Source organism: Okeania sp. SIO3I5 (assembly GCF_010672085.1).
Lineage (GTDB): Bacteria > Cyanobacteriota > Cyanobacteriia > Cyanobacteriales > Microcoleaceae > Trichodesmium.
In genome coordinates, this window is record NZ_JAAHHT010000048.1 from 1 (window position 1) to 47,991 (window position 47,991).

28 protein-coding genes and 1 CRISPR repeat array are annotated in these 47,991 nt (G+C 36.1%); of the genes, 14 read left to right on the forward strand and 14 right to left on the reverse strand.

Annotated elements, in window-relative coordinates:
• Positions 1 to 1,605 precede the first annotated feature (1,605 nt).
• Positions 1,606 to 3,369, forward strand: coding sequence for a protein kinase domain-containing protein (locus F6K40_RS13720; protein WP_483143769.1), 1,764 nt, complete (start codon positions 1,606 to 1,608; stop codon positions 3,367 to 3,369).
• A gap of 647 nt (positions 3,370 to 4,016) precedes the next feature.
• On the opposite strand, the gene F6K40_RS13725 is transcribed toward F6K40_RS13720, so the two are convergent.
• Positions 4,017 to 4,304 (reverse strand): hypothetical protein, encoded by a 288-nt coding sequence (locus F6K40_RS13725; RefSeq protein ID WP_293136704.1) that lies wholly within the window; start codon positions 4,302 to 4,304, stop codon positions 4,017 to 4,019.
• A 199-nt stretch (positions 4,305 to 4,503) separates the two neighbouring features.
• Between F6K40_RS13725 and F6K40_RS13730 the strand changes: the two genes are divergently transcribed.
• From F6K40_RS13730 to F6K40_RS13750, 5 genes are all read left to right on the forward strand, one after another.
• Positions 4,504 to 5,301: an MlaE family lipid ABC transporter permease subunit gene (locus tag F6K40_RS13730; protein ID WP_293136706.1), complete on the forward strand. Its 798-nt coding sequence runs from the start codon at positions 4,504 to 4,506 to the stop codon at positions 5,299 to 5,301.
• A gap of 512 nt (positions 5,302 to 5,813) precedes the next feature.
• Positions 5,814 to 6,206 carry a DUF3119 family protein gene (locus F6K40_RS13735; RefSeq protein ID WP_293136708.1) on the forward strand — a complete coding sequence of 131 codons (393 nt, stop codon included), beginning with the start codon at positions 5,814 to 5,816 and terminating at the stop codon, positions 6,204 to 6,206.
• Positions 6,207 to 6,495: 289 nt separating this feature from the next.
• Positions 6,496 to 7,752, forward strand: coding sequence for a DUF3086 domain-containing protein (locus F6K40_RS13740; RefSeq protein ID WP_293136710.1), 1,257 nt, complete (start codon positions 6,496 to 6,498; stop codon positions 7,750 to 7,752).
• Positions 7,753 to 8,096: 344 nt separating this feature from the next.
• The gene (gene plsY / locus F6K40_RS13745; protein WP_293136712.1) at positions 8,097 to 8,783 is read left to right on the forward strand and encodes a glycerol-3-phosphate 1-O-acyltransferase PlsY; all 687 of its coding nucleotides are present in this window, start codon (positions 8,097 to 8,099) and stop codon (positions 8,781 to 8,783) included.
• 213 nt (positions 8,784 to 8,996) lie between these two features.
• Positions 8,997 to 9,176: a hypothetical protein gene (locus F6K40_RS13750; RefSeq protein ID WP_293136714.1), complete on the forward strand. Its 180-nt coding sequence runs from the start codon at positions 8,997 to 8,999 to the stop codon at positions 9,174 to 9,176.
• A 369-nt stretch (positions 9,177 to 9,545) separates the two neighbouring features.
• Here the strand turns inward: F6K40_RS13750 and F6K40_RS13755 are convergent, their stop codons facing one another.
• Both F6K40_RS13755 and F6K40_RS13760 read right to left on the reverse strand, forming a co-directional pair.
• Positions 9,546 to 10,958, reverse strand: coding sequence for a DUF1822 family protein (locus F6K40_RS13755; protein WP_293136716.1), 1,413 nt, complete (start codon positions 10,956 to 10,958; stop codon positions 9,546 to 9,548).
• Positions 10,959 to 11,039: 81 nt separating this feature from the next.
• On the reverse strand, positions 11,040 to 12,575 hold the full coding sequence (locus F6K40_RS13760; RefSeq protein WP_293136718.1) for a sigma-70 family RNA polymerase sigma factor: 1,536 nt from the start codon (positions 12,573 to 12,575) through the stop codon (positions 11,040 to 11,042).
• Between the two features lie 863 nt (positions 12,576 to 13,438).
• Here F6K40_RS13760 and F6K40_RS13765 point away from each other — a divergent pair.
• Positions 13,439 to 16,540, forward strand: a complete 3,102-nt coding sequence (locus F6K40_RS13765; RefSeq protein WP_293136720.1) for a CHAT domain-containing protein — start codon at positions 13,439 to 13,441, stop codon at positions 16,538 to 16,540.
• A gap of 193 nt (positions 16,541 to 16,733) precedes the next feature.
• Here the strand turns inward: F6K40_RS13765 and F6K40_RS13770 are convergent, their stop codons facing one another.
• A complete protein-coding gene (locus F6K40_RS13770; RefSeq protein ID WP_293136722.1) occupies positions 16,734 to 17,525 on the reverse strand; it encodes a DUF928 domain-containing protein in 792 nt (263 codons plus the stop codon).
• A 51-nt stretch (positions 17,526 to 17,576) separates the two neighbouring features.
• Between F6K40_RS13770 and F6K40_RS13775 the strand changes: the two genes are divergently transcribed.
• Entirely contained in the window at positions 17,577 to 19,970 is a 2,394-nt protein-coding gene (locus F6K40_RS13775) for a CHASE2 domain-containing protein (protein ID WP_293136724.1), read from the forward strand.
• 217 nt (positions 19,971 to 20,187) lie between these two features.
• Here F6K40_RS13775 and F6K40_RS13780 read toward each other — a convergent pair whose 3' ends face one another.
• The 3 genes from F6K40_RS13780 to F6K40_RS13790 form a co-directional block, all read right to left on the reverse strand.
• Positions 20,188 to 23,760 (reverse strand): WD40 domain-containing protein, encoded by a 3,573-nt coding sequence (locus F6K40_RS13780; protein ID WP_293136726.1) that lies wholly within the window; start codon positions 23,758 to 23,760, stop codon positions 20,188 to 20,190.
• A 1,181-nt stretch (positions 23,761 to 24,941) separates the two neighbouring features.
• Positions 24,942 to 25,328 carry an SMU1112c/YaeR family gloxylase I-like metalloprotein gene (gloA2, locus tag F6K40_RS13785; protein ID WP_293136728.1) on the reverse strand — a complete coding sequence of 129 codons (387 nt, stop codon included), beginning with the start codon at positions 25,326 to 25,328 and terminating at the stop codon, positions 24,942 to 24,944.
• 982 nt (positions 25,329 to 26,310) lie between these two features.
• Positions 26,311 to 26,775, reverse strand: a complete 465-nt coding sequence (locus F6K40_RS13790; RefSeq protein ID WP_293136730.1) for a Fur family transcriptional regulator — start codon at positions 26,773 to 26,775, stop codon at positions 26,311 to 26,313.
• 176 nt (positions 26,776 to 26,951) lie between these two features.
• On the opposite strand from F6K40_RS13790, the gene F6K40_RS40840 reads away from it, so the two are divergent.
• The gene (locus F6K40_RS40840) at positions 26,952 to 27,665 is read left to right on the forward strand and encodes a rubrerythrin family protein (RefSeq protein WP_365671376.1); all 714 of its coding nucleotides are present in this window, start codon (positions 26,952 to 26,954) and stop codon (positions 27,663 to 27,665) included.
• Between the two features lie 405 nt (positions 27,666 to 28,070).
• Complete coding sequence (locus F6K40_RS13805; protein ID WP_293136732.1) at positions 28,071 to 29,822, forward strand: alpha/beta hydrolase; 1,752 nt, start codon at positions 28,071 to 28,073, stop codon at positions 29,820 to 29,822.
• Between the two features lie 430 nt (positions 29,823 to 30,252).
• Here F6K40_RS13805 and F6K40_RS13810 read toward each other — a convergent pair whose 3' ends face one another.
• The 3 genes from F6K40_RS13810 to F6K40_RS13820 all read right to left on the reverse strand — a co-directional run bounded on the left by F6K40_RS13810 (position 30,253) and on the right by F6K40_RS13820 (position 31,936).
• The gene (locus tag F6K40_RS13810; protein ID WP_293136734.1) at positions 30,253 to 31,044 is read right to left on the reverse strand and encodes a tryptophan-rich sensory protein; all 792 of its coding nucleotides are present in this window, start codon (positions 31,042 to 31,044) and stop codon (positions 30,253 to 30,255) included.
• A 53-nt stretch (positions 31,045 to 31,097) separates the two neighbouring features.
• Complete coding sequence (locus tag F6K40_RS13815) at positions 31,098 to 31,475, reverse strand: hypothetical protein (RefSeq protein WP_293136736.1); 378 nt, start codon at positions 31,473 to 31,475, stop codon at positions 31,098 to 31,100.
• Positions 31,476 to 31,684: 209 nt separating this feature from the next.
• Positions 31,685 to 31,936 (reverse strand): CHAT domain-containing protein, encoded by a 252-nt coding sequence (locus tag F6K40_RS13820; protein WP_293136738.1) that lies wholly within the window; start codon positions 31,934 to 31,936, stop codon positions 31,685 to 31,687.
• Positions 31,937 to 32,457: 521 nt separating this feature from the next.
• Here F6K40_RS13820 and galT point away from each other — a divergent pair.
• From galT to F6K40_RS13835, 3 genes are all read left to right on the forward strand, one after another.
• Complete coding sequence (galT, locus tag F6K40_RS13825; protein WP_293136740.1) at positions 32,458 to 33,459, forward strand: galactose-1-phosphate uridylyltransferase; 1,002 nt, start codon at positions 32,458 to 32,460, stop codon at positions 33,457 to 33,459.
• A 193-nt stretch (positions 33,460 to 33,652) separates the two neighbouring features.
• Positions 33,653 to 34,750 (forward strand): D-alanine--D-alanine ligase family protein, encoded by a 1,098-nt coding sequence (locus tag F6K40_RS13830; RefSeq protein WP_293136742.1) that lies wholly within the window; start codon positions 33,653 to 33,655, stop codon positions 34,748 to 34,750.
• Between the two features lie 816 nt (positions 34,751 to 35,566).
• The gene (locus F6K40_RS13835) at positions 35,567 to 36,097 is read left to right on the forward strand and encodes a UPF0175 family protein (RefSeq protein ID WP_293136744.1); all 531 of its coding nucleotides are present in this window, start codon (positions 35,567 to 35,569) and stop codon (positions 36,095 to 36,097) included.
• Between the two features lie 171 nt (positions 36,098 to 36,268).
• Positions 36,269 to 36,814: a CRISPR direct-repeat array (repeat unit 36 nt; unit sequence GTTTCCATTAATTCCGCTTCGGGTGAAGCACTAGAG).
• A gap of 677 nt (positions 36,815 to 37,491) precedes the next feature.
• Here F6K40_RS13835 and F6K40_RS13840 read toward each other — a convergent pair.
• The 4 genes from F6K40_RS13840 to F6K40_RS13855 form a co-directional block, all read right to left on the reverse strand.
• The gene (locus tag F6K40_RS13840; protein WP_293136757.1) at positions 37,492 to 38,079 is read right to left on the reverse strand and encodes a Uma2 family endonuclease; all 588 of its coding nucleotides are present in this window, start codon (positions 38,077 to 38,079) and stop codon (positions 37,492 to 37,494) included.
• Between the two features lie 458 nt (positions 38,080 to 38,537).
• Positions 38,538 to 39,452: a tetratricopeptide repeat protein gene (locus F6K40_RS13845; RefSeq protein ID WP_293136746.1), complete on the reverse strand. Its 915-nt coding sequence runs from the start codon at positions 39,450 to 39,452 to the stop codon at positions 38,538 to 38,540.
• 693 nt (positions 39,453 to 40,145) lie between these two features.
• The gene (locus tag F6K40_RS13850; RefSeq protein WP_293136747.1) at positions 40,146 to 42,548 is read right to left on the reverse strand and encodes a CHAT domain-containing protein; all 2,403 of its coding nucleotides are present in this window, start codon (positions 42,546 to 42,548) and stop codon (positions 40,146 to 40,148) included.
• 1,284 nt (positions 42,549 to 43,832) lie between these two features.
• Entirely contained in the window at positions 43,833 to 46,196 is a 2,364-nt protein-coding gene (locus tag F6K40_RS13855) for a pyridoxal-dependent decarboxylase (protein WP_293136749.1), read from the reverse strand.
• Between the two features lie 399 nt (positions 46,197 to 46,595).
• On the opposite strand from F6K40_RS13855, the gene F6K40_RS13860 reads away from it, so the two are divergent.
• A complete protein-coding gene (locus F6K40_RS13860; protein ID WP_293136751.1) occupies positions 46,596 to 47,618 on the forward strand; it encodes an NAD(P)-dependent alcohol dehydrogenase in 1,023 nt (340 codons plus the stop codon).
• Positions 47,619 to 47,991: the final 373 nt, after the last annotated feature.

A 47,991-nucleotide genomic window follows, 5' to 3' on the forward strand; every position in this document is an offset into this window, starting at 1 on the left:
CAAAAAAATACAAACTCTCCTCAAACTGAGAGTAGGGAGTCAGCAAAAAGAGAGAAAATATATTTAAGTTTCTAGTCTACTTACCGAATTTTATCGACTGCTGTAAAAAATCAGAGTGATTGAGATTTACTCCCTCTGGATAACCGAAAAAAATCGACTCTATTCAAATAGAATAAATCATCAAAATCTCGATATATGCTAAATTTATTCTAGAGAAACTGTCAAGGTTTAAATCCTCTCCTTTCAAGGAGAAAAAAAACCAAAAAACTTTTAATTAATCCTCTGATTTGTGAGAAGAGGTAATTGTTAATTATTAATTATTGAAGACTTCTATGATAAGTTACTGTTTTAATCCTACCCGCAAAAAAATACAAACTCTCCTCAAACTGAGAGTAGGGAGTCAGCAAAAAGAGAGAGAATATATTTAAGTTTTTCACGTACTTACCGAATTTTCTCGACTGCTGTAAAAAATCAGAGTGATTGAGATTTACTCCCTCTGGATAACTGAAAAAAATTTCCTCTATCCAAATAGAATAAATCATCAAAATTTCGATATATTCTAAATTTTTTCTAGAGGAACTCTAAATGATTTATCAAAAATCCCTCAACACATAAAAACTATGAAATTATCATTCCTGTTCCTTAATTCCCAGAGATTGTATACACAAATAAAAAAAAGAGAGAGAATATATTTAAGTTTCTAGTCTACTTAGCAAATTTTCTCGACTGCTCTCAAAAAATCAGAGTTATTTTGATTGACTCGCTCTGGATAACTGAAAAAAATTTCCTCTATCCAAATAGAATAAATCATCAAAATTTCGATATATTCTAAATTTTTTCTAGAGGAACTCTAAATGATTTATCAAAAATCCCTCAACACATAAAAACTATGAAATTATCATTCCTGTTCCTTAATTCCCAGAGATTGTATACACAAACAAAAAAAAGAGAGAGAATATATTTAAGTTTCTAGTCTACTTACCGAATTTTCTCGACTGCTCTCAAAAAATCAGAGTTATTTTGATTGACTCGCTCTGGATAACTGAAAAAAATTTCCTCTATCCAAATAGAATAAATCAGAAAAATTTCGATATATTCTAAATTTTTTCTAGAGGAACTGTCAAGGTTTAAATCCTCTCCTTTCAAGGAGAAAAAAAACCAAAAAACTTTTAATTAATCCTCTGATTTGTGAGAAGAGGTAATTGTTAATTATTAATTATTGAAGACTTCTATGATAAGTTACTGTTTTAATCCTACCGGCAAAAAAATACAAACTCTCCTCAAACTGAGAGTAGGGAGTCAGCAAAAAGAGAGAAAATATATTTAAGTTTCTAGTCTACTTACCGAATTTTATCGACTGCTGTAAAAAATCAGAGTGATTGAGATTGACTCCCTCTGGATAACTGAAAAAAATTTCCTCTATCCAAATAGAATAAATCATCAAAATCTCGATATATGCTAAATTTATTCTAGAGAAACTGTCAAGCTTTAAATCCTCTCCTTTCAAGGAGAAAAAAACCAAAAAACTTTTAATTAATCCTCTGATTTGTGAGAAGAGGTAATTATTAATTATTAATTGTTAATTATTAATTATTGAAGACTTATATGATGAGTTACTGTTTTAATCCTAACTGCAAAAATCCACAAAATTCTCCGAAGGCTGAAATTTGCCAGAATTGCAATTCACCATTATTACTAACTCCTCCAGTTGTTAGTGAAGATGCAGAAATAGAAAAAAAGAAAATTATTCCGTCAGTAGATAGTAATTCCACAGATAGTAATTCCACAATAATTAACCAGTCTCGTTACCGCATCCTTAAACTGATTGGATATGGTGGTTTTGGTAGAACTTTTTTGGCGGTAGATGAAGCAAATCCTCTTCAAAAAGTTTGTGTAATTAAACAGTTTTTTCCTCAGAATAAAAATTATCACCAAAATTATCCTCAATCTTCAGAAACAATTTCTAGAAGTGGAGAACTTAAGGTAAAAACAACCTGTGAAAAAGCAGCTAAATTATTTCAGCAAGAAGCACAACAATTAAAAACTTTAGGCAGTCATCCTCAAATTCCCGAATTATTTCAATATTTTCAGCAAGACGAACAACAATACCTAGTTCAAGAATATATTGAAGGTAAAAATCTTGCCCAAGAATTAGCAGAAAAAGGTGTCTTTACTGAGGCTAAAATTCGGGAATTATTAAATGATTTATTGCCAGTATTACAGTTTGTCCATAAATATCAAATTATTCATCGAGATATTAAGCCAGAGAATATTATTCGTCGCACTACAGGTAAACTTGTTTTAGTAGATTTTGGTGCTGCTAAAGTAATAGAAAAAAAAGGTTTACCTCAAACAGGTACTATTATTGGTAGTGCTGCTTATACCGCTCCGGAACAACTCATGGGTAAGGCAGTTTTCGCCAGCGATCTTTATAGTTTAGGTGTGACTTGTATTCATCTTTTGACTCAAGTCTCACCCTTCGATCTATTTGATAGTAGAAATAGTAAGTGGGTGTGGCGAGATTATTTAAAAATGCCTGTCAGTGACGAATTTGGTAGAATTTTGGACAAGATGTTGCAAAGTGCTACTAATCGCCGTTATCATTCTGCTGCTGCTATTCTGAGACATCTTAACCCCCAGTCTAATTATATGGAGACTGTTTATTTTTCTGCTTCTTCAGCAGTTCCGAAAAAGTTAACTCCACAAGCAGAAATTAGACAAGAATTGCAGGAAGTTTTAGCTCTTGAGTCAGTCAAAGTTCAGGTAAGTCGCGTGAAGAAAACTTTGACTATTGTAATTAGTAGAAAATCAGACAAAAAGGTTAATTATCCTCAAATTTTAAAGATAATTTCTGCTAAGTTGACCGATTTGAAATTGCCCAATATAGATAAGGTAAAATTGTTAGGTAGAGCTAACGGAAAAACTCTGCCAGAGTGGCAACAAGTCTTGAGAATTAATCATCAAGCTAGATGGAAAAATAAAATTGTGAGACTGCAAAAAAGTCAGAGTTTTCTTAATATATCGCAGTTAGGAACTCAGAGTTTTTGGTTGGCTAGATTTAGGGAAAGAGAATTTTGGCTAGATACTTTAATGTTTGCTTTAACGTGGTTTATTTTTGGTTATCAAATAATTATTTTGCATCCTCTAATTGCTTTGATAATTGCCTCAGCTTTTATGACGGTTAAATATCAGGTGGGAAAACAGAATAAATTGGCAACTAATAATTTATTTGCTACAGTAGCAACTATATTTTTAATAGTAGGTTTATTAGGTTTGAGATTTTGGGTTTATGATATTTTTGGATTACTTTTAGGTTGCTTATTTGTAGCTCTACCGATATTTTATGTTAGAGAGGAAATGGGAATTTAGCATTTAGAAACTATGAAGTTAGGAGTCATTTCAGTTATCAGTTATCAGTTATCAGTCAGGATGAATCCCACAAATTATTTGAGGCAATTGAAAACCGCTGTAATGGTAATCAAAGTAGAAAAATAATCGAATTCGGTTCCTCCCTCCAGCGCGATCGCAATTTCCGTAAAAATGTTACGTTGAGAACAAAGCTTAAAACTCAACTATTATTGTTATAATTGTTCAATCTTTCAAAGCAGAATTACCTTGATATCAAATCCAGATAATTACTATATCCAAGTCCGCAGCGACTTCCACTACATGGAAGGAAGCAATCTTAGGGATGCACGGAGATTGCTTCCTATCGTCGCTTCGGACGACTGCTCAATCAGATATATGAGATACTGTCAGTTGAAAAAAAGCTAAAGAAAAAAGTCAGTTTATTTTATTTTTTGTTCATCATATAGCAGTTTTCATAATTAGTAGATCACAGTAGGGATGTTGCATAACAAAAATGCGAACATCCCTACAAAGTTTTGCTTTGACGTGAGGTCATTTATCTCAAAGGCGCCGTAATCTAAAAGTAGAAACAGCAGAAATCATCAATTCTTTCCTCCTATTTCTAACTCCCTCACTTCCTATTCGCCTATTCCCCACTCCCTAATTATTCAATTAAACCGTGAATTTTGACAGAACACATAAGTATCAAACATTGCCCCTACTAAACTACAAGTAATAGCAATTACTAAACATCCTTGCCAGGGATGGCCACTACCGAAAGTTGCTAAAAATTCCCAAATTTGGGCACTACCAGATTGACCAATTCTCTGTAAACTAGGAAGATGACTAATTAAAGCAAAACTCATCCAACTAACCCCAATTAACATCATCGGAGTGATAAAACTAAAGATAATTGTAAGTAGTAAAGAACGTAACAAATTAGTTAAAATACCCATAATAATAAACCATAAGTCCAAGATAATGCTACCTGAGTAGCAAGTTAACCATAAAAGCTAACCTACTTTCTAAGATAGAGAGCGATCGCTTAAAATCAGCAAATCTGTCAGAAAACTTCAATTTTGGTTCAAAAATCTTGTTGAAGATTGGTAAATTTCTCTCATTGTTCGATTTAATGTTGTAATTTATTAATTTCTATTGAGTAAGATTACTTTTCGATTGAATTTAGGGTCATGGGGACCACGAATGTTAGCAGCTACATATTTAGCTGGCCAAGTAGTTGTCCATTTGTTACGGGGCAAAATTTATCGTCGTAATACCATTGAGCAAATGGCGATAGTCGGTCCACAATCCCTACTAATTGTTTTACTGACAGCTAGTTTTGTCGGTATGGTATTTACGATTCAGGTTGCCCGAGAACTTGTAGCTTTCGGTACAGCAAATATGGTTGGAGGTATGTTAGCTCTAACTTTAACCAGAGAACTCGGTCCAGTCTTGACAGCAGTTGTTGTTGCGGGACGAGTGGGTTCAGCATTTGCAGCGGAAATAGGCACGATGAAAGTGACAGAGCAAATAGATGCTTTATATATCCTCAAAACAGATCCAGTGGATTATTTAGTTATTCCCAGAGTTATTGCTTGTGGTGTAATGATGCCAATCTTAACTTTGTTATGTTTGATTGCTGCTATAGTTGGTGGACTAATAATTGCAGTAAATTTATACGATATTCCCCAAAATATATATATTGAATCTGTCCACAGTTTTCTAACTATTTGGGATTTGTGCAGTGGATTAACTAAATCAATTATATTTGGCGTTTTAATCGCTGTAATTGGTACAAGTTGGGGTTTAACTACTACTGGTGGGGCAAAGGGGGTAGGTAAATCTACAACTACAGCTGTTGTTACATCCTTAATATCTATTTTTATCTTTAATTTCTTTCTCTCTTGGGCAATGTTTCAAGGTGTTGGTGGGGCAATGAAGCAAGGACTTTGAATAATGGATAATTGATAATGGATAATGGATAATTAAAATTATCTCTAATTAGGGTTGACTGAAAAAGTTTTTACTCCCTCTTGAATAAATTCAGATCAAACTATGACTACTATTTCTACTTCAGAAACAAAACCAACTCAGGACTTTGAATAATGGAGAATGGATAATTAAAATTATCTCTAATTAAGGTTGACTGAAAAAGTTTTGACTCCCTCTTGAATAAATTCAGATCAAACTATGACTACTATTTCTACTTCAGAAACAAAACCAACTCAGGACTTTGAATAATGGAGAATGGATAATTAAAACTATCTCTAATTAGGGTTGACTGAAAAAGTTTTGACTCCCTCTTGAATAAATTCAGATCAAACTATGACTACTATTTCTACTTCAGAAACAAAACCAACTCAGGACTTTGAATAATGGAGAATGGATAATTAAAATTATCTCTAATTAGGGTTGACTGAAAAAGTTTTTACTTCCTCTTTTAAAGAATAAATTCAGATAAAATTATGACTACTATTTCTACTTCAGAAGCAAAACAAACTATTGAACTTGCTCCTAACTATAAAATCCCTTTAGTGCTAATAATTGCTGCATTGCCTTTGGCCTTTGTACAAAAATGGGTAAGTTTAGCGATCGCTTTTCTAGGACTATTTCTGTTAATTCAAACATTAACTATTCGTCTCAAGTTCACTGATACAGCTTTAGAAGTATATCGTTCAGAGAAACTCTTACGAAACTTTCCTTATGAAGATTGGCTCAACTGGGAAATATTCTGGTCTCCTATCCCCATTTTGTTCTATTTTAGAGAAGTTAAAAGTATCCACTTTTTACCAATTATTTTTGACCCTAAAATGTTGCGAACTTGCCTAGAAAATCACTTTCCTTTAAATCAAGATTGACTGGTGCTGGTACGCAGAAGTCATTGTCAGTTATTAGTTATCAATTATCAGTACCTCCTGCTGAAACCAAAACCTTGAAATACTGAAGTTTATTTTTATATATTCTATCCAAGACTATGCTTTATACACATCTTTATCAACATAAAACTTGACCAAAGTAGAAATGCATATTTCAGGAGAATAAACGTATTTAATTAGAGGCTTTTCTCCCTACTCCTCCATCTCCCCACCCCCCTATATCCCTGGGAATTTTTCCCTCTCAATAGTATAAATTTTTGATTTTTTTTCGATGATGTACCCAGACGAAATACAACCAGAACAACCACAAGAACAATTAACAAAAACTTCGGTAAATTCAGACAACCTAAGTGAAATAATTCCTTCACCTACCGACTTAGATAAAAAAATAGAAACTGAAAATCTTCCCATCAAAAAACAAGTTGCCGAGTCTTATGAACCTGATATAACTCAACCAACAGAAGTAGAATATGTTTCATTAGTTGAAGATAATTCTACAAATCCTTCTAGTTTCGCTGAGAATTCTACAACTCCCCCAGTTAATAAAATTGAAAAAGAATCGACATCAAAAACTACTTACCTCGAACAACAAGAACAAGACTTAAAAGAAGAAATAGCTACTCTACAAGAAACCAAAGCTAAATTACAAGAAGAAATTATAGCCCAGACTAAAGCTATAGGGAGTTTAGTGCCAGAAGCTTTGAGTCAGTTAGAACAACGTAAACAAACATTGCAAATAGAGGTAGAAAAACTAGAGCGTCGCAAAGAACGTATTCAAAAGGAGATGCGGACTACTTTTGCTGGTGCTTCTCAAGATTTGGCAATTAGAATTCAAGGGTTTAAGGATTATTTAGTGGGAAGCTTGCAAGATTTAGCTGCTGCTGCCGAACAGTTGGAGTTAACCCCACAAATAGAGGAATATTCTGCTCCTAAAATGGAAGATGCTCCTGGATCTGTTAGAAATGCTGAAAGTCCTCAATTTGCTGAAATGGCTTTTGAGGAACAAAATAGAGAGATTCGCGAGATTCTTGACGAATATCGGAAAATGCCTGATTATTATGGCCCGCCCTGGAAATTACGGCGTACATTTGAACCTATCCATGCAGAACGAGTTTCAAATTGGTTTTTCTCTCAAGGTGGTCGTGGTGCCCTCCGGAATATGGGTAGTCGCTTACAAAATATTTTGGTGGCTTCGGCAATTGTTTCTGTACTTAGAGATTTGTATGATACAAGGGTACGTGCTCTGATACTTGCTAATTCTCCTGAGCGGTTGGGAGAGTGGCGTCGGGGTTTACAGGATTGTTTGGGGATCGATCGCCGTGATTTTAGTCCAGACAGGGGTGTGGCTTTGTTTGAGGACTCGGAGATATTGGCCCAAAAGGCAGATCGGTTGGTAAAGCAGGGCAAGTTACCAATAATTATAATTGATGACACGGAAGAGAAAATTAGTCTTTCCATGTTACAGTTTCCTCTATGGTTAGCCTTTGCTCCTGAACCTAATTCTCAAAACTCAACTGATAGATTTTAGTCACCTTCTCCGCGCTCTTCGCGACGGAGCTTGGGTAGCCCAATACCCAACTAAGACAATTGATTTGATTTTTTGGTAGTCCTGTAGAAGTAGTAATACGATCAGGACTTACGCAGAGACTCTACATATAGCAAGGGCGAATGCCATTCGCCCCTACGGATGGTGGTTTAAAAGTCAATTTGCGTAAGTCCTGACGATAAAAAGTTGACAAACTGTAGCATTCCATAGGAAAGGAAAAATTTACTCAGAAATTACTTTTGACTTTTGAATTTTTCAGGCAAAACTCACTAAGAGATTACTTTTAAATTTTAAATTTTGAATTTTGAATTTTCAGGAATAAGTTTATGATTAATTGGTTAGTATTAAATGCAGTAATATTGATTGTTGCCTATCTCTTAGGTGCTACTCCTAGTGGTTATTGGATAGGTTCTTGGTTTTATGGTATTGACATTCGCCAACAAGGTTCGGGTTCTACAGGTGCGACTAATATATTAAGAACTTTGGGAAAATTGCCGGCTTTGGTTGTGTTAGTTATTGATATTTTGAAGGGGGTATTAGCGATCGCTTTGGTTCGTTATATTTACTCTCTGGTGTTTGCTCAAAACCTAACTATTGTTGCTGGAGTAACTGATGTCGATCTAGCAAAAGAATGGATGGTTATTTTAGCAGGATTAATGGCTATAGTAGGACATACTAAATCTATTTGGATTGGTTTTAAGGGTGGCAAGTCTGTTGCTTCTAGTCTGGGTATTTTGTTAGCAATGTCTTGGATTGTTGCTTTAGGGACACTATCTGTATTTATTGTTGTTCTAGCTATTAGTCGTATTGTTTCTTTGAGTTCTATTATTGCTACTGTTGCCGTTTCTGGTTTGATGTTTTTCACGGGTAAATCGCTTCCTTATGAAATATTTGCGATCGCTGGTGGTATATATGTGATTTGGCGTCACAGCAGCAATATTGAGCGACTCTTAGTTGGCAAAGAACCTCGAATTGGAAAAAAATTATCAACAGAGCTAGAAATTAGCGAGTAGTAATATCATTAGGACTTACGCAAAGAAACCCGGTTTCTAGGATAAATCGTTGTTTTGAGCAATAGATGTCTAGGAGAAACCGGGTTTCTGGGTTCACCTGCGTAAGTCCCGATCATGTCCGGTTGAATACTTATACTTTGGAGGAAAGAACGCAGAAGGGAATATTGGTTCAAAGGGAGAAGGAATAGGTTGTATTTTCAAGCTATTACTGAAATGAAAGTTGTCAATGTTGATAACTTACAGCAGTTTCGGAGGCGCGTGGGGTGCAAAGCTTTACTATTTGTTAAAAGCTGGAAACCTGTTAGTAATGAGTGGCAGTTCAACCTTCCAGGTTGTTACAGTCCGGTCAGGCTGTGTTACACTGTACCTCACCATCCTCATGCATTGCTGTAAAAGTGCCAATATTGACAACTAATTAATTTTAGCGCCAGTCTGGCTTTGTTGTATGAAAGCATATAGCTACCGCACAAGATCCAATAGCATTGTACTTCATACTTCTACAACTATTGTCCAATAAATAAATCAAACATCAATCTTTTCTTTCTTTCATAAAAAAAAGGCTGAAACTTATACCTGTAAAGGCTTTGAGCTATTTAACTATTGGCCAACAAATGAATAAAGCATCAATCTATAGAAATAGGGTGATATAGCTCCCACTAGGTTCACTTTTCATGTCGGGGACAACCGAAAAGCGGAACGGATTTTCTATGGCTATTACAACAAAGCTCACCAGTCTAATAAATTACGATAAAAGCCAAATAACTAGGTTGCTGAATCAATCAAAAAAGACTTAGTAATTAGATTCTCCTCAAATCCTAATCTCACTCCAAATTTTTCCCCATGTCTAACACTAAACTTAAGCTGAATACAGTTATCATCTTCGTTAGATTTAGCTTCTAAAAATGTATTGTCTATATCATCTAGAATTATCAATTTAAAGTTAGTTGGTAAGTAACGACTACTTTCAGGATGTACCCGTACTAATAGGGAAAATTTATTTTCACCTTTGGGTAATATGGCTACTATTAATGCTACTAAATGGTTGGTTCCTGATATTTCTAAACTTTTGATTTGACGTTTTCCCGCCAGTGGATGGTTTTTGTCTATCATCCATAAACTATCTATTGCTGCCCAACGAGTTTCTATATTTTTAGTATCTTGTAAAAGATAGACTAAAGCATTAATTACTTTGGGGTAATTCGGAGCTTTTTCTCCTAGTTTATAAGCTTCAATTTTTCGTTGTTCTTCATTACTACTATGATAAATTAAATCTATTGAATTATTAATTGATTGCCAGTCATCTGTTGTTGGTTTCCACCTACTAAATGCCCAGTTTAATTTCCCTACTCTTTGTGCTAGAAATTCATCAATAGTTTGCCAACCAATTTCTACTATATCGTCAAACCATTTAGATAAATTTATTGGTGTTTCAACAATTTCTCCTGCTAGTCGTCGTTGATATAATTGTTGTCGCAAATCTTCATTTACTAACAATGCACCCCATTGGGAAAATGGTATATCTAGATGGGGAAAATCTTCTATTTCTTGACTGAGTTTTGCGAGTAGAATTTCTATCTGAGTTGCAGATAATATTGGTAAAGGTTCCACTTTTACTGTTTCGTGGGGACATAATTCTTGTGCTACCCACATTACATTTAAACTCTCAATAACGTTTTCTCCATGTATGTAATAAGAGCGATCGCTTTCATCATAAATTCCTTGATTTTTCAATTGTTGATGAGTTGCATATCCCCAAATTCTTAACCAACTATCATCAGGATTAATTTGTACTGCTAAATAATAATCAGCAACCCACTCAGGAATATCAACCCATTCTTGGGAAACGCGAAATTCGTCAGTATCTATTGTTTCACTGGGAATAATTACCAGTTTTGTTTGATTATTTCCCTGATTTAAAGTAATAGGTGTACCGTTGACTACTTCCCAAATACTGGTTAAATTTTCATCGGAATTAACAACAATTTGAAAATCGCGTTCAGTTTCTAACCATCTAATAATGACTTGTAAAGACAAACGATTTAGATAAGCATTCCACTGGGAAATATTATTAGAAAATTGATGTTTTGCAGACCAGGCTTTATCTATATCTTTAGCTGATAATTCTAATAGTAATTGCTGTGGATAAATGGCTATTAATTCTTCTAGTGTAGACATAATTGTTCCTCTTTATTTTTAATTAATTAGGAATTAGGCAGAACCGCCACATCTTGTAGGGGCAAATGGCATTCGCCCTTACTAAACGCCATTCACCCCTACAGATAGCGTATTGTTTAAGAGTTTGCTTAAATCCTGTAATGAAAAGTTTGCGTAGGGTGCGTTTTTGAGATAATTTTCAATAAAAACGGTTACTTTTTGCTTAACTGATTCTGATTTTGCTAGAGACTTAGAATAATTATCTGCCACATATTTTTCTAACTCTATCTGCAAATTTTGCTTAACTTCAGCTAACTTCTTTTTCAAGTCATCTTCAGATATTTTTGGATACTGCTGTAGAAATAATGACACTTTTGATTCACATTGACCATAAAATATCCTGCATAAGGAAATTTTATCTGGCATTCCTTCGATTTTAGTTGTCAAAAATTCAACAAATGGAGTCCTAAAATAATTTTCTAAGTATGGCTCCAGTTCTTTATCCATAACTTTCAGTTGTTCTGAATTAAGAGTTATCTGCCAGTTATTTTGACTCCAAATACCGACAGCTTGCAAAATCTTTTTTCTCTGAGTTTGTATTCTTCTACCGACTGAACTTTGGTGACATCCTAAGAGGTATTTTCCTACATCTTCCTGACTAATATTTAACCCAAATACAAGTTCAAATAATTTTTTAGCTTCATCTGGTAAACTCTGAATCACATCAACTAATACTGTGTGGATTTGTTGCTGTAACTCTAGACGTTCCTGTTGATAAATATGGTCATTATTAGCAACATTTTCCCAATCTTTTTCTATGTCAATTCCGTCTAGAGAGATGAAGGTTCTTTTTCTGGATCTTTTGAGTGCTTGTAGGCAAATATCAAGCAACCGCTTAATTTCCTGACCTGTAATTTTTTCCTTTTCAGGACTCAATTTTTGATACAGTTTGGCAAAGCCTTCTAGGTCTTTTTCTGAAGGAGGTTGGAGTTGTTTACTACCTTGTTTTTGGGTAGGAACATATTTCTTTTTGAAACATTGCCATGCCAGTAAACATCGACGCTTTTCTTCCTCTTTAATGTCGGCTAAATTTAAAGATTCTTTGAATTTTGTGATTGAAATATTTCTGAGTAATCCTGTATCCGAATATTTTTCTTGTTCTCTACCTTGCCTCAGTCTATCTATTACCTTTTGATAAATTTTACATCCGGCATAAGTTTTGAAACTGCTAATACTAGAATTATAGTCTTTAAATGTTTCAGGATTAGCAGCAACTTCCCTAGCCATTAAAAAAACATCGACTTTGGTCATGTTGTAGTTATATGGTTGTAGCTTTTGATAAATTTTCAAAGCTTGGTAATAACAATTTTCTTCTAGGTAAGCTGATAGATGATGGCTAGCAATTAATGATTGTAGGTTGGGAATTTTTCCATTTTCTGAATTGTGATTTTGTTGAGCAATTTTATAGAAATAAATAGATAAATATTGCTCGTTGATTTGGGGGTCAGTTTCAAAAATTTTCTTGATATTTATTTTTAAGGTATTGTCAGATATCCACCCAATGTAAGGATAATCTTTTACCCCATCAACTTCGATAAAAGTTGAAAATTTTGCTTCTAGAGTTATACGTTTTCTCATAGCGGTTAACAAGTTAATTTTAATATGGCAATTCCTACAGTTATGGGGTAGATTTAAAATCCCCCTAAATCCCCCTTGGAAAGGGGGACTTTGAAGGCTTCCCCTTCTTAATTAATCAAGTTGAAAATTTTGCTTCTAGAGTTATACGTTTTATCATAATTGTTAACAAGTCAATGTTAATATGGCAATTCCTGCAGTTATGAGGTAGATTTAAAATCCCCCTAAATCCCCCTTGGAAAGGGGGACTTTGAAGGCTTCCCCTTCTTAATTAATCAAGTTGAAAATTTTGCTTCTAGAGTTATATGTTTTATCATAATAGTTAACAAGTCAATGTTAATAGTTATCAGTTATGACTAGCATCTAATAATTGACAACTAAGTTTTGGGATAATACCTGGAGGTTCATTTTGGGAAACTTCTCTTATGAAATTCCTTGTCTATTACTTTTTGGGAGAGAGTTGGAAAAATATGCACTTTATACTAAGTCCGGTTTATGGAATATCCTTTTGCGGTGATGGGGTAATGGTTAGAACAGTAAGGGCGAATGGCCATTCGCCCCTACAGGGTTTTGGTTATGACGTGAGGTCATCAATCTGAAAAGTTCTGTAAACTGCATATTTTGATAATTGCATCCCGATAAATAAATAGGAATTATCTGTGTCATGTTAATAGTCAGTTTTGCTGACCATAATTTAGTTGCTTTGTCAACATGAATGGTGGGGAATGATGGGAGCGATCGCTCAATCCTTCCGTATTTCCTTTAGCAATAATAATTGTTTGATTTGACATGATATATGTGGTTAGTTTAAGTTTATTAAAATGGTCAATTTTTTGTTATTTTTATGTTAATTTCAGGAGTTTATTATGAATCAAAAATGGCGTTTACTTCTGTGGAAATATTGCAGTTTAAGGAAAAGTATTGGGTTAGGGTTATTAACAGGTTTTGTGGCTTTGTTTTCCGTAGTTAATGTGATGATGGGCAGTTCTGTTGGAGCTAGTCAGCAGGAGGTTTTGGTGCAGGGAGAGGAGGAGCGATCGCTTGATAGTATTAGTCAAGAGGCTCAGAGGTTGTTATTAGAGGGTACTCAACTATATCAGCAGGGAACAAAGGAATCTGTACAAAAAGCGCTTCAGAAGTGGGAAAAGGCATTACCCCTTTTAAGGAAATTAGGTAATAAGCCAGGGGAAGCTATCGTACTTACTGCCCTTGCTAAAGTTTACGATGATTTAGGAGAAAACCAAAAAGCACTCTTGTTCTACTACCAATCTTTATCTTTGTCGCGAGAAGTAGAAGATAAGAAAATAGAAGCTACTACTCTCAATAATATCGGTCTTGTTTATAATGATTTAGGAGAAAAGCAAAAGGCGCTAGATTATTTCAACCAATCTTTAGATCTGTCAAGGCAGGTAGGAGATAAAGCAATAGAAACTGCTAATCTCAACAATATTGGTGCAGTTTATAATGATTTAGGAGAAAAGCAAAAGGCACTAAAACTGTACAACCAATCCTTAGAGCTGTCAAGGCAGGTAGAAGATAAGAAAGTAGAAGCTTATACTCTCAACAATATTGGTGCAATTTATGATGATTTAGGAGAAAAGCAAAAGGCGCTAGAGTTCTACAACCAATCCTTACCTGTGTCAAAACAGTTAGGAGATAAGAAAGGAGAAGCTACTACTCTCAACAATATTGGTGCAATTTATAATGATTTAGGAGAAAAGCAAAAGGCGCTAGAGTTCTACAACAAATCTTTACCTCTGTCAAAACAGCTAGGAGATAAGAAAGGAGAAGCTACTACTCTCAATGGTATTGGTGCAGTTTATAATGATTTAGGAGAAAAGCAAAAGGCACAAGATTACTTCAACCAATCCTTAGAGCTGTCAAGGCAGATAGAAAATAAGGCAGTAGAAGCTACTACTCTGAATAATATTGGTGCAGTTTATAATGATTTAGGAGAAAAGCAAAAAGCCCGAGAACTATACAACCAATCCTTAGAGCTGTCAAGGCAGATAGGAGATAAGGCAGGAGAAGGTAATGCTCTCAATAATATTGGTCTGATTTACAACGATTTAGGAGAAAAGCAAAAAGCGCTAGAGTGCCTTAAGGAGTCCTTACCTCTTTTAACGCAGGTAGAAGATAAGCTAAGAGAAGCTAGAACTCGCCATAATATGGGTGCCATTTATGGTGATTTAGGAGAAAAGCAACAGGCGCTGGAGTTCCTCAACAAATCCTTAACTTTGAGGCGACAAGTAGAAGATAAGGAAGGAGAAGCTATTACTCTCAATAGTATTGCTAGGATAAAACTTGAGAACGGCCAACTCAACGAAGCATTAACCGACATCAAACAAGCTATTGAAATCATTGAAAACTTACGCACTCAAGTAATTAGCCAAGAATTACGCACCTCCTTTTTTGCTGAATGGCAATTCATTTACCAAAATTACATATACATCCTCATGGAACTGCATAGACAAAACCCCAATGCCAACCACCACATCACAGCCTTAGAAATTTCTGAACGTGCCCGCGCTCGCAGTCTCATTGAACTACTTGCCGAAGCTAACGCCGATATCCGCAAAGACATCGACCCCGAACTCCTCCAACAAGAACGCCAACTTATCCAACGAATAGGAGCCAAAACCCAAGCTCTACACACCAGCACACTCTCAAATGACGAACGAGAAAAAATAAAAACAGAAATCAGAAATACCCAAATCCAACTACAACAACTGGAAACCGAAATCAAAAATATTAGCCCTCGTTATGCCAACCTTAAATATCCCGATCCCTTAACCATTAGTCAAATTCAAGAAGTAGTTGACAAAGACACCATCCTCTTATCCTACTGGTTAGGAGGAGACCGCAGTTACCTATGGGCAGTCACTCCCGACTCAGTAACCGTTCACGAACTCCCCAAAGCAGAAGATATCGCTACCACCATAGAAGAATTTCTGAAATATCTCAAAGACAGAGCTGAACAGGATGCAGGTACAGGATCAGTAGAAATTAAAGCTGCCAAAGTCAGTGAAATGCTATTACTCCCAGTAGCAGATCAACTCAAAAACAAACGCCTCGCCATAGTCAGTGATGGCATTATCCAATACATTCCTTTCAGTGTATTACCGCCACCACAAACCAACCCTGATTTACCATATCAACCCCTGATTGTCAACCATGAAATAGTCAACCTTCCCTCTGCATCCACCATTTACAACCAGAGGAAATACCCAAACCAACCAGCACCGAAAACTATAGCAGTTATGGCAGACCCAGTTTTCAATGCCGACGATGAACGAGTCACAAATAAAAACATCTCCCAAGATGACACTACTGAGCAAGAGTTAAAAATCACTGTATCCCTCACCAGAGGTACAGCACTTGAAGGTCAAGAATGGGGAAGACTGAAGTATACGCGCCAGGAAGCAGACCAAATATTAGCATTAGCACCTGATAACCAAAAGATGCAAGTTTATGATTTTGCAGCCAACCTCAAAAACGCCCAAGCTTCAGAAATAAGTGAGTATAGGGTTGTACATTTAGCCACCCACGGATTTTTCAATGATGAATTGCCGGAAAACTCTGGCATAGTGTTATCACTGGTGAACAAACAAGGAAAGGAAGTAGAAGGTTATTTGACAACACCCAATGTATTTAACTTAAACTTACCAGCAGAATTAATAGTATTGAGTGCGTGTGAAACTGGGTTGGGTAAAAATGTGAGTGGAGAAGGTTTAGTGGGGTTGACTAGAGGTTTGATGTATGCAGGAGGGGAACGAGTGATGGTAAGTTTATGGACGGTGAATGATGAGGGTACATCAGAGTTGATGGTAAAATTTTATCAGAAAATGTGGGAGGAAAAGTTATCGCCAGCAGCAGCGTTGCGAGCAGCACAGTTGGAAATGTGGAATGATGGTGAGGTGGCATTTTTGTGGTCGCCGTTTGTGTTGCAGGGGGAATGGCGTGATTGAAGTCAGAAGTTAGAAGTCAGAAGTCAGAAGTTCGGTAGGGTGCGTTACACTTCGTTAACGCACCGCCAAATCTACAATGTTTCAGTGGGTTACGCGGAAGTCAGAAGTTATCAGTCCAGTAACGCAACGCCAAGTCTACAATGTTTCGGTGGGTTACGCTGGCGCTAACCCACCCTACAATAATGTGAGAGAATTATTCAACTGTACAGCAGTCAACAATAGGTTTGTCAGAAAATTCATCTAACTTCACTGCTTCTGCTCCCAGTAAATCTTCCCAGTCAGTTTTTACCGTCTCATCCTGCGGTTTAGCTAGTCGCATTTCTGCTAAACTCGTCAAACTATCTAACCAGAAACCATTAGCAGCATAAATAATTGCGCGATCGCGTCCTAAAGCAGCAGCACCCAACTCACTCTCCAACTCAGAAATAGACTTTCGTCGCACCTCACCAGAAACGGTAATATTTTGACTAGAATCTTTTGGGTCACAGATAACAGCAAATGCCCAAGAATATTGTCTATCAATTTCTAAAGGCGATACCGTTTCTGGTAATGTCACCCGAATAATTCCAGGAGTATTTTCTAGAAGAAACTGAACGCGATAAACCTTATCTTGCTTTTTCCTTGGTGGTTTTGCATTGAACAAAAATTTGGCCTCTAACCCCTGTATTTCGGGATAAGGAACATAAAACCAAAAAGTCGGATATTTGGTACTGGTTAATATAGGACTGTTTATAGGTACTAAAGCAGTCAAAGGTGGTTCGAGTGGGGGACATTCCCCGCGAGTACCAGTATCACTCCGCTTGTTGGGAGACCCTTGAGATTCCCCTTCTGGCATTTTAAACCTTACTGGGGGATGATTCTTATTTTCAGCACTAGCATTATATGTTAATATTAGTAATTGGTCAAAAGCATTAAAAGTGGGAATAAGTGCCATAATAATGCTAATTAAAGTTGATAAGAAACAAAATTTTACAACTTTATTCATGGGACTATTATATAAATTGTTAAACCAGTACCGAACTATTATAACTTTAATATGAGTCAGCTAGTTGTTCTCAAGATTTTGGATGGTAATTGGGAGAATGGATTTCCTGTTCACTTAAGCATAGGAAAAGAAGGAAAACAAAACGATTTTGAATGTAAAGCTCATTTACCCAAAAATTCGGAAATTTCTTTTTTATATGAAAAATTTCAATTTTCTTACCAAAAAATTTATCCACCTCTCCTTGGTTTATCTACTAGAATTGAATTAGAAACAGAAGAATCAAATAGTCAACAAGAAACTAATGTAAATCCCAAGGAAGAATGTGAAAAAGTAGCACAAAAATTAGAATCATGTTTGAATGAATGGCTAGACTCAAAGGAGTTTCGACCAGCTCAAGAATTACTATTAAAAAAATTATATGAATCTAGAAAAATTCGTTTTATAATTCAAACTGATGATATTTCTTTACAAAGACTACCTTGGCATCGCTGGAGATTTTTTGATGATTATAATTTAGCTTCAGTGGTTTTTAGTGGCGCACAAATTACCGATATTAAACAATATAAACACCAACAAAATCAATTAAAAATATTAGCAATTTTTGGAGAAAAAGAGCTTGATTATACAGAAGAGACACAGCATCTAGAAGAAATTACTAGCTCAGAAATTCATCCTCTTAATCAACCGAGACATCAAGATATTAATGACCAACTCTGGGAAAAAAACTGGGATATTCTATATTTTGCTGGTCATAGTAGAACCGAACAAGACAAAGGAAAAATTTATATTAATGATACAGAAAGCCTCACAATTGCAGAATTAAAATATGGCTTAAAACAAGCTATTGCTAAGGGATTACAACTAGCAATTTTTAATTCTTGTGATGGTTTAGGATTAGCATCAGAGCTAGTAAAACTACAAATTCCCCACTTAATTGTAATGCGGGAAATAATTCCCAATAATGTTGCTAAACAATTCCTAAAATATCTGCTGGAAGAGTTAAATAATACTGAAAACCAACAACCATTGACCTTAAATTTAGCAGTGCAGCGATCGCAACAAAAACTACAAGGTTTAGAAACAGATTCCCCTTATGCTAGTTGGTTGCCAGTTCTGTTTCAAAACCCCACCACATTACCTCCAACTCTCCAACAATTAAGAGCCGGAATTATTCCTCAATTTGCAGAAAAATCAAATAATTTTCCCGATTTATTACCACCTAAATTTAGACCATATCTAAAGCCAATATTATTAGCAACTGTCAGTATATTTGTCACCTTAACTGTAAGTAGTATTAGACACTTAGGAATTTTAGAATATTGGGAATTAAAAACCTACGACCAATTAATGCGTCTGCGTCCCGATGAAGGAATTGACAACCGTTTATTAGTTATTGAAGTAACAGAAAATGACTTACAATATCAGCGTGAAATGGGAATGAAAACTAATATATCTGCTTCTTTATCAGATACAGCACTCACTCAAATTTTAGCTAAACTCAAACCCCATCAACCTCGTGCTATCGGTTTAGATATTTATCGCGATTTTCCTGTATTCCCTGAAGAAATTGATTTAGCTAAAGAACTAAAGGAAAATATATATTTATTTGTTATTTGTAAACATCCTGAATCTAAAACTGAGGGAGTAAAACCACCACCAGAAGTACCAAAAGAGCGAGTCAAATTTAGTGATGTAATTGTAGATCGGGATGGTATTATTCGACGTTATTTATGGCAAATGGAAGACAGTGAATTTTGCCCGACAAAGCATTCGTTAAGCATGGCGTTAGCACAAAACTATTTATCGTTTGAAGGAATTAAAGCAGAAATAACTCCTGAATCTGACTTGCGTATTGGTCAAGTGCTGTTCCAGCGAATCCAAGCAACTCCAGCAGGAGGTTACCAAAACATTGATCATAGAGGATATCAAATGTTGCTTAACTATCGTTCCAGAAAAATTGCTGAGTCAGTTACTCTGAAACAGGTTCTCCAGAATGAAGTTGACCTCAGTATCGCAAAAGATAAAATCGTGATCATTGGGGTTACTGCTGACAGTATAAAAGACAATTTTTTTACTCCCTACAGTTTGAATAGAGAGTCTAGTCAAGAGATGCGTGGTGTATTTGTACAAGCACAAATGACCAGTCAAATTATCAGTGCTGTACTTGACGATCGCTCTTTATTAAAAGTTTGGCAGTGGTGGGTAGATGGTCTATGGATTTGGAGTTGGTCTGTAATAGGAGGAACATTAGTTTCGCAAATACGCTCAGTTCCAATTTCTATTATTGTCAATGTAGTAGCTATTCTAATTTTGTATGGTAGTTGTTTATTCCTACTGATTCAAGGTTATTGGGTGCCCCTAATACCAGCAGCGTTAGGCCAAATTCTTAGCAGTTTGGCTCTACACCCAAGTCATATTAAATCCGGTAGCATTGGTGTAATTTAGATAAAAAGTGTGGGGAGATGGGGAGATACAGGCTAGAAGCCTGTGTTACAGTAATTTTGGTAACACAACCTTCCAGGTTGTTACAGGCTAGAAGCCTGTGTTACACTAATTTTGGTAACACAACCTTCCAGGTTGTTACAGGGTTCTAGCCTGAACTGCAAAGATAGAGATCAATCCTCATGCATTGCTGTAATATCATACACTAATTCACCAACGCCTAAAACCCAATATCATCACATAAACTTCTGTCGCTCTCCTCCACTTCAGCATTAGTGCGCAGATAATTACCCACCCACTCACAGCCATAAACAAGTATTTGTTCAAAATCGATCGCCTTTTCTAAATCCCATAAAATTACTTTCCGATCTTCTGCGGCCGTTGCTAGAGTTTTGCCATCATTGCTGAATGCAAGTCCTCGAATACCCGAACTATGACCAAAAAGATTTACCAAGAACTCACCATTTCTTTGCCATAACTGCACTGTTCCTTTATCATCTCCAACGGCAATGATCTTACCATCAGGACTAACCGCAACCTGAAAAATTTGCTGATTATTTGTTTCAATAGTAGAAATCAACTCACCTTTTTCATTCCATAATTTTATGCTTTTACCACCATTCCCTATTCCCACCCAAAAATCATTATTACTCGCCGCAACACTATAGACAATACCCCCACCAGTCGAAAGTATTTTAAATAAATCACCATCTTGTTCCCATAGTCGAACAGTACCATCCCCACTACTAGAAGCAATTAAGGAACCATCTCCATTAAAAGCAACCCCCCAAACTCCAGCTTGATGATCTTTGAAAGTAGTCACTTCATCACCTTCCAATGACCAGAGTTTGACTGTGCGATCGATACTCGCTGAAGCTAATAGTTTACCATCAGGACTAAATGCCAAGTTGCGAATCTCAGCTTCATGTTCTTTCAAAGTCTCAAGTAACTTACCATCAGTTTGCCAAAGTTCTACTACAACTCCAGCGCTGATGGCAAAGATATTTTTTTTCGGACTAAAAGCAATATCTGCAAAGGCAGAGTTTTTTCCAGGAATTTTCTTTTTTATTGAACCGTCAGACTCCCACAGAATAGTTTCATTAGAACTGACACTGCCAATTAATTGATTATCAGCACTAAAAGCAACTCCGTGAACCCCTGCTGTATGTCCGAACAAGCGAGTTAACAAAGGATTTTCTAAGCGCCATAGTTTCACCCGGGAATCAGATCCTCCCGAAGCTAAGACTTTGCCATTAGAACTGAAGGCAAGTCCTCTCACCGAACCCTGATCAGCTTTAATAGTAGTTAATAATACACCTTCTTGATTCCAAAAAGCGATCGTGCCATCCTCAGATGCCGAAGCTAAAATTTTCCCATCGGGATTAAATACCACAGACAAAACCCTTGCTGTTTGTGCCGTAAAAGTTTTGAGGAGTTCACCTTCTGGCAGTTCCCACAGTTGAACTTTACCATAACTGTCACCTACCGCCAACAGTTTACCATCAGGACTAAAATCTAGGCTCAAAAGCGCTTCTTTGCCCTTAGTTAGAGTAATAGGAATAGGTTCTTTTTCCTCTATGTACCACAATTTCATCTTACCGTCTTCGCATACGGAGGCGAGAGTTTTACCATCTGGACTAAAAGCCACTTTTCTGACAACTGCTTGATGTCCTCTAAGAGTTTTCCATAGAGTTCCATTTTTGCGCCAGAGTTTGATAGTGCGATCCATACTTGCCGAAGCGATAATTTCTCCATCTGGACTAAACTTTACGTCATACACTGGAGCTTGATGACTCCTGAAAGTATGCAACAGATCACCATTAGGTTTCCAGAGTTTAACAGTAGTGTCTCCACTGCCAGAAGCTAAGGTTTTACCATCAGGACTAATTGCCACTGTTAAAGTCTGGCCTTGATGTGCTGGCCATCTTGCTAGTAAAGTGCCATCTATCCTGCGCACTACCATCTCACTCTCACTACCGATGACAATCTGCTGACTATCTTCACTAAAGTCGATATCTATAATTCCGGTATTACTAGCGACAAAATTATTGGACTCCATCGCCCCATAAATTGAGCGTCGTAGGGCTAACTCTATCATTTTTTCTGTCTGAGGTTCGTTAATTCTAAGCTTTTGGAATTCTCGCCTTGCTTTGAGCACTTGAATTATAGAATCTAGCTGTCGATCTAAGGCAAAAAGAGCTTCTGAATAGCGGACTATGCTTTGAATTTTAGCTAGGTTTTCTTGGCGTTGACTGGACATAACAATACGGTACTTTGAAAAAGTCGTCATTCCCCAACCAGAAACAGCGAGGAATGCGATACTAACTGCAGCTAAAAATAACTTTTTAAATCTAGCGGTTGTTTGTTTTTGTTTTAGTCTTGCTTCTACTTCTTTTATGCGTTCTGCTTCTATTATAGTTCGCTTTTCTTGTCTCTCTTTTTCAACGGAAGCATCTAAATATTGATAATCTAAATCACTTAAACTTTTTCCCCTTGCCCAAGCTTCAGCATTCTTTAACGCTAGACCAAGCAATAGACTCGATTCGTCTGTTTTTTGGGAAGCTATCCAAGCATCAAAAGCTTGAGCATAAGGTCGCAATGATATTAATTTTTTCTCTATCCATTCTAAATTAAATACTCGTTCATATATCCGGTTTTTAACCTTGAGCAATCCTGATTCTTTCACGACTAATCCTGACAAAAATAATTGCTTTTGTTCAGGACTATCATCAATTTTTACAATTTGATTCAGGAGTATATTTTGATATATTTCCAGCAATATTTCTACTTTTTTTTTCTTGCATAATAACCGACTTTGTATAGTTCTTAAATGCTCTGGATCGTCTTGACTCTGCCAATCAGATAATATCTTATTAACAACTATATTATCTACTAATAGTTTTTCATAATCTAATGGCAAATCAATAAATTTATTTTGCACATCGCATAATATATTATTTCTAGATGTATTCGTTTTAGAAGTTAATGGCAATTCACAAGAATTATTTCCTTGGAGGGTAATAAAATCCATAACTAATTGACAGAGTTTATTAGTTAAAAATGGTTGCCCTCCTGTCCAGGATAATATTTCTTTCAGCATTGCTTGAGCATGGTTTTCTCTTAGTGGTAATGCTGCCGCTAATGGCTGTATTTCTTCTGGGGTAAAACCATGTAATTCTATGGCTGTACCGATGTTAAATGGTGTTCTTTTCCTGTCTTGGATTAAATCGGAAGGTGTGGCCACTCCAAAAATGGCAAAATTAATCCGATGATACTCTGGGTTAATTGACCGTTGATTGTAAAAATATCTAATCAGGGCAAAAAAGTCATCTACTGGAAAATTTAAACTGAGAATACTATCTATTTCATCTATGAATATACAAATCTTTTGTGTGGGAAATTGTACTAATATTAGTTCTTCAATAAATCGACTTAATTTTTGCACATCAGAAATTTCTTTTTGTGACAACCACCAAGTTTTTAATGTGAATTTTTCTATCAATTGGAAACTGCGCCAGAGGTCAGCAATGATGCTTTTATACCATTGTTCGGGGGTAATGTTTTGACTACCAATGCTAGTCATGTCAATACTAGCACATTCAAATCCTTCTTCTTTAAGTTGATAATAGGTTCTGACTAATAGGGACGATTTTCCCATTTGGCGACTATTGAGAACGTAACAAAATTCGCCTCTATTTAAAGCTTGATAGAGTTGGGTGTCAGCTTCTCGAGTAACGTAGGTGGGGGCGTCGTTATGGAGGCTACCTCCTACTTGATATATACGTTTAGTCATAGTTTATATATATATAATTTCGGGTTTAATGCTGATAAATATGTAAGCAGAGAGTAAGAAGATAAGTTACAGGACGTACAAAACTCAGCAGTTCTAATACTAGACGCGATCAATGTTTGCTACAAATCTCTGTTATCTGTTAAGTGTTCCTTATAACTGGAGTTTTGTAACATTCTTTTTTTCACGCTTGGTATCACAAAGAAGGAAAAACCTTAAACTTAGGGTAGATATTTCAGTAGTGGTGTACAAGTAGTGAAATCCTCAAAAAAGTTAAGTAGTCAAAAGAATAGTATTTCTTGGAAACTAGGAAATAATGGTACTTTCTATTCCCTCCATACCAGTTAAGTGTTTCTAGTTAAGTGTTCCCTAAATCAGTACATCTACCAAACTACCGATATTTCTTGAGTTTTTAGACAAACGATACCAATGGATATCATAATTAAGAGGCCGGTCCTAGGGCGCTGTCCCTACATACTAACCAATCCCAATTGTAATGTGCAACGCCCAATACAAATTTGATCAATGTTTGGTACAAATAGCTGAGGTTTTTTTAGGAGTCAGGTAGGGGAGTCATCGGATGGGCGACGCACAGTCAGGAGTCAGAATCAATAGCTTCGATGCCATTCTTAGTTCATAAGGACTTACGCACGCGAAACTGGGTTTTTAGGATAAATCCTTGTTTTTAACAATAAACATTGACGATCTGCACCCGGTTTCTGGGTTCGCCTGCGCAAGTCCTAAATATCAAATTATAAGCCATCTGTAGGGGCGTTTGATGTCGCAGAGCGTTAACGAAGTTATGCGCAGCTAAACGGCCTTTAGCTAATGCACAAGGCGCGTTAACACGGAGCAACATGTTTGCGTAGCATGAGCAGGAAGACGCCCCTAATATAGCAGTTTTGTGTAAGTCCTTTTCATAACTCATCGAATTCGTCAAAGGGATATCTCCTATAAAGTCTTTTGAATACCCATTATATTCATAACATTCTTTTTTCAGGCATGATATAAATCACTTAATATAATAGAAAGATTGGTTAAAAGGAATTTTTTTGTTCTCAAGGGGAGATTGGATATGGCGCCGGTAACCCATCCATCTTTCGACCGCTTTTTCTCCTTGAAAGTAGAGGCTTTAAACCTTAATTTTTCCGTAAATCATAATCATCAAATTACTACCCAAGACATTAATTTTCATAAATTTCTAAAGGTAATTGATCTGGATCTGGAAAGAAAGTAAAACGCTTACCAGTTATTTCGTCAATTCTAATATTTTCTACTTCTATACCGTGAGATTTCAAGTAATCAACAGATTCATCAATATTATCTACTTCTAATGCTAAATGTCTCAGACCACAAGCTTCTGGCCGAGTTAATCTTTTTGGGGGGTCAGGAAATGAAAATAACTCTATCTGATTGCCATTACCCATGCACAAATCTAACTTATAAGAATTGCGTGCCTTTCTCCAAGTTTCTTGAATAATTTTAAATCCTAAAATATTTACATAAAAATGCTTTGATTTTTCATAATCAGAGCAGATAATCGCAACGTGATGAATTTTTTTTATTTTCACAATAGTAATTATTAGATTTTTGGAGGAGTCAGGAGTCAGGAGTCAGGAGTCAGGAGTTAGAATAATTTTGAAATTTACTTATTGTAATTATCTTATAGCACTTTTCACTCATGTTGACTACAAAACTTCTGCCTTTCAGCCAAAGTTTTTATATTCTATGAATCTTGAAAACTGCTATAAGCTTAATTTTGCCTACCTACTTAGCTGAGTGCTAGTTCAAATTAATTCCTAATAGAAAAATTCCTAAATCTTTGAGAAATAGCTATATTTTAGTCAAGATTTCCGAACTATTTTATATTGGTAAATAGTTGTATATTCTGGTCTCAACTATACTCCATATTTTCTATTATCTTTTTGATATTTACCGAAAAAATAAGGTTTAAAGCCTCTCATTTAAAAAAGTTATTTTTCCCAAGTTATAAGTATAGTATTACTTTTTCAAAATTGAATATATACCAATCCTCTAATATCTTTGTGTATAAAAATATTACCGCTTTTCGGGAATAGGGAATAGGGAATGGGCAATAGACAAGAGTTTTAAAGTTTATTTCTAGTTTTTGAATTGTTACAACCTATTTAGAATTGCTATAGCCGTTCTCATAGTTAATAAGATACAGTTTTTTCCCATATCTGACCTTCCCTAAAACCCAAAACTTGTCTATCTCATCTATATCCATAAATAGGATAAGTAATACCAAATCTCGCGCATTATTGCTACATCTTATTGAGAGTAGGTAGGTACATTAAATGAAACATAAATAGGTATTAGGTTCAGGAGAGTAGCGTTCAAAAGCATAATATATCTTTGTTTAATACAAACGAATCGTTAAAAACATTATTGAAGGATTATTATTACTTAATAACTGAAGTCTTGAGCAATATCTGGAATTATTTTGGGGAATTAGTATAATACCGTTTCACAGAAGTTGAAATTTATGCATCAAATGCTAATTGCTGAAGTCCCCATTTCCTGCGGAAACTTTTAACTTTCAACTATTGAGTTTTGACTTTCACGAAGCGGTTGACAATCTTGACGATCGCATTGCCCTTTAACAATAACCTCATAACTTTCAGCATGAAGTCCAGGAGGTAAATTATCTAGTCGCAAGTTAGTAAAAGTTTCCCACTCTATATCAATGATAGTCCCACAGTTTTGACAGCAAAAATGATGATGGGGTTGAACGTTGGCATCATAACGAGTTACTCCCTCCTCCAGTAATACTTCCTTAACTAAACCCACTTCCCGTAATACAGTTAAGGCAGTATAAATAGTTGCTTTAGAAGAAATTGGTAACTCTCGGTTTACCTCACTTAGAATTTCCTCAACAGTAGGATGATCTGAACGAGACAGAAGATTGGCATAAACTGCAAATCGCTGAGGAGTAATTCTTAGCCCTTTAGATTGCATTTGTCTCTTGATACTTGTTGTATTGTGATTATTTTTCATTATCTATTATCTATTATTTACTTATAATATTTCAAACCAGCTACAAATTATAACACATATAAGTAAAGATTGGTTATTAAATTGGAATAAATATTTTCCTTGACATTTTATTAAATAAGAATTATTCTTAGAAATAAGAGAGAAAACTAGCTAACTTATAAGTAGAGGAGAACACCATGGACTTGTCCAACTCTAACACCAGTAAAAATTTATCTGATGCTTTTGCAGGGGAATCAATGGCTAACCGTAAGTATCTCTTCTTTGCCGAAGTTGCCAAAAAATTAGGCATGGAAGATTTAGCTAAACTGTTCCGGGAAACAGCCAATCAAGAAACCCAACACGCCTTTTCTCACTTCCGTCTACTTCATCCTGAATTAGTCGTAGACGACCCATCTATCCTAACTGAAGAGCAAAAAAAAGCGATCGCCTCTCGTTGTCTAGAATTAGCAATTGAAGGTGAAACTTATGAGTATACAACCATGTATCCCGAATTTGCCGAGCAAGCACGAGCAGATCGTGATAGTGGAGCAGTGGCAGAATTTGAAGAGCAAGAAGAAGAGTCCCGCGAACACGCCACCATGTTCCGTCAAGCAGCGCACAAGTTTGGTTTATTGACTCATATCGAAAACCACCATGCTAATCAATATACGGAAGCTTTAGAAGGTCTCAATGGTGTTGCACCTAAACAAAAGGTTGCTGGCAGTAACCCAGCAAACTGTAAATGGATCTGTCGTGTATGTTCGATGATTTACGATCCAGTTGTTGGCGATCCGGACTCTGGTATTGCTCCTGGGACTCCATTTGAAGACATTCCTGAAAATTGGTCTTGTCCTATTTGTGGAGCACAGAAGAAATCTTTTGTTCCTTATGAAGAGGCAGTTGCAGCTTAAGTATTTCAGGACTTACGCAGAGCCACCATCTGTAGTGGCGAATGGCATTCGCCCTCTAGGAATAGTGCATTGTCTAAGGATTTGCGTAAGTCCTGTATTTATGGCAAGGCAGATTTATCAATAGAATTTAAAAAAAGTATTTCCGAGTCAAATATATAGTGTTTTTCACAAAGGCTGAAAAACACTTATATTTTTCTTATTTAGGTAAGCTGCTCGCTCCTTTTTATTTATACCGCTACGCGCTAGGGAACAGGGAACAGGGAATAGGGAACAGGGAATAGCAGACTTTTAAAGGCTTTTAGGATTTAGAAATGTCGTAACCTTAATACCTAGTGCTATATTGACATTCTGTGGCCAGCAAGATATAAATATTTTAACTTTATTTGTATAGTTTAGGAGTTGTTTATGATAATGCAACTATTAAAAGCAAAATCTATTTCACGGTTAATATTTTCTCTGGGATTAAGCATATTATCACCTATTTTGACTCCTCTCTCTGCTATTTCTGCCGAAAAAATTATAATTGCTGTTCCTGATATTAATATCAATGATCCAGTAGAAGTTGATCTGCCATCTTTTCAAATTAAAATACCAGTTCAATCTCTCGAAAACTTTGCCAAAGAAGGTCAATATACAGATGAGTTTTCTCTTTATTCGGAACTATTAAAAGATGAAATAAAGGAATTACAGGAACTTTTCCAAAAGCAAAGAAAAGGGCTACAGGAACTTTTGCAAACGCCTTTTAATATAGAGCCTAGTATTGTAGAAGCATTTATGGAAGAACCAGCAGGAAAAGAGTTACTAAAACGTTTAGGTGAGATTATTCAAAGTGGAGAAAACGAAAATGGTAGTGAAGCACTAAAAAAATCTTTTGAGTTAGCGGTTGCAGATCCCGATGGTTTAACTATTATTAATTTACTGAAAAAATTTCCTGGGGATATTTTCATTGAACTGGAAGAAGGTGTCAATTTAGTTAATGAGTTAAGCAAAAAATTTGTGGAAGAAAAGATAATTTTGACAGAACTGCAAAAACAAGCACAAGATTTAGTATTGGCTGAAAAAAAACAGAATTTTAATGGTTTTCCAGATTTCAGAAATGCCGGGAATATTTTATGGGAAAAACAATCTTTTAGTTTTAGAAATCCGAATCGCGATCGCTCTTCTCCAGCAGATATTTATCTCCCTAAAATTTCGGGAAATAAGTTAGTTCCTGTGGTAGTTATTTCTCATGGTTTAGGTTCAGACTTAAGTAGTTTTGTTTATCTTGCCGAACATTTAGCATCTCATGGTTTTGCGGTAATAGTACCGGAACATATTGGTTCAAATGCAGAAAAATTGGAAAGAATATTTGCAGGTTTTAGTAGACCTGTAGATGGAATAGAATTTATTAATCGTCCACTAGATATTAAGTATTTACTAGATGAAATAGAGGAAAAAATAGGCTCTGACCCTATATGGCGAGGTAAGCTGAATTTTCAAAATGTAGGTATAATAGGTCAATCTTTTGGTGGTTATACTGCTTTAAGTGTTGCAGGTGCTCCTCTCAATTTTGAACAACTCCGTAAAGATTGCCAATTTGAAGACACTAAATTGATTTTAAATTTATCCCTATTATTACAATGTCAAACGACTAATTTACCAGCAGAAATAACCTCCAATTTAACAGATGAACGTATCACAGCAGCTATTGCAATTAATCCTGTTAGTAGTGGTATATTTGGAGCTGAAAGTAAAGGTCTGAGTGAAATTAAAATACCTGTGATGATTCTAGCTAGTAGTGAAGATATTTTTGCTCCGCCAATTCCAGAGCAAATTTATCCATTTATCAGTTTAAATACCCCAGAAAAATATTTAGTTATAAGTAAACCAGCAACTCATTTTTCATTTATTGAAGAAGAAGAGAATGCTTCTTTTGAACTACCAAAAAAATTAATTGGTCCTGATCCTGATTTGGCTTATCCATATCTTCAAACATTAAGTGTAGCTTTCTTTCAGGTTTATCTTCAAAATCAATCCCAGTCATTACAATATTTAAGTGAATCTTATCTACAATATCTCAATCAAGAACCATTTACTTTTACTTTACTGAAGTCTCTTACAGAAGCTGATATACAAAGAGCACTTGATAATTTTTATGAACAAGTTACAGAGAAGTAATATCATGTTCGAATGAGTAATGAGTAATGAGTAATGAGTAATGAGTAATGAGTAATGAGTAATGAGTAATGAGCTATGAGTAATGAGCTATGAGGGAAGAGGGAAGAGGGAAGAGGAAGGAATTTTAAGCTATAAATGAATAGAAAGTTTTTTTATCAGGCTCTTATCCAGACATGATATAATTAGGGTTTGGGGTAGGAGTCAGGAGTCAGTAGTCAGGATTGAGGAGTTAGGAGAAAGAATTCTCACTTGATTTTTCGGCCTTAGCTTTTTAGACTGAAAATAATTTCAATCTTATTACAGCAGTTTTCATTTGGCTAGACAGTTGTAGGGACGTTCCATGGAACGTCCCTACAAGGTTTTGGTTGTAAAGATTTTATACTGATACTAACGGATTTGATATGACTTCTAACTTCAGCTATAATCTCTTTTATTTCTGCAAATTCAAACCTTTTGAAAAAAATTTGAGACCAACTAAAACTGCTAATCCTAAAGCTAATATTCCAGCACTAATAGCAAGAACTAGAATATCTAAATGACGAATTGCAATTGCTGTTAATGCCCAAATAAATACCAAAGTATAAGCAATATCTTGTTTTTGAATATTAATAATTGCTGCAATAACAGTGCCAATTATTAACATAATTATTGTCCAAACAATACCAACTTGTTCTGAACTATTCCAGCCTAAATTATCTAGAGCGCAGGCTACATTTACAATTGTTGCCACACTAATCCAAGCAAAATATATACTGATGGGATAATGAACTAACCATTTATCTTTTTTTGAGACTCTTTCATAACTAATTCCTAAATTTAGATATAGGGAAATCAAACATCCTAAAATTCCTAACATTGCCAATACTGAAAGAGTAAATAGTTGATATTGAAATAAAAATATCCAAACAATTTGTGCCAGACTCGCACCTACTAAAAAATATTGACATCTGCGTAAAATTTGATTCTCTCGTTGTGCTGGTAAAAGTTGATAAATTCCAAAGCTAATTAAGCCTAAATAAATTAATCCCCAAATAGCAAAAGCATAACTGGCAGGAGTAATCAAAACATTCTTAAATATGGTGTTAGAAATTTCTCCTATTGTTTTACCGCTTGGAGGTGCAATATTCACATAAATATTCAGAAAAAAAGCAGCTAAAATAGCAATTAAATTAGCCCATTGTCGGATAATATCTGAGTTAAATTTACTTGTATTAGTTGCCATAATAATTTTTGCGATTGTTAATAAATGCTATTAAGCTGAATGCTTACACAAAATTAATCTTGAATTACTTCTAGTCCACAAGCTTCTGCGAGTTGTTGTGCTATGCTTTTATATGGACGAGGTGGAGTCCGAGTATCGAGGTCTAAATTAAAACCCTCTACAACACGCTGAATTAATTTTGAACGCCACATAGCTTCTATTTCATAATCTGAACTCAGACTACCTTCAGATAATGCTGCCATTAATTTATCTAATATTTGATATTGCCCTACTAAAATTGCTGCTTTAGTAACATCGCCAGAATCAGTATCAAGAGCATCTAATTGTCTACTAACTCGATTCCATTCTGTGTCAATTATTTTCATCATAACTTTAGCAAGTTTAGCATCACGTTCCTGTTTCAATATTTGGAATTCATTGTTAGTCGTCATTATTAGCTGTTAAATATATTATTATAGGCTGTTTAATTTTATATATCACATCTATCTGGTTCTTAGCATGAACATAATCTTAAATTAAGGAATGTGTTTCAACAATTAATTATTAATTATTAATAATTACCTCTTTAAAAACCATTTCCAATCAGAATAAATGATGCCCAATAATAAGGATGATGTAACTGTGCAACTATTTCTAATGATCAGTCATTTTCAGGACTTTTTTGTATTGCTAAAGCTGCTAACTGTTGGGGATTATATTTACCATGAATTAGAGAAATTTGTGCTTGGCGTAATGCTTCTGCTTTTGTGACTTTTCCTGTTTCTAACCACTGATAAAAATTATTCATCAAAATTTGCCTACCGCCATCATCGACACGCCATAAATTGGAGTTAATAAAGCTACAGTAGCTAGAATAGTCAGATGAAAATTTAATTCCATTATCTTTAAGCATCTTTATCGGATTTACCCATTTTTTAAATCTTAAGTTATCATATTATTAAGTTTTTGTCAAAATAGAATAATTATATTTATGACATCAGAAAAATTGATGAGAATTGTTAAAAATAATATACTCGATCCAGATATTCCCCAAAAAACTTAGTATTATTTTATATTAGACTTCTTGCAAATGTCAGGGAATAGGGAATAGGGGGAATAAAATTGTTGATTTTATATTTTGAATTGGTTTAATTAAAAATTTTGCAAGAGGTTTATTAATTACTAAATATATCGGTGTGCAAATGACTGGGTTTAATAACCTACGTTTAAATCTACTATTGATAACTGAAAGTGTTAATTATAAAAACACGATTATAGTTAGATTAATCCAATAATTTTCAAAATATTAATGACCAAAAAATTAAGTCTCAAGCCTCCCCTTGGAAGGGAATGAAAAGAGTAAACTTCAGTATTTCAATCCCGATGCTTCACCAAGAGATACTGATAACTGATAACTGATAACTGATAACTGAAATGACTGAATTAAGACAAAATTTAATCACTAGGGATTGGGTTATTATTGCCACAGAAAGAGCCAAAAGACCTGATGATTTTACTAAATCTGAAAAATCCCAAATTGTCATCCCATCATATCAACCAACTTGCCCATTTTGTCTGGGCAACGAACACCTTACAGGACCAGAATCATTTCGACTCAAAGATAATAATAGTTGGAGAGTAAGGGCAGTACCTAATAAATTTCCAGCTCTAACTCCCATAGGTGAAAAAGTTAGAAATGTAGATAAAAGTTTTCGTTCTATGGCAGGAGTTGGATTCCATGAAGTGATTATCGAACACCCACTTCATAATGTCACAATTCCGTTTCTAGATATTAAAGATATAGTCAATATTTTTAGAGTTTATCGTCTGCGATATTCACAAATAAGACAAGACCAAAGGATTCAAACTATCCTGATTTTTAAGAATCATGGTAAAGGTGCAGGTACATCATTAGAACATCCCCATTCTCAATTAGTAGCTACACCAATTGTGCCCTATCAATTACGAATTAGAATACAAGAAGCAATGCGATATTTTGACGATACTGGAGAATGTATATTTTGCCGAACATTAGCAGATGAACTAGCTGCTGAAGAGAGAATAATTTATGCCAGTAAAGATTTTGTTTCATTTATTCCTTATGCGGCACTTTCTCCATTTCATACTTGGATTTTTCCCAGGCGTCATTCATCATCTTTTGATGAAATTACTGACTCAGAAATGCTGGATTTAGCAGATAATTTAAAAACTGTCTTGGCAAAACTTTATTATGGTTTAAATAACCCAGACTATAACTTTATTATTCGTTCTATTCCCACAGATGAAAAACGCACAGATTATTTTCATTGGTATTTAGCAGTTGTGCCTAGGGTTTCCCTCGCTGCTGGATTTGAAATGGGAAGTGGAATGTTTATTAATACTTCTGTGCCAGAAGAAAATGCTGCTTTTTTACGTTCTGTAGAAATTCCTAAATAGTAGGGAACAGGGAACAGGGAACAGGGAACAGGGAATAGGGAATAGGGAATAGAAATTTGTGACATCTTTAAAGTGAATTAGTATCACCATTCTAAAAAATACTGTAATCTTCTTCCTTCTTTCTTCTTCTTCCTTATTCCTTCTGGGTTATGATAATCTATTTGAAACAAAATTCTGTTCAAGGAATCTAAGAATGACAAAATTACGAGTAGGTTTATTATTCGGTGGTTGCTCTGGCGAACATGAAGTATCCATTCGTTCCGCCAAAGCGATCGCTACTGCCTTAAGTACAGGAAAAAATACAGGCAAATACGAATTGATGCCTATCTATATTCAAAAAGATGGTTGTTGGCAACCAAGCGATTTTTCTCAACAAGTGCTGGAGTCTGGCAAACCACCCTCATTGCAACTGACAGATGAAAATAATAATGATGCCAATACATCCCTAGCTCAACAAACTTCTTCTAATCTCTGGCAAACTCCCCCCCAAGTAGCAGATGTAAATGTGTGGTTTCCAGTTCTCCATGGCCCCAATGGGGAGGATGGCACCATACAGGGTTTACTAAAATTAATGCAGGTTCCCTTTGTGGGTTCTGGAGTTTTGGGTTCGGCAATGGGTATGGATAAAATAGCGATGAAAATAGCTTTTGAGTACGCAGGTTTGCCACAAGTCAAGTATCGGGCAGTGACGCGAGCGCAAATTTGGTCTAATCCTTGTGTATTTCCTAAACTGTGCGACGATATTGAAGCAGCTTTGGGATATCCCTCTTTTGTTAAACCTGCAAATTTAGGATCGTCCGTGGGTATTGCTAAGGTGCGCACCCGTTCAGAATTAGAAACTGCCTTGGATAATGCTGCTAGTTACGATCGCCGAGTTATTGTTGAAGCTGGTGTGGAAGCGAGAGAATTAGAATGTGCGGTATTGGGGAACGACTTCCCGAAAGCTTCTGTAGTTGGTGAGATTACTTTTGAGAGTGATTTTTATGATTACGAAACCAAGTATACAGAAGGAAAAGCCGATTTATTTATTCCAGCGCGGGTGAGTGAGGCGATCGCTACTCAAATCCAAGAAATGGCAACCCAGGCATTTTTAGCAGTGGATGCAGCAGGTTTAGCGAGAGTAGATTTTTTCTATGTGGAGAAAACCGGAGAAATTTTTATCAATGAAATTAATACCATGCCTGGTTTTACTGCCACCAGTATGTATCCCATGCTTTGGGAAGCTAGCGGTATTCCTTTTGATCAGTTAGTGGATACTTTGATTCAGTTAGCATTAGAAAGACATTCCTAAGTAAGGTTTAATCCCCCCAAACCCCCCTTGGGAAGGGGGGCTTAAGAATTTAATTTAGACTTATGCTATAACTTTATTGAAATTAACAATTTTCTGTAGGTTGGGTAGAGCGTGAGCGAAACCCAACGTTATAAGAGTTTGTGGCAGGCTTAATCCCCCCAAACCCCCCTTGGGAAGGGGGGCTTAAGAATTTAATTTAGACTTATGCTATAACTTTATTGAAATTAACAATTTTCTGTAGGTTGGGTAGAGCGTGAGCGAAACCCAACATTATCAGAGTTTGTGGCAGGCTTAATCCCCCCAAACCCCCCTTGGGAAGGGGGGCTTAAGAATTTAGACTTATGCCATAACTTTATTGAAATTAATAATTTTCTGTAGGTTGGGTAGAGCGTGAGCGAAACCCAATATTATCAGAGTTTGTGGCAGGCTTAATCCCCCCAAACCCCCCTTGGGAAGGGGGGCTTAAGAATTTAATTTAGACTTATGCTATAACTTTATTGAAATTAATAATTTTCTGTAGGTTGGGTAGAGCGTGAGCGAAACCCAACATTATCAGAGTTTGTGGCAGGCTTAATCCCCCCAAACCCCCCTTGGGAAGGGGGGCTTAAGAATTTAATTTAGACTTATGCCATAACTTTATTGAAATTAATAATTTTCTGTAGGTTGAGTAGAGCGTGAGCGAAACCCAACATTATAAGAGTTTGTGGCAGGCTTAATCCCCCCAAACCCCCCTTGGGAAGGGGGGCTTAAGAATTTAATTTAGACTTATGCCATAACTTTATTGAAATTAACAATTTTCTGTAGGTTGGGTAGAGCGTGAGCGAAACCCAACATTATAAGAGTTTGTGGCAGGATATAATCTTTGGTAAATTTGGAGATAACGGCGAATTTTTTGTTGAAATAGAATTATATCATGTCCGGATAATCAGTGATAAAAAACCTTTATCTCTTTCAACCAATATTCCCTTCTGCTGCCCCCCTTTCAAAGGGGGGTTGGGGGGATTTCCTCTGGTATTCCTGTGGAGTATAACTATTCAACCAGACATGATATTAGTTGCTGTAACTGGAGAGTTAATAAAAACCATGGTTTCACAATTGATAATTGAATATCCCGATAATTTTCCTGATGCAATGGGTAAAACTCCTGAAGCTTTTGAACAAGAAGCAAAATGGGCAATGGCTGTAAAATTATATGAAATGAAACGCATTTCATCAGGAATGGCTGCTAATTTATTGGGAGTAGAAAGAGTTACATTTTTATTAAAGTTAAATGACTATGGAGTAGCAATGATCGATTTAACAGAAAATGAAATATTATCGGATTTAGCTAATACACATTCCCAATAATTAACATTTCTCTGTAGGTTGGGTAGAGCGGCAGCGAAACCCAACATTTATCTTTAAAATGATCACCCTTTAGGGACGTCCGCATTTTTGTTATGCAACGTCCCTACTTTATTGTCTACTGATGCACAAAGGAAAAATTTGGCAAAAAAAACCTCCTCAACGCTAGAGGAGGTTTCGATTAATTCTGGTTTCGGTGAAGCACTAGAGTCAGTTCCCCCCTTTCAAAGGGGGGTTAGGGGGGATTTTAGCTCCCATTAATTCCGCTTCGGGTGAAGCACTAGAGACCTTTTTGTCAATATAGCAGTCGCAAGATTAGAAAGATGTTTCCATTAATTCCGCTTCGGGTGAAGCACTAGAGTTAAAATATTATTTGTAATGGGGGTAGGCATACTTTGGTTTCCATTAATTCCGCTTCGGGTGAAGCACTAGAGTTATTAGCTTTACAGGGTTTTGCAAAGGATCTTCTGTTTCCATTAATTCCGCTTCGGGTGAAGCACTAGAGTTGGCTGATGTTGTAAGGAGTAATATTGTTGTTGCTGTTTCCATTAATTCCGCTTCGGGTGAAGCACTAGAGGTTTTATTAAATTTGGCACAGGAGGTGATTTCATGGTTTCCATTAATTCCGCTTCGGGTGAAGCACTAGAGTTTGTTCGTCAACCTATTGAACACATTGGGGAATACGTTTCCATTAATTCCGCTTCGGGTGAAGCACTAGAGAGTTCGGTTTTAGAACCACGACAAATCAAGGCTTTCAGACCCCCAAATATACGCACCCCTTTGATTAAAAAATCAAATCGGCAAATTTTGCCAAAACGACGACCCTCAAACCCGCTCCTGGCATGGCATCAACGCAGGTCAAGGAAAGAATCAGGGTTTCAGCGATTCTCCGAGGTGCGTATATGGGGTACCATGCAAAGATGAAAAACCACCTTTTAACCACTCCTTAAAGAGTAGAAATGACTAAAAAATTACTCCTATTCATTTGTCAAGGTTCTTTAGACCGTTACTCTTACTTTCAATATTAACCTTAACCTCACAAATTGTCAACCCCAAATTAATACCTAATTTCTGCCAAAAAAACTGGCCATTCAGTGAAGTCAGAAGTCAGAAGTTAGAAGTCAGAAGTTGTTTTTGTAACAGGGATTTCTGAACTCAGAAGATGGATACAGAACAAGAAGCGATCGCTTAAAATGAAGTTAGAAGTCAAAAGTTGTTTTTGAAACAGGGACTTTGCTTTCTCAAGAAATAACTAGACGCAAACCTGTCAAAGCAGAATTTAGCGATCGCTGCCGAACAGTCTTTGAAAAACTTCGCCCTCAATTAATAGACAAATATTACAACCATTTTATTGCCGTCAAAATTATCCATTATCAATTATCCATTATCCATTATAATTATTCTTCATCCAACTCAAAATCCACTCTTTGATACAAATCTTGAAACGAAATTTCAAAATTAGCTGAAGCCAATTTTAAAACTGTTTCTCCTCCTTCATAATCTTTGAAAACCCATTGCCCATCCTCTTGTTTAAAATATTGAGCCACATAAAATCGATATTGATCAATTAAAAGATATTCCTGAAATTCAGGAATAGAACGATAATATTTGAACTTATCCGTCCAGTCATAATACCACGTCGATTCAGAAAGAACTTCCACAATAATTGAAGGATTAGTTACATTTGTCCTACCCTTTCCTTCATAAATTGGCTTTCCTTTAATTACCATTACGTCAGGATAGGTGAAAACGCCATGTTGCGGTATCGACAAGCGGACATCACTGATATAGATATCATATTCTTGCTCCTCAATTGTCAAAGGAAATTTGCGACAAAAATTCCCTGCAATTTGATTGTGATTAGTTGTGCCTCCTGACATAAGTATAATTTTTCCATCTCGATATTCATGTTTATCGATCGCCTTTTCTTCTAATGTCAAATATTCTTCAGGCGTGTATAACCGTTTTTCTGTTTGAATATTCATCACTCATTACCTCCAATATTTGCGCTCATAATTTTAGCAATTTGCTTGAGAATACTTAAAACATCATATAATATCAAATCCGCTGGCTTCGGAGTAATATAATTCTACCATCAGAAAAGAGTGAAAACTCCCAGTTGGTGAAGGGTTTGGAGACCAAACCCCTACAGTCTTGAATTATACCGATGCTACCGGATTTGATATAACTGATTCCTCCGAGGTAGCAGCAGTTAACGAAGTTAGAAGTCAGAAGTCAGAAGTCAGAAGTTATTTTTGGAGCAGGGATTTAAGCCCCGTTACAAAAATATTTCGCCTTAAAAGGCGGGGTTTTAGATCCAATTATTTTGATAAAAAAGATTAGATAAATCATATTGGGGAACACCTGCCGTCAACTGGTAATTAAGCTTGCAAACATTTCTGGAAATTCTAAAATTCTAAATTCTAAATTCTAAATTCCAAATCTACCTTTTTTTCCTCAAAATATTCCAATCTATTCTCATCAAAAAATCCCAATCTCGTAACGCTACTCGCGGCCATAACCAATTTTGTCGAAGTTGAGGAATATCATATTCTCTAGCCGCTTCTTTCATTACCTTTGTTCGATATTGTAGCGCTCTCAACCAGCGTTCTCTTTGCTCATTTCCCTCAGAAGTTTGAGCAGATTTCATCATTACTAATCCAATCCCTGCATAGGCATTAAGAGCATCTTTTTGTTCAACTTCTGGAGTAGTAATACTCTCTGTTGAAATGTTATGCAATGGTTCTATTTCTGGTAAAATTTCTCCTGATAATTTTAAGACTTTGAACCAAGCATCATAAGCTTTTTTCAAGTCTCCTTTGGTATAGTAAGCAAAACCTATAGCATTTTGATATAGAACAGAATCAGGACTTTTATCGACTGCTTTTTCCCAGTAAAACAAGGCTTCATCTACAGTATAATTTCTATTTCCATCTTGAGCCAACTCCCAAACTAATCGACCGTATAAAAAATAGATTTCTGGGTCAATATTTTTGTTATTATTAGGTCTATTTTTGACAATATTAAGAGCTTCTTTTGCCTCTAAAAAAGCGCCTCTATTTAGCAGAGATTCTATAGCCTTTTTTCCAGCTTGAATATCATTCTTTTTAAATTGTTCAAGAGCTAATTTTTTTTCTGCTTCTACAGTATTAGCACTATAATTAATAGGTTGTTCTTTATTATATCTTTCAAGGTTAATTGGATCGGGAGTTAAAGATATAGTTTTTGAATAATTTACTGGTCGATTTTGAAATAACCAAACACCACCTAGAGTTAACAAAACAGCAATTAGGTGTGAAAGTATTCTGCCAGGAACTGAGTTAAAAAAAATTACCGTATTTTCATGTTTTTGTGTCATGTTCAATAATTAATAATTAATAATTATAGCAATTCTCACCCTTTGTGAGGTACAGTGCTGGAAATCCCCCCTAACCCCCCTTTGAAAGGGGGGAACTGGAAATCTCCCCTATCCTGTAATAAATTTAACAGATGTGGGTAAAGCATAACTTTGTAAGGGGTGAGCCTTCAAAGTCCCCCTTACAAAGGGGGATTTAGGGGGATTGTAAATGTACTTCATAACTGTGGGAATTGCTATAATAATTACCTCTTCTTTTTAATAATCAGTATTTCAAGATAAAGCTTCAGCAGTCGGTACTGATAACTAATAACTGATAACTAATGAAACAGTCCTGCCTTGGTAAGGGGTGAGCCTTCAAAGTCCCCCTTACAAAGGGGGATTTAGGGGGATTGTAAATGTACTTCATAACTGTGGGAATTACTATAATAATTACCTCTTCTTTTTAATAATCAGTATTTCAAGATAAAGCTTCAGCAGTCGGTACTGATAACTAATAACTGATAACTAATGAAACAGTCCTGCCTTTGTAAGGGGTGAGCCTTCAAAGTCCCCCTTACAAAGGGGGATTTAGGGGGATTGTAAATGTACTTCATAACTGTGGGAATTACTATAATAATTACCTCTTCTTTTTAATAATCAGTATTTCAAGATAAAGCTTCAGCAGTCGGTACTGATAACTAATAAATGAAATAACTAAGCCAGCTCTTCTGAATTTTTATTACCTTTAAATGGCTGCCGCTCTCGAAGCTTCAATAGTAAATCCCAATCTTGACGCGCTCTAGGAGACCACAACCAATTTTTTTGTAATTGTAGGATATGAAATTCTTGACCAGCTTCTCTCATAACTTTACCAGCATATTTGAATGCTTGAACAGGATTTTTTTGTAAATTTTTAGCATATTTAAGTGTCACTAATCCTAGACCTGCATGAGCATTTAGAACTTCTCTATTCTTAACAGATAAATTTCTATGATCATTATAAGAAACAGGACGAGCTTTTTCTATTTCTGGGACAATTTCTCCAGATAAATGTAACACTTTCAACCAAGCTGCATAAGCTTTTTCTATATCTCCTTTGGTGTAATAAGCAAAGCCTAAAGCATTTTGATATTGAATATTCTCTGGTTTTTTGGCAGCCGCTTTTTCCCAATAGTTTATAGCTTCATCTATCAGATTATTTTGATTGCTATCTTGGAATAATTCCCAAGCTAATCTACCTTTGAGAAAATTGATTTCTGGAGCATTGCTGAGTTTTTCTGGCACAGCAGTTATTGTTTCTGCTGCTTTGACTAATTCTCCTTGTTCTAATAATGTTTCAACTACCATTTTACCAGCTTGAATATCATTTTGATTAAACTGTTGAATTGCTAGAGTCTGTACTTCTGGAATACTATTAATTGGCTGATTAACAAGTCTAATCCTGTTATATTCATAGTTCAAAGTTGGAGCTGGAGCTTTGGGCAATTTAGCACTGGTTGGTAATTGACGATTGACACTAATCAGGTTAGTACCAAAAAATAACATCATTCCTGAAATTGCATATCCTAATGTTTTTTTCCAGGAAAACTTTTGAGACTTTTTCTCAGTATTTGATGTCGCGACTATTGACTGATTTGATTCTTCACTACTTTCTGTAGGTGTTATTAAATCTTCTGGTTTTTCATAGTCCTGATTCTCTAATTGTTTTCCTATTTCTATTTCTTGCAATATCTCCTGAAGTGTCATCTGGAATGTCATTACTTCCTCTTTACTCTCTTCAACTTGCTGATTCAAATTATCAGTTTCAGGTTCAGTAAAATATTCTTCCTCGTTCTCCAGTTGCTCCAGTTCGATATCTGGTTGTACGCGAGTTGAATCTTCTGGGTACTCAAAAGATTCAATCTTTTCATCAATAGGCATCGGGAGATCCTCTTCTATTTCATTTTGAGAATAGTTTTGTTGTTCAATTAAATATCCACCAAAATCTTGATGTAGATAAACAACAGGCAATGCCCAATAAAGTTCATGTGAACCGTACGCAGAAATCAAACCTTGTCTTGCCCGACTCAAACTTAAATCTATCGGATAACCTTGGTTAAGGTTACGATAAAACAAGCGTGTCAGAATCAGAGAAACCTCATCTGGAATTCGTTCTGCCATTGCCAACACTCCCGGAATTCCTCGTTTTACCATAGCTTCCGCTAAGTTAATCTCTACTCCCTCATCAGTGGAGTGAACAATATGGTTGTAAGCACCTCGACAGGAATTGAATACCGCCATCTGAATACCATTGTTAACTAGCAAACCTGCTAGATCCTTACCACTCAGACTTTCTGTTAAACCTGTGATATTACTCACTAGAGATATTTCACCACCAGAAATACCCCAGGTGCTATGACCTGCATAATGGAAAACTTGATATTTACCTTGTTCCAATGCTTGGGTAAGTTGTTCGCGTCCTGGTTGCCGAAGAATATCTAGATGAATCTGAGTTTCCCCACTATTTTTTTGCAGTTCTTCTTGTAATGCCTCATATTCTTTTTCTAATTGTAGACTGTCCTTATCACTAGGAGTAGCGATCGCCATCAAGATTTTTAATGGTTCTTCAGATGTTAAGATCCGGGTAGATTTAGGTAAGCAGGTATTAGGTTGATAGCGAGAGAAGACAATATCAGTACCAGTTGCCAAGGGGCGATCGCCTACATGGAGTACCTCCCAAGGCAAACTGGATATACGTCTGTCTTTAGTACCTAGACGTAACTGTAAAACCTCGCCTCGATTATGAGCGATTCCTTGGGCACAACTCCAGCTATCTCTCAGGGTATCTTTGAACAGTTGTTGATACATTTCTTGGCCTAATGCCACTAAATTTGGGGTTACTACTTCCCCCGATCTGGCCACAACCTGATCGGGAATTACTACCTGAGAATTGGACTTTCCTTCTAGGAGATCGATTAATGGATCGCGAAATAGGTGACGTGCTTGGGCCAGCCATTGTTCTACAGGCCATTGGACTCTTTCTTCTGCCAAGAGGCCACCAGCAGGTACTTTTTCGGTGCGGACAAAATATTCGTCTTCTCCCAGGGGAGTAATTGAAATATGAAATTCTTGAGTCACTTGTTTTTTATCCTTCTGCTCAATTTATTCCGCCAAAACTCCCGATCTTCGCTTTTATCTGTGAATACATGGAAAAGAAATGACGGCTGTGGTTTTGATGCTAGTCTAAATCAGGCTATTGCTGGTTATGATTTCCCAGGACTAGCAATTTGCACGCTTAGTTTTGGCGTTATCTATCACTAACTTGACTGTTGGGATTACTGCAGACTTGTTAGTTAGATAAGGTAACGCTGATTTTTTTTGCCTCTTGCTCTATTTTAGTATTAGATTTTTGAGGACTTATCTTTAACCTTCCTATACAACTACTTATTAACTAATTCAGGAGTGCTTTTTGGATAATTTGACCATCAGCACTAAAATATTAATTTAGTAGACTGACACAACTAAAATGGTATGATAAGGGTAGGTTGGGTTAAGGAACCAAACCCAATAATAATAAAGCTTTGTTGGGTTTCATTTCGTTCTACAAAGACCGACATTTCTAAGCGTGTCATGCCACTACTAGACTAAAACTAAGTATTAATTCGGTTAAATACTTACATTTTAATTTGCGGCCAGACATCTAAAATAGTAGATATTGGGTAGCAAGTAGCAATAGGAATTATTAATCTGGTTAAACTGACTAAATGACAGATTAACCTATTTTTTCCCCTAGACAATATTATATGTAAAAAGTTTCTTTGTTGTCTGCTTTATTGACTATAAATTTTTTCTGCTTATCATAACTGTATTTGTTTTTAGTCATTAAATCACCCCTTTTCGATTGATATAATACCAAATTATCAATTAATATTGTGAATCCGGTAGGTGAAACCATCATTTTTTTATATCATTGAAAGCTCAAAAGCTATTGAGTCAAGATTGTCTAGATATCGGCAAATTTTGCTGTAGAGTTGGTATCGGTTAACGAAGTCAGAAGTCAGAAGTTAGAAGTCAGAAGTTGACGCATGTAACGGGGATGCGCGAGCAACCCTCTAAAAACATTTCGCTGATACTGGCGGGGTTTTAGACCCAATTATTTTGATAATATTAATGGTATATCTCTAATATTATGTCTTGCGTGAATAACCAGAATAAAAAATGTAGGGACGTTCCATGGAACGTCCCTACATTGGTCTACCAAAATGAAAACTGCTGTAATGTGCAAATCTTTCTAAATTCTCTTCCTTTCTGACTACTGTAGGGGCGATTCGCGTTTGCTCCGCATTCCGCAGGAAATCGCCCCTACGACTCCTGACTCCTAGATTAACTATCTAAATTATACCGATGCTACCGGACATGATATCAACTATTCATCTGAGATGACAACAAAAATTGTGTAAAATTCTCAAAAAACTCAGCTTTAGATAAATAACCATCCCGGTTAACATCACTAACTTTCCAGAAACTTTCAATCTCTGGCTCACTATAACCAAGCTCCTTAAACTTAGCTTCAATTTCAGACATTTCTAAAATACCATCTTTATTGACATCAATCTCTTCAAAAACTTGCAGTATAGAATCCTTAAAAAGTGCCTGAGAAAAAGCTTTACGAAGCCCCTTTTCAATTACATCTAAAAACGAACCTTTTTTAGTTTCGGTTAACCAAGGGTCCATAACTGTAGATCGCAACACCGTGATCGAATCACCCACAGAATCTCCTACTCCCAAACGACGTTTATAATTTTCTACGAATATTTCTCCATAATTAGGATTATCAAAATCCGTTGTACTCACAATCAAATCATAACTATATATATCATGTCCTGGCTTAATACTAAGCTGGTCATACATAGCTTTATTTAAGCGATTTGCCAGATTCAAATCAGTATTCAGAGAGCCATCTGGATGTTTAAAATTAAAAGCATAAGTCAATATATTTTGGTCTGGACCTATTTCTGATAATAATGCCATAGCTTCCGGATCTGCCAAAATTTCTTGATTACTTTTACCATCAATTCTGTCTCGAATAAACCTAATTTGTTGCTCAACATCACCCCCGTTAATTTCAGCAGGAAGTCGCGGTACAGGAACAACAATAAAACGATCTTCAGGATCTGCCATGCACAACAGTTTGGCATAAAGTTTTTTACAACTAAATAGAGCCTTACCATGAATTTTCCCATACCCACTCTTAGTCGGGCGAATTACCCGATGACTCAGATAAACAGCGGCAGCAGCAGCACCTGGCTTCGATCCCTCTACACCGTAAATACCTATTGTTGGCTCCGCTTCACCGTGAGAAATATAGGGAGCTTTAAATGTCACCATATCTCGCATTGCTGAGTTGCGGTAACAAAGAGCGCCTGCGGGATAAGGAATATAACCAGATTTATGAGGATCGATAGTAATGGAATCAGCATTTCCCAAAGCTTGAAACTGTTGGGTGACATAAGCACTTAAATTGACCTCAGCACTGGGTTTTTGTTGACTCTCAGGAATTTCTAGTAGTTTGGTATCGTCTTCCCGCAACAAAGCTGCAAAATAACCTCCCCAAGCTGCATCGCCATGAACTGTAAATTCTAGCCCTGCGGGGCGGTATTTCTGTTCTCGTAGTTTCAAAACTTCTTGAATGGGATCGACAGCACTCTCTTCTGTACTACCAATAACTGCAACTACTGTATATACTGGTCTTTTTTCGGCTAGACATTCGTTGATAATTTTCTCTAATTCGGGAATACTCATCCGTGCGTCTTCATCAACAGGAACATTAATTATATTTGATGAACCTATTCCCAGAATTGCAGCAGCTTTGGGAAAAGAGTAGTGTTTTGTTCCCGGAACTAGAAATACTGGTAACGCTGCAATATCCCTGAGAAACTTATGGGAAAATTCTTGTATTCCTATATTTTGCAGAGAATATTTTGAGACAGCTTCGGCGATCGCTTCACTATTTATTTCATATTCTTGAGTCAAACGACTGGGTAAAGCCAGAATGTCATCACTTTTGAGATTTAGCAACGACCAGGTATCAAGTTCAATAAGCAGTTTTGACTCACCAGTAGGGAGAGAAATTTTAATATTTTTTGCTGCTGCGAGGGAGGATTCATTTTTCAGCGCTGCCTGAAAAGCAATGGGATAAAACTTGAGATTTCTTGCAGACCAGATTGCTTCAATATTAGCAACAGTACCTCCACAAGTTATATGTCCCCAAGGTCGAATCGCTCCCTTTTCAATTTCAGTTTCATCTGGAATCGTGTAACCCAACATTCGACAAAGGTCATCCCCGACCCACATTTCCAGAAGTGTTGTTGCAGTTGAGGCTTCAAAAGCAACATTGTTAGGGTTATACAACATTGCTCCAAAGTAACCTAGAATAGCAGGCATCGTCATATCCCAGAGCATATGGCCTTGATAGCGCATACTGAAGAAAGGAACAGATTTTTTGAGGAATGCTAGCAAGGATTGAAAGTTTTCTTTTACCGAAGCGATCGCCTGAATATATTCTGGTTGTTGTTTTATTTGTTCGGTGATATGGGTGGGATCGCCTGGGTGGAAGTTTCGTCGCCAAAATGCTTGATCACGTACTGCTTCTACGATTAACTGCTCCAGTTTATCGGCATTTTCAGCCTTTGAGCCTAAAAACCATCCTTCTAAAGAGGTGCTTCCTGAGTCTTGAGCATTGAGAATATCCAGCAGCTCTTGAATTTGAGAATTATTTGATTTCATTGTTACGTTGTGATTTGATTTGACTCACTGTTTTGTAGAAGTTTTTGCACCTTGAAGACCCATAATCAGGACTTATCTATAACCACTATAACTATCATTAGACCTCTCCAAAAATGCCAATTTTAAGGGTGCGGTAAGGGTTTGAGAACCTTTTCTGGAGATGTTATTATAGTAAGGGTTAACGGCCATTATGTGCGTAAGTCCTAAAAATATCATTCAAGTACGTTGAACTGACAATTTTTTTTAATGGGACTTACACAACTTTTAAGCCAGAATTATAGTATAGTCCAAACTCTTAATCTGGCCAATTTGGCCATACCTCATCTCTTACATTGAAAACTTTATTGAAACATATCTGGAGTTAATATAATAAAAATATTTTCACAGAGGAATTAAATTATGTCCACGACTGAGACATTTACAGCTTACGCATCCCTAAAAGTAGGTGAAAAACTCCAACAATGGCAATATGAACCATTACCTTTAGGTACTAATGATATAGAAATTCAAGTCACCCATAATGGCTTATGTCATACTGATATTCACATGAGAGATAATGACTGGGACGTGAGTAGTTTTCCTCTGGTTGCTGGTCATGAAGTAGTCGGAAATGTTACTCGAATAGGTCCAAATGTTACTTCTCTGAAAATTGGCGATCGCGTCGGTTTTGGTTGGATTCGTAATTCCTGCCGAGTCTGTGACGCTTGTTTACGAGGAGAAGAAAATGTCTGTCGTCAAGGCTATACAGGTTTAATTGTAGGAAATCATGGAGGTTTTGCTGACAAGTTACGCGCTTCTGCTGATTTTGCCTACAAAATACCTGATGGTTTAGACTCTGCAAGTGCAGCACCATTACTTTGTGCTGGCATCACAGTTTATACTCCCCTACGCACCTATATTAAATATCCGGGGACAAAAGTAGGGGTAATAGGAATAGGAGGGTTAGGACATTTAGCTATTAAATTTGCCCGGGCGATGGGAGCAGAAGTTACTGCTTTTTCTACTTCTCCTAATAAAGAAACGGAAGCAAAAGAATTTGGAGCGCACCATTTTTGTAATTGGAACAGTCAAGAAGAAATCACAGCAGCTAGTAGCAGTATAGATTTACTTATTAGTGCTGTTTCATCAGAAGTTGATTGGGAGAAAGCCTTTAGTTTATTAGCAAAAAATGGCGTTTTCTGCTTAGTTGGGCTTCCTGTTTCGATGTTAAATATACCTTTATTACCTTTAGTTTTCGATCAAAAAGCTGTTGTCGGTAGTGTAGTTGGTGGACGGCGTTTTATGAAAGAAATGTTGGAATTTGCAGCAATTCATCAGATTAAACCAATGATTGAAACTATGTCTATCTCTCAAATTAATGAAGCAATGGATAAGGTGTCAGCAAATAAGGCTCGTTACCGGATCGTTTTAACTTCTGAATAAATTTAACAGCCTTCGACTGGAAATCAGGAGTCAGGAATCAGGATTCAGTATAATTTTTGGAGTCTGCGTTCCCGATAGCTGGCTCCTTCATGGAAGGCTTATCAATAGACCTCTCCAGAAAAGGTTCTCAAACCCTTACCCTGCCATTTCCAAATTGGCATTTTTGGAGAGGTCTAATGGGTATTCTGGGAGAGTAAACGTATTTAATTATATAGAATCCGGGTAATTAGTTATCGTATTACTGAGGAGTTAGGAGTTAGGAGTTAGGAGTTAGGAGTTAGGAGTTAGGAGTTAGGAGTTAGGAGTTAGGAGTTAGGAGTTAGGAGTTAGGAGTTAGGAGTTAGGAGTTAGGAGTTAGGAGTTAGGAGTTAGG

Excerpts from the sequence above, each read along its gene's own strand:
- F6K40_RS13720 (WP_483143769.1), top strand. The coding sequence starts at position 1,606 with ATGATGAGTTACTGTTTTAATCCTAACTGCAAAAATCCACAAAATTCT.
- F6K40_RS13725 (WP_293136704.1), bottom strand. The coding sequence starts at position 4,304 with ATGGGTATTTTAACTAATTTGTTACGTTCTTTACTACTTACAATTATC.
- F6K40_RS13735 (WP_293136708.1), top strand. The coding sequence starts at position 5,814 with ATGACTACTATTTCTACTTCAGAAGCAAAACAAACTATTGAACTTGCT.
- F6K40_RS13740 (WP_293136710.1), top strand. The coding sequence starts at position 6,496 with ATGATGTACCCAGACGAAATACAACCAGAACAACCACAAGAACAATTA.
- plsY (WP_293136712.1), top strand. The coding sequence starts at position 8,097 with ATGATTAATTGGTTAGTATTAAATGCAGTAATATTGATTGTTGCCTAT.
- F6K40_RS13750 (WP_293136714.1), top strand. The coding sequence starts at position 8,997 with ATGAAAGTTGTCAATGTTGATAACTTACAGCAGTTTCGGAGGCGCGTG.
- F6K40_RS13755 (WP_293136716.1), bottom strand. The coding sequence starts at position 10,958 with ATGTCTACACTAGAAGAATTAATAGCCATTTATCCACAGCAATTACTA.
- F6K40_RS13760 (WP_293136718.1), bottom strand. The coding sequence starts at position 12,575 with ATGAGAAAACGTATAACTCTAGAAGCAAAATTTTCAACTTTTATCGAA.
- F6K40_RS13765 (WP_293136720.1), top strand. The coding sequence starts at position 13,439 with ATGAATCAAAAATGGCGTTTACTTCTGTGGAAATATTGCAGTTTAAGG.
- F6K40_RS13770 (WP_293136722.1), bottom strand. The coding sequence starts at position 17,525 with ATGAATAAAGTTGTAAAATTTTGTTTCTTATCAACTTTAATTAGCATT.
- F6K40_RS13775 (WP_293136724.1), top strand. The coding sequence starts at position 17,577 with ATGAGTCAGCTAGTTGTTCTCAAGATTTTGGATGGTAATTGGGAGAAT.
- F6K40_RS13780 (WP_293136726.1), bottom strand. The coding sequence starts at position 23,760 with ATGACTAAACGTATATATCAAGTAGGAGGTAGCCTCCATAACGACGCC.
- F6K40_RS13790 (WP_293136730.1), bottom strand. The coding sequence starts at position 26,775 with ATGAAAAATAATCACAATACAACAAGTATCAAGAGACAAATGCAATCT.
- F6K40_RS40840 (WP_365671376.1), top strand. The coding sequence starts at position 26,952 with ATGGACTTGTCCAACTCTAACACCAGTAAAAATTTATCTGATGCTTTT.
- F6K40_RS13805 (WP_293136732.1), top strand. The coding sequence starts at position 28,071 with ATGATAATGCAACTATTAAAAGCAAAATCTATTTCACGGTTAATATTT.
- F6K40_RS13810 (WP_293136734.1), bottom strand. The coding sequence starts at position 31,044 with ATGGCAACTAATACAAGTAAATTTAACTCAGATATTATCCGACAATGG.
- F6K40_RS13815 (WP_293136736.1), bottom strand. The coding sequence starts at position 31,475 with ATGACGACTAACAATGAATTCCAAATATTGAAACAGGAACGTGATGCT.
- F6K40_RS13820 (WP_293136738.1), bottom strand. The coding sequence starts at position 31,936 with ATGCTTAAAGATAATGGAATTAAATTTTCATCTGACTATTCTAGCTAC.
- galT (WP_293136740.1), top strand. The coding sequence starts at position 32,458 with ATGACTGAATTAAGACAAAATTTAATCACTAGGGATTGGGTTATTATT.
- F6K40_RS13830 (WP_293136742.1), top strand. The coding sequence starts at position 33,653 with ATGACAAAATTACGAGTAGGTTTATTATTCGGTGGTTGCTCTGGCGAA.
- F6K40_RS13840 (WP_293136757.1), bottom strand. The coding sequence starts at position 38,079 with ATGAATATTCAAACAGAAAAACGGTTATACACGCCTGAAGAATATTTG.
- F6K40_RS13845 (WP_293136746.1), bottom strand. The coding sequence starts at position 39,452 with ATGACACAAAAACATGAAAATACGGTAATTTTTTTTAACTCAGTTCCT.
- F6K40_RS13855 (WP_293136749.1), bottom strand. The coding sequence starts at position 46,196 with ATGAAATCAAATAATTCTCAAATTCAAGAGCTGCTGGATATTCTCAAT.
- F6K40_RS13860 (WP_293136751.1), top strand. The coding sequence starts at position 46,596 with ATGTCCACGACTGAGACATTTACAGCTTACGCATCCCTAAAAGTAGGT.